At 62.9% G+C, this 54741-nt stretch carries 59 protein-coding genes (1 of these 59 cut by a window edge); 29 read left to right on the top strand and 30 right to left on the bottom strand.

Features of this window, described 5'->3' with window-relative positions:
* The 5 genes from NKJ23_RS08240 to NKJ23_RS08220 all read left to right on the top strand — a co-directional run.
* Positions 1-327, top strand: the 3' portion of a protein-coding gene (locus tag NKJ23_RS08240; RefSeq protein WP_352454352.1) for an O-acetyl-ADP-ribose deacetylase. The gene continues 204 nt to the left of window position 1, outside the view; 327 of the gene's 531 nt are visible here — the last part of the coding sequence; its start codon lies off the left edge, out of view; its stop codon occupies positions 325-327.
* A gap of 115 nt (positions 328-442) precedes the next feature.
* Positions 443-817, top strand: a complete 375-nt coding sequence (locus NKJ23_RS08235) for a hypothetical protein (RefSeq protein ID WP_352578451.1) — start codon at positions 443-445, stop codon at positions 815-817.
* A gap of 29 nt (positions 818-846) precedes the next feature.
* Positions 847-1227, top strand: coding sequence for a hypothetical protein (locus tag NKJ23_RS08230; protein WP_245274740.1), 381 nt, complete (start codon positions 847-849; stop codon positions 1225-1227).
* 43 nt (positions 1228-1270) lie between these two features.
* On the top strand, positions 1271-1645 hold the full coding sequence (locus tag NKJ23_RS08225; protein ID WP_023677798.1) for a hypothetical protein: 375 nt from the start codon (positions 1271-1273) through the stop codon (positions 1643-1645).
* Positions 1646-1756: 111 nt separating this feature from the next.
* Complete coding sequence (locus NKJ23_RS08220) at positions 1757-3745, top strand: acetyl/propionyl/methylcrotonyl-CoA carboxylase subunit alpha (RefSeq protein WP_352645828.1); 1989 nt, start codon at positions 1757-1759, stop codon at positions 3743-3745.
* A 98-nt stretch (positions 3746-3843) separates the two neighbouring features.
* Here NKJ23_RS08220 and NKJ23_RS08215 read toward each other — a convergent pair whose 3' ends face one another.
* Both NKJ23_RS08215 and NKJ23_RS08210 read right to left on the bottom strand, forming a co-directional pair.
* Complete coding sequence (locus tag NKJ23_RS08215) at positions 3844-4965, bottom strand: branched-chain amino acid ABC transporter substrate-binding protein (protein WP_352569848.1); 1122 nt, start codon at positions 4963-4965, stop codon at positions 3844-3846.
* A 388-nt stretch (positions 4966-5353) separates the two neighbouring features.
* Positions 5354-5620, bottom strand: coding sequence for an SEL1-like repeat protein (locus NKJ23_RS08210; protein WP_010915070.1), 267 nt, complete (start codon positions 5618-5620; stop codon positions 5354-5356).
* A 459-nt stretch (positions 5621-6079) separates the two neighbouring features.
* Here NKJ23_RS08210 and NKJ23_RS08205 point away from each other — a divergent pair, with 459 nt between their 5' ends.
* The 5 genes from NKJ23_RS08205 (at position 6080) to NKJ23_RS08185 (ending at position 9724) form a co-directional block, all read left to right on the top strand.
* A complete protein-coding gene (locus NKJ23_RS08205; protein WP_352645826.1) occupies positions 6080-6424 on the top strand; it encodes a DUF2147 domain-containing protein in 345 nt (114 codons plus the stop codon).
* A 210-nt stretch (positions 6425-6634) separates the two neighbouring features.
* Positions 6635-6787 carry a hypothetical protein gene (locus NKJ23_RS08200; protein ID WP_023718367.1) on the top strand — a complete coding sequence of 51 codons (153 nt, stop codon included), beginning with the start codon at positions 6635-6637 and terminating at the stop codon, positions 6785-6787.
* Positions 6788-6828: 41 nt separating this feature from the next.
* Positions 6829-7023, top strand: a complete 195-nt coding sequence (locus NKJ23_RS08195; protein WP_352454349.1) for a hypothetical protein — start codon at positions 6829-6831, stop codon at positions 7021-7023.
* Positions 7024-7103: 80 nt separating this feature from the next.
* Positions 7104-8606: an AMP nucleosidase gene (locus tag NKJ23_RS08190; protein ID WP_352540756.1), complete on the top strand. Its 1503-nt coding sequence runs from the start codon at positions 7104-7106 to the stop codon at positions 8604-8606.
* A gap of 80 nt (positions 8607-8686) precedes the next feature.
* Positions 8687-9724, top strand: coding sequence for an endonuclease/exonuclease/phosphatase family protein (locus tag NKJ23_RS08185; protein WP_352645825.1), 1038 nt, complete (start codon positions 8687-8689; stop codon positions 9722-9724).
* Between the two features lie 30 nt (positions 9725-9754).
* On the opposite strand, the gene NKJ23_RS08180 is transcribed toward NKJ23_RS08185, so the two are convergent.
* From NKJ23_RS08180 to NKJ23_RS08170, 3 genes are all read right to left on the bottom strand, one after another.
* Positions 9755-10351 (bottom strand): DUF922 domain-containing protein, encoded by a 597-nt coding sequence (locus NKJ23_RS08180; protein WP_352645823.1) that lies wholly within the window; start codon positions 10349-10351, stop codon positions 9755-9757.
* Between the two features lie 111 nt (positions 10352-10462).
* Positions 10463-12142 carry an electron transfer flavoprotein-ubiquinone oxidoreductase gene (locus tag NKJ23_RS08175; protein ID WP_352679813.1) on the bottom strand — a complete coding sequence of 560 codons (1680 nt, stop codon included), beginning with the start codon at positions 12140-12142 and terminating at the stop codon, positions 10463-10465.
* Positions 12143-12248: 106 nt separating this feature from the next.
* A complete protein-coding gene (locus tag NKJ23_RS08170; RefSeq protein WP_198023574.1) occupies positions 12249-12431 on the bottom strand; it encodes a hypothetical protein in 183 nt (60 codons plus the stop codon).
* On the opposite strand from NKJ23_RS08170, the gene NKJ23_RS08165 reads away from it, so the two are divergent.
* From NKJ23_RS08165 to NKJ23_RS08155, 3 genes are all read left to right on the top strand, one after another.
* Positions 12382-13026, top strand: coding sequence for a hypothetical protein (locus NKJ23_RS08165; RefSeq protein WP_023677808.1), 645 nt, complete (start codon positions 12382-12384; stop codon positions 13024-13026). The genes NKJ23_RS08170 and NKJ23_RS08165 overlap by 50 nt on opposite strands.
* A gap of 37 nt (positions 13027-13063) precedes the next feature.
* The gene (locus NKJ23_RS08160; RefSeq protein ID WP_352679810.1) at positions 13064-13945 is read left to right on the top strand and encodes a uracil-DNA glycosylase; all 882 of its coding nucleotides are present in this window, start codon (positions 13064-13066) and stop codon (positions 13943-13945) included.
* 105 nt (positions 13946-14050) lie between these two features.
* On the top strand, positions 14051-14866 hold the full coding sequence (locus tag NKJ23_RS08155) for a helix-turn-helix domain-containing protein (RefSeq protein ID WP_352471021.1): 816 nt from the start codon (positions 14051-14053) through the stop codon (positions 14864-14866).
* Here NKJ23_RS08155 and NKJ23_RS08150 read toward each other — a convergent pair whose 3' ends face one another.
* Both NKJ23_RS08150 and NKJ23_RS08145 read right to left on the bottom strand, forming a co-directional pair.
* Positions 14867-15820 (bottom strand): DMT family transporter, encoded by a 954-nt coding sequence (locus NKJ23_RS08150; protein WP_352616906.1) that lies wholly within the window; start codon positions 15818-15820, stop codon positions 14867-14869.
* 20 nt (positions 15821-15840) lie between these two features.
* Positions 15841-16050, bottom strand: coding sequence for a hypothetical protein (locus tag NKJ23_RS08145; protein WP_352679885.1), 210 nt, complete (start codon positions 16048-16050; stop codon positions 15841-15843).
* A 153-nt stretch (positions 16051-16203) separates the two neighbouring features.
* Between NKJ23_RS08145 and pepN the strand changes: the two genes are divergently transcribed.
* From pepN to NKJ23_RS08125, 4 genes are all read left to right on the top strand, one after another.
* Positions 16204-18849, top strand: coding sequence for an aminopeptidase N (pepN, locus tag NKJ23_RS08140; protein WP_352679809.1), 2646 nt, complete (start codon positions 16204-16206; stop codon positions 18847-18849).
* A gap of 189 nt (positions 18850-19038) precedes the next feature.
* Entirely contained in the window at positions 19039-21363 is a 2325-nt protein-coding gene (locus NKJ23_RS08135) for a PAS domain-containing sensor histidine kinase (protein WP_352679807.1), read from the top strand.
* A gap of 120 nt (positions 21364-21483) precedes the next feature.
* The gene (locus NKJ23_RS08130; RefSeq protein ID WP_352679805.1) at positions 21484-21744 is read left to right on the top strand and encodes a type II toxin-antitoxin system prevent-host-death family antitoxin; all 261 of its coding nucleotides are present in this window, start codon (positions 21484-21486) and stop codon (positions 21742-21744) included.
* Complete coding sequence (locus tag NKJ23_RS08125; RefSeq protein ID WP_352679802.1) at positions 21716-22042, top strand: type II toxin-antitoxin system PemK/MazF family toxin; 327 nt, start codon at positions 21716-21718, stop codon at positions 22040-22042. The genes NKJ23_RS08130 and NKJ23_RS08125 overlap by 29 nt, the downstream gene beginning before the upstream one ends.
* A gap of 244 nt (positions 22043-22286) precedes the next feature.
* Here NKJ23_RS08125 and NKJ23_RS08120 read toward each other — a convergent pair whose 3' ends face one another.
* The 14 genes from NKJ23_RS08120 to NKJ23_RS08055 all read right to left on the bottom strand — a co-directional run bounded on the left by NKJ23_RS08120 (position 22287) and on the right by NKJ23_RS08055 (position 38080).
* The gene (locus NKJ23_RS08120) at positions 22287-22766 is read right to left on the bottom strand and encodes an EF-hand domain-containing protein (protein ID WP_352679799.1); all 480 of its coding nucleotides are present in this window, start codon (positions 22764-22766) and stop codon (positions 22287-22289) included.
* 145 nt (positions 22767-22911) lie between these two features.
* Positions 22912-25878: a bifunctional [glutamine synthetase] adenylyltransferase/[glutamine synthetase]-adenylyl-L-tyrosine phosphorylase gene (locus NKJ23_RS08115; RefSeq protein ID WP_352679797.1), complete on the bottom strand. Its 2967-nt coding sequence runs from the start codon at positions 25876-25878 to the stop codon at positions 22912-22914.
* Complete coding sequence (locus tag NKJ23_RS08110; RefSeq protein ID WP_352679794.1) at positions 25878-27347, bottom strand: sensor histidine kinase; 1470 nt, start codon at positions 27345-27347, stop codon at positions 25878-25880. Before NKJ23_RS08110 ends, NKJ23_RS08115 begins: the two co-directional genes overlap by 1 nt.
* Positions 27348-27353: 6 nt before the next feature.
* Entirely contained in the window at positions 27354-28028 is a 675-nt protein-coding gene (locus NKJ23_RS08105) for a response regulator transcription factor (RefSeq protein ID WP_352454335.1), read from the bottom strand.
* 300 nt (positions 28029-28328) lie between these two features.
* The gene (locus tag NKJ23_RS08100; RefSeq protein ID WP_352679792.1) at positions 28329-29885 is read right to left on the bottom strand and encodes a Do family serine endopeptidase; all 1557 of its coding nucleotides are present in this window, start codon (positions 29883-29885) and stop codon (positions 28329-28331) included.
* A 116-nt stretch (positions 29886-30001) separates the two neighbouring features.
* Positions 30002-30466, bottom strand: a complete 465-nt coding sequence (locus NKJ23_RS08095; RefSeq protein ID WP_084641257.1) for a cytochrome c-type biogenesis protein — start codon at positions 30464-30466, stop codon at positions 30002-30004.
* Entirely contained in the window at positions 30463-32451 is a 1989-nt protein-coding gene (locus tag NKJ23_RS08090; RefSeq protein WP_352449040.1) for a heme lyase CcmF/NrfE family subunit, read from the bottom strand. The genes NKJ23_RS08095 and NKJ23_RS08090 overlap by 4 nt, the downstream gene beginning before the upstream one ends.
* Positions 32452-32465: 14 nt before the next feature.
* Positions 32466-32909, bottom strand: coding sequence for a cytochrome c maturation protein CcmE (gene ccmE / locus NKJ23_RS08085; RefSeq protein ID WP_023677821.1), 444 nt, complete (start codon positions 32907-32909; stop codon positions 32466-32468).
* A gap of 3 nt (positions 32910-32912) precedes the next feature.
* Entirely contained in the window at positions 32913-34049 is a 1137-nt protein-coding gene (gene ccmI, locus NKJ23_RS08080; RefSeq protein WP_352679789.1) for a c-type cytochrome biogenesis protein CcmI, read from the bottom strand.
* Between the two features lie 223 nt (positions 34050-34272).
* Positions 34273-34707, bottom strand: coding sequence for an RT0821/Lpp0805 family surface protein (locus NKJ23_RS08075; RefSeq protein ID WP_352679786.1), 435 nt, complete (start codon positions 34705-34707; stop codon positions 34273-34275).
* A gap of 121 nt (positions 34708-34828) precedes the next feature.
* Positions 34829-36256: an ATP-binding protein gene (locus NKJ23_RS08070; protein WP_352454424.1), complete on the bottom strand. Its 1428-nt coding sequence runs from the start codon at positions 36254-36256 to the stop codon at positions 34829-34831.
* A 10-nt stretch (positions 36257-36266) separates the two neighbouring features.
* A complete protein-coding gene (locus NKJ23_RS08065; RefSeq protein ID WP_352454330.1) occupies positions 36267-36932 on the bottom strand; it encodes a response regulator transcription factor in 666 nt (221 codons plus the stop codon).
* Between the two features lie 64 nt (positions 36933-36996).
* The gene (locus tag NKJ23_RS08060; protein WP_352679784.1) at positions 36997-37296 is read right to left on the bottom strand and encodes a hypothetical protein; all 300 of its coding nucleotides are present in this window, start codon (positions 37294-37296) and stop codon (positions 36997-36999) included.
* A gap of 373 nt (positions 37297-37669) precedes the next feature.
* Positions 37670-38080 (bottom strand): DUF3168 domain-containing protein, encoded by a 411-nt coding sequence (locus tag NKJ23_RS08055; RefSeq protein ID WP_352679781.1) that lies wholly within the window; start codon positions 38078-38080, stop codon positions 37670-37672.
* A 227-nt stretch (positions 38081-38307) separates the two neighbouring features.
* Here NKJ23_RS08055 and NKJ23_RS08050 point away from each other — a divergent pair, with 227 nt between their 5' ends.
* Positions 38308-38562 carry a hypothetical protein gene (locus tag NKJ23_RS08050; protein WP_352679779.1) on the top strand — a complete coding sequence of 85 codons (255 nt, stop codon included), beginning with the start codon at positions 38308-38310 and terminating at the stop codon, positions 38560-38562.
* A gap of 75 nt (positions 38563-38637) precedes the next feature.
* On the opposite strand, the gene NKJ23_RS08045 is transcribed toward NKJ23_RS08050, so the two are convergent.
* The 3 genes from NKJ23_RS08045 to NKJ23_RS08035 form a co-directional block, all read right to left on the bottom strand.
* Positions 38638-38787 carry a hypothetical protein gene (locus tag NKJ23_RS08045; protein WP_352679777.1) on the bottom strand — a complete coding sequence of 50 codons (150 nt, stop codon included), beginning with the start codon at positions 38785-38787 and terminating at the stop codon, positions 38638-38640.
* 61 nt (positions 38788-38848) lie between these two features.
* Complete coding sequence (locus NKJ23_RS08040; protein WP_352591915.1) at positions 38849-39115, bottom strand: DUF1488 family protein; 267 nt, start codon at positions 39113-39115, stop codon at positions 38849-38851.
* Positions 39112-39384 (bottom strand): hypothetical protein, encoded by a 273-nt coding sequence (locus tag NKJ23_RS08035; RefSeq protein ID WP_352454325.1) that lies wholly within the window; start codon positions 39382-39384, stop codon positions 39112-39114. The genes NKJ23_RS08040 and NKJ23_RS08035 overlap by 4 nt, the downstream gene beginning before the upstream one ends.
* Before the next feature lie 245 nt (positions 39385-39629).
* On the opposite strand from NKJ23_RS08035, the gene NKJ23_RS08030 reads away from it, so the two are divergent.
* The 3 genes from NKJ23_RS08030 to NKJ23_RS08020 all read left to right on the top strand — a co-directional run bounded on the left by NKJ23_RS08030 (position 39630) and on the right by NKJ23_RS08020 (position 41932).
* Positions 39630-39968: a co-chaperone GroES gene (locus tag NKJ23_RS08030; RefSeq protein ID WP_352679774.1), complete on the top strand. Its 339-nt coding sequence runs from the start codon at positions 39630-39632 to the stop codon at positions 39966-39968.
* Positions 39969-40068: 100 nt separating this feature from the next.
* Positions 40069-41688: a chaperonin GroEL gene (groL, locus tag NKJ23_RS08025; protein ID WP_352454323.1), complete on the top strand. Its 1620-nt coding sequence runs from the start codon at positions 40069-40071 to the stop codon at positions 41686-41688.
* 82 nt (positions 41689-41770) lie between these two features.
* Complete coding sequence (locus NKJ23_RS08020) at positions 41771-41932, top strand: hypothetical protein (RefSeq protein WP_352679771.1); 162 nt, start codon at positions 41771-41773, stop codon at positions 41930-41932.
* Positions 41933-41976: 44 nt separating this feature from the next.
* Here NKJ23_RS08020 and NKJ23_RS08015 read toward each other — a convergent pair whose 3' ends face one another.
* Positions 41977-42873, bottom strand: a complete 897-nt coding sequence (locus tag NKJ23_RS08015) for a LysR family transcriptional regulator (RefSeq protein WP_352679769.1) — start codon at positions 42871-42873, stop codon at positions 41977-41979.
* A gap of 129 nt (positions 42874-43002) precedes the next feature.
* On the opposite strand from NKJ23_RS08015, the gene NKJ23_RS08010 reads away from it, so the two are divergent.
* From NKJ23_RS08010 to NKJ23_RS07990, 5 genes are all read left to right on the top strand, one after another.
* A complete protein-coding gene (locus NKJ23_RS08010; RefSeq protein WP_352679766.1) occupies positions 43003-43896 on the top strand; it encodes a methyltransferase domain-containing protein in 894 nt (297 codons plus the stop codon).
* A gap of 19 nt (positions 43897-43915) precedes the next feature.
* On the top strand, positions 43916-44548 hold the full coding sequence (locus NKJ23_RS08005) for an NAD(P)-dependent oxidoreductase (protein WP_352679764.1): 633 nt from the start codon (positions 43916-43918) through the stop codon (positions 44546-44548).
* A gap of 155 nt (positions 44549-44703) precedes the next feature.
* On the top strand, positions 44704-46863 hold the full coding sequence (locus NKJ23_RS08000) for a transglycosylase domain-containing protein (protein ID WP_352679762.1): 2160 nt from the start codon (positions 44704-44706) through the stop codon (positions 46861-46863).
* 96 nt (positions 46864-46959) lie between these two features.
* Entirely contained in the window at positions 46960-47544 is a 585-nt protein-coding gene (locus NKJ23_RS07995; protein ID WP_352679759.1) for a DUF1214 domain-containing protein, read from the top strand.
* Entirely contained in the window at positions 47537-48085 is a 549-nt protein-coding gene (locus tag NKJ23_RS07990) for a DUF1254 domain-containing protein (protein ID WP_352679756.1), read from the top strand. Before NKJ23_RS07995 ends, NKJ23_RS07990 begins: the two co-directional genes overlap by 8 nt.
* Before the next feature lie 14 nt (positions 48086-48099).
* Here NKJ23_RS07990 and NKJ23_RS07985 read toward each other — a convergent pair whose 3' ends face one another.
* Positions 48100-48285, bottom strand: a complete 186-nt coding sequence (locus tag NKJ23_RS07985; protein ID WP_023677835.1) for a hypothetical protein — start codon at positions 48283-48285, stop codon at positions 48100-48102.
* 187 nt (positions 48286-48472) lie between these two features.
* On the opposite strand from NKJ23_RS07985, the gene NKJ23_RS07980 reads away from it, so the two are divergent.
* Positions 48473-49483 carry a DUF2336 domain-containing protein gene (locus NKJ23_RS07980; protein WP_352679753.1) on the top strand — a complete coding sequence of 337 codons (1011 nt, stop codon included), beginning with the start codon at positions 48473-48475 and terminating at the stop codon, positions 49481-49483.
* A gap of 10 nt (positions 49484-49493) precedes the next feature.
* On the opposite strand, the gene NKJ23_RS07975 is transcribed toward NKJ23_RS07980, so the two are convergent.
* The 3 genes from NKJ23_RS07975 to NKJ23_RS07965 form a co-directional block, all read right to left on the bottom strand.
* Positions 49494-49841: a DUF1491 family protein gene (locus NKJ23_RS07975; protein WP_352454316.1), complete on the bottom strand. Its 348-nt coding sequence runs from the start codon at positions 49839-49841 to the stop codon at positions 49494-49496.
* 94 nt (positions 49842-49935) lie between these two features.
* Entirely contained in the window at positions 49936-50709 is a 774-nt protein-coding gene (locus tag NKJ23_RS07970; protein ID WP_352679750.1) for a peptidoglycan-binding domain-containing protein, read from the bottom strand.
* Positions 50684-52429: an ATP-binding protein gene (locus tag NKJ23_RS07965; protein WP_352679881.1), complete on the bottom strand. Its 1746-nt coding sequence runs from the start codon at positions 52427-52429 to the stop codon at positions 50684-50686. The genes NKJ23_RS07970 and NKJ23_RS07965 overlap by 26 nt, the downstream gene beginning before the upstream one ends.
* Before the next feature lie 519 nt (positions 52430-52948).
* Here NKJ23_RS07965 and NKJ23_RS07960 point away from each other — a divergent pair.
* Together NKJ23_RS07960 and NKJ23_RS07955 are read left to right on the top strand one after the other, a co-directional pair.
* A complete protein-coding gene (locus NKJ23_RS07960; RefSeq protein ID WP_352679748.1) occupies positions 52949-53317 on the top strand; it encodes a DUF5330 domain-containing protein in 369 nt (122 codons plus the stop codon).
* A 112-nt stretch (positions 53318-53429) separates the two neighbouring features.
* The gene (locus tag NKJ23_RS07955) at positions 53430-53858 is read left to right on the top strand and encodes a SufE family protein (RefSeq protein ID WP_352679878.1); all 429 of its coding nucleotides are present in this window, start codon (positions 53430-53432) and stop codon (positions 53856-53858) included.
* Positions 53859-53973: 115 nt separating this feature from the next.
* Here the strand turns inward: NKJ23_RS07955 and NKJ23_RS07950 are convergent, their stop codons facing one another.
* Positions 53974-54399, bottom strand: coding sequence for a Ros/MucR family transcriptional regulator (locus tag NKJ23_RS07950; RefSeq protein WP_023677844.1), 426 nt, complete (start codon positions 54397-54399; stop codon positions 53974-53976).
* Positions 54400-54741: the final 342 nt, after the last annotated feature.

Raw genomic sequence — 54741 nt, 5'->3', positions numbered from 1 at the left:
GGCTACAAGCTGCCCGCGCGCTACATCATCCATACGGTCGGGCCGGTCTGGCAAGGTGGCAGCAACGGAGAAGCCGAACTGCTCGCCTCCTGCTATCGCCGGTCGCTCGAAATCGCCGCCGCAAAGGACTGCCGGACGGTGGCGTTTCCAGCGATCTCGACCGGGGCCTACCGCTATCCGAAGGATCAGGCGACGCAAATTGCTGTCGGGACCGTGAGCGCCTTCATCGGCCAGAACATCGTTCCGGAAACCGTCATTTTCTGCTGCTTCGACGAGCCGACGGCCGAATTGTATCAGCGGGTCGTTACTTCACTCGGCAGGGTGTGACCCTGCGCGGGAGACAACCCACCACATCTCCAGACTATTTTTTGCTTCTCGATCTGGCCAGACGAAAGAATCACGGCTATTGATCATCGCAAATACCAATGGGGATTGGGCGAAGATGAGGCGGCGGGTTTTTCAGAGAACAACTGTGCATTTACTTGCAGGATTGCTTATATTAGTGACCCCTGGCATCGGCGCAGCGGAGTCGCTGGCGGGAAGCAAGGGCGAGACCCGTTTCTATCCCTATTTGCCGCAGAGCCCGAAGGATCCGTGTACCAGGGCCTACAAGGCCTATGTAGCGGCCGGCGGCCATTCAGCCTATGCAACCACTCCGTATTCCCGGGTGCGTTTTCTGTACATCATCTGCGGCTCGCGCTTGAATGCACCGTCACAGCAAGCTGCCGAAGAATTGGCGTTGAAATCCTGTCAGGCCGCCCGCAACAGTTACAGAGTTACAACAGGCGGCGGCTGCGAAATCGCTGCCTCCAAGTAGGCGAATATATTTCAGTGTTTGGGGTTCAAATGGGTTTGGCAATGAAATCTTTATCAATCAAGCGAGCAACCATGTCGGTACTTGCACTGCTTGTGGCCTCTGCACCGAATGTCGGCGCCGCCGAATCGCTGGCGGGAAGCAAGGGCGACAGCCGCTTTCCGGTCTATTTTGCACCGGGTACAATCGGAGGCTGCGGCAAGAATTACAAGGACTATGTGGCGGCTGGCGGTCACTCGGCCTATGCGATGACGCCATTCAACTGGGCAACCGAATTCACTATTTGCGGTGCTTATCTGAATGCAACATCCCAGAAGGCTGCGGAGGCGCTGGCGTTGAAATCCTGCCAGTCCGCGCGCAGCAAGTACAAGGTCACGACTGCAGGGGCCTGCGCCATAGCTGCCTCCAAATAGACCGACACTCGTCGGCCTTCGACGTATTCAATGGGTGGGAAAAATGAAATCTATAAGCGTCAAACAAGCAGTCTTCTCGCTGATAACCGGGTTGCTTCTAATCTCGAGCCCCAATGTCGGCGCGGCGGAATCGCTGGCTGGAAGCAAGGGCGACGTCCGCTTCTACCCGTATTTTCCGGCGACCGCGGATCGGCCATGCACCAAGGCATATAAGGCCTATGTGGCGGCCAGCGGCCATTCAGCTTATGCGACCACTCCGTATTCCCGGGTGCGTTCGTTGTACATCCTGTGCGGCTCGCGCTTGAATGCGCCCTCGCAAAAGGCTGCCGAGGATATGGCGATGAAATCCTGCCAGGTTACCCGCGACCGTTACAGGGTCACGACCGGGGGAGCTTGCGAAATCGCGGCCTCAAAGTAGGCAGGCCTCGCTTGCCTACCCTTTGACCGCCAGACTACAAAGCAGGGCATTGCCGCAGTTCGCGTGACGAGAATTCGCGCCGTTGGCGGCAGCTCTGCCTGTGGAGGCCCGATGTTCGCCAAGATCCTGATCGCCAACCGTGGCGAGATCGCCTGCCGGGTGATCCGCACGGCACGCAGGATGGGGGTGCGCAGCGTCGCCGTCTATTCCGACGCCGACGCTCACGCCCTGCATGTCGAAATGGCCGACGAAGCGGTGCATATCGGCGCCTCTCCCGCCAACGAAAGCTATCTGCGCGGCGACAAGATCATCGCGGCGGCCTTGGCCACAGGTGCCGAGGCCATCCATCCGGGCTACGGCTTTCTTTCGGAGAACCCTGATTTCGTCGACCAGGTGGTCGCGGCGGGGCTGATCTTCATTGGGCCGTCGGCGGCCTCGATCCGTGCCATGGGACTGAAGGACGCGGCCAAGCGGCTGATGGAAAAGGCCGGCGTGCCTGTCGTTCCGGGCTATCATGGCGAAGCGCAGGAGATCGTGTTGCTCGCCTCCAAGGCGCGCGAGATAGGCTACCCCGTACTGATCAAGGCGCGCGCCGGCGGCGGCGGCAAAGGCATGCGGCGCGTCGAGCATCCCGATGATTTTTCGGAAGCACTGTCGGGCGCGCGGCGCGAGGCGAAAGCCGCGTTCGGTGACGACCGCGTCTTGGTGGAAAAATATGTCGACAAGCCGCGCCACATCGAAGTGCAGGTGTTTGGTGACAATTTCGGCAACGCCGTGCATCTTCACGAACGCGACTGCTCGGCGCAGCGCCGCCATCAGAAAGTAATCGAGGAAGCCCCTGCCCCCGGCATGACGCCGGCACTGCGCAAGGCGATGACGGAGGCGGCGGTGAAAGCCGCCAAGGCAATCCACTATTCCGGCGCCGGTACCATCGAGTTCATCGTCGATGCCTCGCAAGGTTTGAAGGCCGACCGTTTCTGGTTCATGGAAATGAACACCCGCCTGCAGGTCGAGCACCCCGTCACCGAAATGGTTACCGGCATCGACCTGGTCGAGTGGCAGTTGCGGGTAGCCGCCGGCGAAAAACTGCCGAAGACGCAGAGCGAGATCGCGCTCTCCGGCCACGCCTTCGAGGCGCGCATCTATGCCGAGGACGCGGCAAGAGGGTTTTTGCCGGCGACCGGCACCTTGCACCATTTGAAATTTCCGCAGCCGGCACCGGAGGGTGCGACCATGCGCGTCGAAACCGGTGTGCGCGCTGGCGATGCGATTTCGCCGTTCTACGATCCGATGATCGCCAAGCTGATCGTTCATGGCAAGGACAGACGGACGGCGCTCATCGCGCTTGGCACGGCACTGTCGCAGACCGAAATCGCCGGCTCGACGGTCAACACTGGCTTTCTTGCCGCGCTGGCCGCTGATGCGGATTTTGCGGCGGGCGATGTCGATACCGGCCTGATCGCCAGGCACCAGCAGGCGTTGACGGCGGTTCCGCCGCCGAGCGGTGAGACGATTGCCGCCGCGGCACTTGCCGCGTCCGGTGCGCGCGACTTGCCGTCCTCGGACGATCCCTGGTCGTCACTGGCCGGCTATGCGCATTTCCACGCTGTAGCGCGGCGCACCCTGCTGAAGTTTGGCGAGCAGGAGATCGGCGCGCGCGTGTCGGTGCGGCCGGACGGGCGGTTCGAGGTGGCGCTGGATGCGCCCTATGACAGCGTCAATTCGCGGGATCTCCGCGCGGCGCCTCGCCTCGCCCGCTGGCCGGGTCACGTCACGGTCTTCGATGGCGCCATCGGCTACGGTTTTGCCGTGCCGGATCCGCTGGCCCGAGCCGACGAAGCCGCCGCCGCTTCCGGCAGCCTGCGCGCTCCAATGCCCGGCCTGGTCAAATTGGTGCGTGCAGCCAAAGGCGAGTCCGTGATCAAGGGCCAGCCGCTGCTGATCCTGGAGGCGATGAAGATGGAGCACACCATTGCCGCGCCCCATGACGGGGTTATCGCCGAGATTGCTGCCGAAGGCGCGCAGGTAACCGACGGCACAGTGCTGGTTCGCTTTGCCGAGGAACCTCAGTTGACTGCTGTTTCCCTATCCACGAAGTGATCTCGAACGCGTGACAAAGGCGTCGCCAAAAACAATATGGCCGGGTTTGACCCCGGCCATATTCGATTACAGCAGCGCGTCTTGCGGCGCCGCGGCCATCAAGGCTGGATCGGCGCGTATTTGCCGTCATGCCACTGGTTGATGTCGTAGCTGGCGTTTTTGAGGTCGCCTTTCTCGTCGAAGGTGACTGACCCGACAACCGTGCTGATCGGCTGGCCGTTCTTCAACGCTTCGGCGACCTTTGCCGGATCGTCGCTGCCGGCGCGTTTGATGCCTTCGGCGAAGGCCTGGATCACCGCATAGGAAAACAGCGTGAAGCCCTCCGGCACGAAGCCGCCGGCCTTGATCTTGGCGATGGCTTCCTTGGCTTCGGGCTTCGCCTGCGGATCCGACGGGAAGACGAACATGGTGCCTTCGCCGGCCGGACCGGCAACCTGCCAGAATTCCGGCGAAGCGATCGAGTCCGGCATGATCAACTGGAATTTGAGGTTCTGCTCCGCCGACTGACGCAGGATCAGGCCGGCTTCGGGGTGATAGCCGCCGAAATAGACGACGTCGGCTTTCAGCTCCTTGAGCTTGGTAACAAGAGCGGAATAGTCCTTCTCGCCAGCGTTGATGCCCTCGTAGAGGATTTCATTGAGACCGTTCTGGTTCATCGTTGCCTTCACGGCATCGGCCACGCCCTGCCCATAGGCGCTCTTGTCGTGCAGGATGACGACGTTCTTGCCGGCATATTTCTTGGCGATCCAGGGACCGATGAAAGCGCCCTGCGCATCGTCGCGCGTATAGAGGCGCATGATCGTCGGCCAGCCGGCTTTCGCCGCTGCGTCGGTCAACACCGGGTTCGAGGAAGCCGGACTCATCATCAGCGCACCGGCTTCGGCGTAGACAGCGGAGGCCGGGATGCTGGAGCCTGAGCAGGCGTGGCCATCGATGAACTTGACACCGTTGGCGATGATGCGGTTGGCGACCGAAACCGCCTGCTTCGGATCGCACTGGTCATCCTCGATGTCGAGCTTGACCTGGCGGCCGTCGACGCCGCCCGCCGCGTTGATCGCGTCGGCGGCGGCTTGCGCGCCCTGCTTGAACTGATCGCCGATGGTGGCAAGCTGACCGGTCATCGGTCCGACCACCGAAAAGGTGATGTCGTCGGCGAAGGCGACCGGCGCGGTCATCATCAGACCAAATATGGCGGCGCTCAAAATACTGAATTTCTTCATGGTGACACAACTCCTCCATTCTCGCGCGACCATCCCGGCCGCGCCTCTTCCAGAGTGGCGGGAGAATTTCATCCTTCACCGGAGCTGTCTAGGCGCATCGTCGGCGCTCGATTGGGCCTGCACACGCAGTCCCAAAGACAAAGCCGCGCCAGCCTTGTTCCGGCCGGTCGCAGCTTTTCTCATCGATCTCCCGAGGTATCCCCACCAGGATCCGCTCGCCTTCCCTGTTTGTACGGTTTATGGCGCGGCTCGTCCGCCGTGTTCTTGATCTTGTTGGCCCGGCCGTCTTGCGCGGCCTTGATTTTTCGGGCCCGGCCCTCTGCGCGGCCTTGACCCGAAGCGTCCCTGTTGTGAGGTCAGTACCCTTGTGAAGTCGATGCCGGCGAATTCAGTGCATCGTCATCCATTCGCGAGCTTCGCGCAGCGCCTTGGCGATCTCGACCTTCGACATGGCGGCAGACAATTCGGAGCGCAGTTCCGCGGCGCGGGCCGAACCCTTGATCGCGGCGATGTTGAACCATTTGTGGGCGGCGACGACATCGGTCTCGCAATCGCGGCCAGTCGCATACATCATGCCCAACTCGAAAAGAATATCGGCCTGGGCAGTTGCCCCCATGGCGCCGAAGCCGGCTTCAAGCATTTCAAAACGTGCCATTTCAAATCCCCTGTTCTGGCTCCCGAGAGCTGTCTCCGTCTGTCCCTCGGTGTCCTTGATTACCGTCGGGGGCGGCCGCTCTTTCGATGCTTTCGAGAATGCTCCGGAGGCTTGAATCCGTCGTTAAATGGCGTGCTTAATTTGAGGAAAACAAAGCTAAAACAAGAGGTAAACGCGAAAATTCGTTAAGGATACAAAGCCAGCAATCGCGCCGGTTTGCACAAGATTTGAAGAAAACTTGCGAGGCGCGGATCAAGACTCCGCTAACCACAGAAGACAAAGACGTGTGCGGCCCGTTTCATTTTTCGCCGGCGCGGCCGATCGGGAGCGGGCAAAGACCCGCAACCCTTCCGTCGCGGCACCGCTTTTGTTTTTCCGGGAGCTGGACTAGCTTACGTTTGCGTAAGGGGCAGACACCCGGGACGGAGCCCGATTGGACTTACCTGAGGGAGGAAAGACATGTTTCGACAAGTGAGCCTGGCCCTCGCGGCCGCAATAATGATGACCGGCGCGGCATGGGCCGATCCGATCGAAGGCAATTGGAAAACGCAAGCCGGATCGACTGCCGCCATTTCGGGTGGCGGCGGGGCATTTTCGATTACGCTCAAATCCGGCAAATTTGCCGGCAAGAACATCGGTTCACTGAAGATTGCCGGCGACAACAAATATGCCGGCACCATAACCGACCCGGAAACCGACAAGACTTATTCGGGCAAGGCTTCGCTTTCCGGCAGTTCGCTCAAGATGAGCGGCTGCGTGCTCGGCGGGCTGATCTGCAAGAGCCAGACCTGGCACAAGCTCTGATCGTGCCCTTCCTGCCGGGGTGAGCGGGGCCAGTCGGCCCCGTTTTCATGTTATCGGTCTCGCAGCCATGGCGTCGCCATGGGTCGCTGCACTCAACGCGGACCCTCTCAGAGATCATCAACCATTTTTGAACCCCAGATGAACGCCGGGATCAGAGCCGGTTCACGCTGGGCAAGGCATTGTCATGCGTGTTGAAGGAGACACCGCGCAATGCTTGCCCGCCGCTTCACCATCGTCTGCCTGCTGATGAGCCTGTTCGGCATGTTGTTCGCCGTCCTTGTCGCCGAAGCCGGCCGCCCGGCCCGCGCCTGGGACGTCGCCATTTCCTGCCGGCTCGGTTGCCCGAACCAGCTTCGCCACTGAAACGACAAAGAGCTGAACCTTTAGAGAAAAGCAAAACGCCAATGAACCGCCTCGCCGCCAACACCCTCAAGACGCTTCGGCTGCTGCCGCGCGCGGCGCTCATCCTGACTGTTCTTTCGGTACCGGTACTGGCGGTGCCGACGATGCGCACCAATGCCGGCTCGACGATCGAGGCGCCTGCGTTGAGGAAGTCAGGCCTCGGCTTTGTGCTGCTGGTTAGCCTTCAGCGCGGTTAGCAGACCGAAAAACGCCGACAGCGCGTATTGAGGCCGCCTTACCCCCTCCCAACCGCGCGTCCAACTCTCTATATTGGGTCATGGAAAAGCGAATCTATCCCCAAGCCATTGAATCGGTGGTCACGCCGGAGCCGTTTGGCCGGCAGAGCTTCAACGACGCCAAGAAGGCGGTCGCCGCCTTGCAGGTGCTTTACGACCGCAATACCAAGTTCCTGCGCGATTCATTTACCGCGCTCGCCGCTGGCGGTGACAACAACAAGCGCTACCGGGCCTTCTATCCGGAGATCGGCGTCACCACGAGTTCCTTCACGCAAATCGACTCGCGGCAGGCCTATGGCCACATGCCGACGCCGGGGCATTTCTCAACCACCGTCACCCAGCCTGCTCTTTTCGAAAGCTACCTCACCGAACAGCTTCGGCTGATCATGCGCAATCACGGCGTTCCCGTCACGGTTTCGGAATCGACCACTCCCATCCCGCTGCATTTCGCCTTCCTCGAAGGCACGCATGTCGACGGCACTGCTGCCGAGCGCATCAAACGGCCGATCCGTGACCTGTTCGACGTGCCGGATCTCGACGGCACCGACGACCAGATCGCCAACGGCACGTTCGAAGTGGCATTGGGCGAGGCACGGCCGCTGGCGCCGTTCACCGCGCAACGGATCGACTATTCGCTGCACCGGATGTCGCATTATACGGCGACCAGTCCCCAGCATTTCCAGAACTTCGTGCTGTTCACCAACTACCAGTTCTACATCGACGAATTCGTCGCCCGTGCACGCGAATTGATGGCCAATGGCGGTGATGGATATGTCGAGTTCGTCGAGCCGGGCAACATCGTGACCAAAGCAGGGGACGGCGCGCCCGGTGAGGGTGCTGCGCCCCCTCGCCTGCCGCAGATGCCGGCCTATCATCTGAAGAAGCCGAATCATGGCGGCATCACCATGGTCAATATCGGCGTTGGGCCTTCCAACGCCAAGACGATCACCGACCATATTGCGGTGCTCCGGCCGCATGCCTGGGTGATGCTCGGCCATTGCGCCGGCCTTCGCAACACGCAGGCGCTCGGGGATTATGTGCTGGCCCATGCCTATGTACGAGAAGACCATGTCCTCGACGACGATCTTCCGGTCTGGGTGCCGATCCCGCCGCTAGCCGAAATCCAGGTGGCTCTGCAGGAAGCGGTCGCCGAGGTCACCGGGCTTTCCGGATATGATCTCAAGCGCATCATGCGCACTGGCACCGTCGCCACTATCGACAACCGCAATTGGGAGCTGCGCGACCAGCGCGGGCCGGTCCAGCGGCTGTCGCAGTCACGGGCGATCGCGCTCGACATGGAATCGGCGACGATCGCCGCCAACGGCTTCCGCTTCCGGGTGCCCTATGGCACGCTGCTTTGCGTATCCGACAAGCCGCTGCATGGCGAATTGAAGTTGCCGGGCATGGCGACCGAGTTCTACAAGCGGCAAGTAGCGCAGCACCTGACCATCGGCATCAGGGCGATGGAGAAGCTGGCTGAAATGCCGATGGACCGACTGCATTCGCGCAAACTCAGGAGCTTTTCGGAAACTGCCTTCCAGTAAATGCCGAATCGCATGTGTCTGTCCAGGTCAGGACATTTCGTCATCTTGATTGAGCCGCACTTCTGCCGATAGACAAGGCGATGGCACGTGTTCGGGACATGACGGTTGCGCTGGCATTCGTCGCAATGCTTGCACTCTCGGCCGCGCTGGTGGCCGGGTTCTTCGGATCGCTGCATCCGGCCCTCGATTCCTTTGCTCATTTCCGCGTCCATTTTTCGGTGCTGATGGCGCTTTGCGCGCTGCCGCTGCTCGCCACCTCGTTTCGCCTGCAGGCCGCGGCCGCATTGCTGTTTGCGATAGCCTCCTTTGCCACCACGCCGAATGCCTTGCCGCTTTCGCGGCTATGGCAGGTGCAGGCCGCCTACGAAGCCAAACCCGGTGACGAGCCAGTCTACCGCCTGCTGCAGATGAACCTCAGGTTCAACAATCCAACGCCTGAGAAGGTGCTGTCGCTGATCGGCCGGACCCAGCCTGATGTGATCACCCTCGACGAGGTGTCCGAGATGTGGAAGGCAAAGCTTGGGCTGCTATCAGGCGCCTATCCCCACCGGATCCTCTGCCCATATCCCAATGGCGTGTTCGGCGTTGCGCTGCTGTCCAGACGACCGTTTGCCATAGGCACGGAGCCGCACTGCGACAGCCGCGGCGCGATGGCGATCGCCACGGTCGATTTCGGCGGAACCGACGTCGATGTCGCCGCCATCCACCTCACCTGGCCATGGCCGCACAACCAATCACGGCAGATTGGAGGGTTGTCTGACGAAATCGCCTCACTTGGCGAGACGTCGATCCTGGCAGGCGACTGCAACGCAGCGCCATGGAGCGCCGCTGTCCGGCGCGTCGCATCGCTTGGCAAGCTGACTGTAATGCCGTCGGTCGGGCCGACCTGGCTCTACAGAAGGCTGCCGGATTTCCTGCGCTTCGCCGGACTGCCGATCGACCAGGTTTTCAGCAAGGGCGCCATTGTTATCCATTCGGCGTCGACCCTTGAGGACACCGGCTCAGACCATCTGCCGGTGCTGGTGGAGTTTTCGCTTCGGTCGGATGAACAAAAGCCGCTCGACGAGCACCAGACGGCGACCGCGCTTGCGGCGCTGCCTGGCGGGACGCGAAGCTGAAAATCCGCAGTCCAATCTCGACCTGGCTTATTACTGGCCCACAAAAGCGCGGATGAGGTGCTCGACAGGGCCGCCGTCGCGATGCTCGTGCGCATCGAAGCCGATCTGCTTTGCCTCGTATTCGGCATAGATGGCATTGATCCGGCGCTTTGCCTCGCGACGTGCCTCGAAACAGTGCGGGTCATCACCGACTGTCAGCCCTCGAACCGACTTTTCGGTGGCCCGCATCATCTGTCTGGCGATGCGGCCATGGGTCTCTTCATGGGCGCGGACGCCAGCGAAGAACCGCTTCCAGCGCTTCTGCAGCGCAGGCGACGTGGCTGAGACCAGTTTGGGATAGGTATAGAAGAGATTGAGCGTCCCGTTGGCCTGGCGCAGGCGGCAGACGCCGTTTTCCCGATGGGCGTCGAAGGTCCAATCATCGACGCTGTAGCCGGTCTGCGCGATGGCGTGGGTCATGAAGCCGTGCTTCGGCCCACTGCGATCCATGGCCTCGATCAGGGCCGCGCCGGTGGTTCCGGCAATGTTGTAAGTTCGTGTCTTGACCAGCACCTTAGTGCCGGCCAAGGCTGCAGGGGCGCACAATGCCCCGATCGCCACAACGCTCGTCAGAACTGCCAGGCGCATTTTTCCTTCCTCCCTGTCGCCGCAGAAAGGAAACACAGGCAGGCGGTTTATTCAACAATCCTACGGTTGCGCTGCTCCTCATCTTGTTTAGTCCGGAGCAAATCTTGTGACTTACATGTTCTGGTAGACCGGGCCCTCGCCGCCCTGTGGCGGCACCCAATTTATGTTCTGGTTCGGGTCCTTGATATCGCAAGTCTTGCAGTGCACGCAGTTCTGCGCGTTGATGACGAAGCGCACATCCTTGGCCGCAGCATCGGCGGCGGCATTGCCATCCTTGTCGACCCATTCGTAGACGCTGGCCGGGCAGTAACGCGTCGAGGGTCCCGCATAGACGTCATGCTCAGAGCGCTTCTGCAGGTCCATGTCGGCGACGAGCAGATGCACCGGCTCGTTCTCCTCGTGGTTGGTGTTGGACAGGAACACCGACGACAGCCGGTCGAAGGTCAGTACCCCGTCCGGCTTCGGATAGGCGATCTTCTGGTGCGCGGCGGCCGGTTCCAACGTGGCATAGTCGGCCCTGCTGTGCTTCATCGTGCCGAAGGGCGAGAAGCCGAACAGCGTGTTCAGCCACATGTCGAGGCCGCCAAGGCCGACGCCGACAATGGTGCCGAAGCGCGACCATAGCGGCTTGACGTTGCGCACTTTCTTCAGGTCCTTGCCGATATCGGTGGCGCGCCAGGCGGCCTCGTAGGAGGCCAGCTCGTCATTGGTGCGGCCGGCGGCTATCGCATCACAGACATGCTCGGCCGCCAGCATTCCGGAGAGCACGGCATTGTGCGAGCCCTTGATGCGCGGCACGTTGACGAAGCCGGCCGCGCAGCCGATCAGCGCACCGCCGGGGAAGGACAGTTTCGGCACCGACTGCCAGCCGCCTTCGGTGATGGCGCGGGCACCATAGCCCAGCCGCTTGGCACCCTCGAAGGTGCCGCGGATCGCCGGATGGGTCTTGAAGCGCTGAAACTCGTCAAAGGGCGACAGATAGGGGTTCTTGTAGTTCAGGTGAACGACGAAGCCGACTGCCACCTGGTTGTCCTCGAGATGGTAGAGGAAGGAGCCGCCGCCGGTCTTCATATCGAGCGGCCAGCCGAAGGAATGCTGGACAAGGCCCGGCCGGTGGTTTTCCGGTTTGACCTGCCAGAGTTCCTTGAGGCCGATGCCGTATTTTCCGGGCTCGCGGCCGTCGGAAAGGTGGTATTTGGCGATCAGTTGCTTGGCCAGCGAGCCGCGCGCGCCCTCGCCGATCAAGACATATTTGCCCATCAGCGCCATGCCCGGCGCAAAGCCCGGACCGTGCGTGCCGTCCTTCTCGACGCCCATGTCGCCGGTGACGACGCCGGTGACCGCACCGGCCTCATTGTAGAGCAGGCCGACCGCGGCAAAGCCCGGATAGATCTCGACGCCCAGCGCCTCGGCCTTGGTCGCCAGCCAGCGGCAGACATTGCCGAGCGAGACGATATAGTTGCCGTGATTATTCATCAGCGGCGGCATCAGGATATTGGGCAGACGGAACGAACCGGCGGGGCCGAGAACCAGGAAATGGTCGTCGGTGACCGGTGTCCTGAAGGGATGACCCTCCTCTTCGCGCCAGCCGGGCAGCAGCCGGTCGATGCCGATCGGATCGACGACGGCGCCGGACAGGATGTGCGCGCCGACTTCGCCGCCCTTTTCCAGCACGACGACGGAAAGCTCGGGATTGACCTGCTTGAGACGGATCGCGGCGGCGAGGCCGGCCGGGCCGGCGCCGACGATGACCACGTCGAATTCCATGCTTTCGCGTTCGATATCGCTCATCGATCCCTCACTGGCTCGCTATTCCCGGCATCTTGCTGGCTCACGCGCTGCATAGCGCATCAAATAGCGACGGGAAACCGGCGCGGACGTGACAATACCGATTTCGTCAAAAAGTCGCGTCCTGCCGCACAGATTCGCGGTGACGAGCATCAATCTTCAATCCTATTCCGTTTGCACAGATATGTCGCACTGATGTTTTTAATTGTTCGACGGCTTGCTTATCGGCCATACTTCCCGCCATGCGCATATTCGGGCCGGCTGGCTTTTCATCGACGCGCTTTTTTTTCACGCCCGGCCGGTTTTGCCGTGCGGCGCTCTTGGCGCTTCTGCCACTGACGGCCCTCGATGCCCGTGCCGAGCAGCAACTGGTCTGGGCGACCGGCGCCTATTCCTTTTCCGACGAGCGCGGCGGTTTCCGCATCACCGGGGCTTCCGGCATCGGCACGAAAGAGGATCCGCTGGTCATCACCGAAGAGCTGAATTCAGCGACGCCGGTAACGCTGGCCATTCGCACGACAAGGCCGATCCAGCCGTTCGGCAAGGCGGGAGACTTCGCCAATGGTCTGATGTATATGCGCATCGACGTGCTCAACAATAGCGGCCAAGCCTGGGTCGAGTTCCAGTTCGAACTCCAGGAGATCCTCGACCAGCCGAGCGTGTTCGGCGACGGCCTGTCGTTCGACCAGCGCAACAAAACGCCCGAAAATATCTGGTCGAGCAGCTACGCCGATTTCGACCGCAATTTCGAACCGTATGACCGCCTGCTGTTCAAGAACGGCAAGATCGACCCGCTGAAGACCGCCAGCTTCTATTTCCTGATCACCGACTACACGCCGCGCTGGACGTTCTATCTGGTGCAGGATCCGCGCATACCGTCGAGCTGAACTTGCAAATTCAAGCTCCGCGTCCGAATGTGAAACCATGACTGCCGCCCCCCACACTAGCCGAGCCGATCTCGCCGAGCTGCTGGCCTTCTACGCCAGCGCCGGCGTCGACGAGGCACTTGAAGAACAGCCGGTAAACAGGTTTGCAGAAGCCAGGCCGCCCGAGCGGGTGCCTGCGGCGGCCGCTCTGCCGGCCGGTGAAAATGCATCGCCTCATCGCTCGACGAGCGTGTCGCGCGCCGAAATGGGCGAGAGACCGAATACGGCACCGGCAGTGCGAACGTCCCCGGCCATGTCAACGGTGCCCGACGAGGCGCAGGCGGCATTGGCGCGGCAACTGGCGAGATCGGCGGCAAACCTCGACGAGCTTCGCCAGCACATGGCGGCATTCAACGGCTGCAATCTTAAATTCACCGCCAAGAACCTGGTGTTCGCCGACGGCAATCCGACTGCCGCGGTGATGCTGGTCGGCGAAGCACCGGGCCGCGACGAGGATATAGAGGGCTTGCCGTTCGTCGGCCGCTCGGGCCGGCTGCTCGACCGCATGCTGGCCGCGATCGGTCTTGACCGGACATCTGCCTACATCGCCAACGTGATTCCCTGGCGGCCGCCGGGCAACCGCACGCCGACGCCGCACGAGACCGAGATCTGCCGGCCGTTCATCGAGCGGCAGATCGAACTGGTCAATCCGAAGGTGCTGGTCAATCTCGGCGGCCCGTCGGCAAAGACCCTGCTCAACACCTCCGAAGGCATATTGCGGCTGCGCGGCAACTGGCGCGTCCACACGACCCCGTCTGGCGTCGCCATTCCCGCCATGCCGACCCTGCATCCGGCCTATTTGTTGAGAACGCCGGCGCATAAGAAGCTGGCGTGGCGGGATTTCCTCGAAGTGAAGGCGAAGTTGCGGGCACTTGGGTAACGGTGCAGAACGCGTCTTCCGTCCTCCCCTTGCGAGGAAGGAAGGGCGGCATCATGACCTCGCAGGTAATTGAAATGCGCCCACTGCCGGCCTAGTCATCTCGTTATGACAGCAGCCCAGATTTCCGCCGGCAGTCTCATTCGCGAATGGCGTACACGCCGGCGCATGAGCCAGCTCGACCTCGCCATGGAGGCCGAGATCTCGCAGCGGCATCTGAGTTTCGTTGAAAGCGGCCGCGCCGCACCCTCGCGTGACATGGTGCTGCATCTGGCGGAGCAGCTTTCGATCCCGCTCAGGCAGCGCAACCAGCTGCTGCTGGCCGCCGGCTTTGCCCCGAGCTTCAGCGAACGACCACTTGACGATGCCTCGATGGCACCGGCGATGGCGGCGGTCGAGACCGTGCTCAAGGCGCACGAGCCGTTCCCGGCGCTTGCCGTCGACCGGCATTGGAACCTGGTGTCGGCGAACGCCGCCATCGGCCCGTTCCTCGCCAATGTCGCCGACGCCTCACTGCTGAAGCCGCCGGTCAACGTTTTGCGCCTCAGCCTGCATCCCGGCGGCATCGCGCCGCGCATCGTCAACCTTGCGGAATGGCGGACGCATCTTCTGGAGCGGCTGAAGCGGCAGAACGACGCTGCCGCCGATCCGGTTCTGGTCGAGCTCGAGCGCGAGCTTCGGGCCTATCCGTCCGGCCTTAAAAGCAGCCGGCCGGCGCCGGTCGAGCCGAACGCGATTGTCCATCCGCTCAAGCTTGCCCATGGCGACGCGGTGCTGTCGTTCATCAGCACCATCACCGTGTTCGGCACGCCGCTCGACGTGACGCTGGCGGAGCTGGCGATCGAATCTTTTTTCCCCGCCGACGAGCAGACGCGGGCGGTGCTGATGCGGCTGGCGAAAGAGCGGACCGACGCAGCGGGCTGATCACCCTTCCGGCGCGACGGCCTTGCGGGTGCGGGTGCGTTCGAGACCCAGCTGGCGCTCGCGCCAGATGATGAAAATCCCCGCCGCAACCACGATCATGCCGCCGACCAGCATGTTGATCGTGGCGATATCGCCAAAGACCAGATAGCCGACGACGACGCCGAGGATCATCGAAGTGTATTCGAACGGTGCTACGACGGAAGCCTCGGCATGGCGATAGGCCGAGGTCATCAGGATCTGGCCGAGCCCGCCGCAAAAACCCGCGGCAATCAGAAGCCCCGCCTGTGCTGGCGTCAGCGCCTGCCAGCCGAATGGCAGCGAAAGCAGCGCCATGACGCTCGCGGTTACCGAAAACCACAGCACGATGGTCGCCGTCCGCTCGCTCTGGACGAGGTTGCGAACCAGGAGCATGGCGATGGCCGAGATCGCCGCGGCTATCAGGGCGGCGATGACGCCAAGCACCTCCTGATCGCCAAGGGCAGCGCCCGAACTGAGCAGCGTCAGTTCCGGCCACGAGATGATCAGCACCCCGACCAGGCCGACGGCAACCGCACTCCAGCGATAGATGCGGATGGCTTCGCCGAGGAAGATCGAACTGAACACCACGACCAGCAGCGGCTGCGCGTAGTTCAGTGTGATCGCCTCCGGCAGCGGCAGCCGCGTCAGCGCGAAGAAGCCGAGCCCCATGGCACAGACACCGACGACGCCGCGCGCAATGTGGTTGAGCGGGCGCTTTGTCGAAAAGGCGGTTCCGAGTTTTCCCTGGAAGGCGAGGAAGGCGATGATCGGAAAAATGGCAAAGAAGGAGCGGAAGAAGACGATCTGGCCCGCCGGGACGGTGCCTGCCGCCTTGATGCAGGACGACATGCCGACGAAGACCGCCACCGATACGATCTTGAGCAAGATCCCGGTCAGCGTGCTGTGCTCGCCGGCAAGGTCGCCAACTGCAAGCACTGGCAAATCCGGTCTGGCTGTCACGCCCCTTTTGCTTCCTCGATCGCCGGCGTTGCCGGCATGTCGATATGCCTGATGCCGTAGGTGCGGTAGTGCGCGTCGGTCACCGCATTGAGCGCGGCAGGCGTCGACCCGATCGTACCCGCCTCCCGCGCGCCCTTGATGAAGGCCACATCCTCGCGACGCAACACAGAGGCGCTCGTTCCGAATTTCGGCGTGACGACGGTCATGGAAGCCTCGCGATGATGCTTGGGAAATGATCGCCTGAAATAGACGTCGCTGCAGTTTTGTCGAGGGAACGTTTCGTGTAAAGAGCGCAGACTTCAAATTATTTGGACCAGCGGACCGCCCGCCGCTCCCGGATCGACAGGAAAAATCAAGGAATGCGCACAGATACCGGCCAGGTCTTCAAGCTCGAAGACTATCGCCCCAGTGATTATCTCATTCCGGAAACCAGCCTGACTTTCCGCCTTTCGCCTGAAGCAACGCATGTGACCGCCGTGCTGACGGTCGAACGCCGCGACGGGATTGCGGCGTCGGTGCCACTGGTGCTGGATGGCGACGGGCTGACGCTCCGCAGCATCGCCATCGACGGCCAGGAACCGAGCCCTGCGGATTTTCTCGCCACGCCCGATCAACTGACAATCATCAGCCCCCCTGCGACAAGGTGCTTCCAGCTGAGAATTGAAACCGTGTTGGCGCCGGCGCAGAACGAAGCGCTAATGGGCCTCTATCGCTCGAGCGACGTCTATTGCACACAATGCGAGGCCGAAGGCTTTCGCCGCATCACTTATTTCCTCGACCGTCCCGACATCCTGTCGGTCTACACGGTCCGCATCGAAGCTCAGCGCCGTGAGGCGCCGCTGCTTTTGTCCAACGGCAACCCGGCCGATGGCGGCGAGCTTGCCGGCGGCTGGCACTATGCGGTCTGGAACGACCCCTTCCCCAAGCCGTCCTATTTGTTTGCGCTGGTGGCGGGCGACCTCGGCAAGATCTCGGACAGTTTTGTCACCCTGTCTGGCCGCAAGGTCGAGCTCGGAATCTATGTCGAACCGGGCAAGGAGAGGCTCGCCGGCTACGCCATGGACGCTTTGAAACGGTCAATGAAATGGGACGAGGAGGCATTCGGCCGCGAATACGACCTCGATGTCTTCAACATCGTCGCCGTGTCCGACTTCAATATGGGCGCAATGGAGAACAAGGGCCTCAACATCTTCAACGACAAGTACGTTCTTGCCGACCAGGAAACTGCGACCGACGCCGATTTCGCCAATATCGAAGCCATCATCGCGCATGAGTATTTCCACAATTGGACAGGTAACAGAATCACTTGCCGCGACTGGTTCCAGCTTTGCCTGAAGGAAGGGCTGACGGTTTTCCGCGACCACGAATTCTCGGCCGATCAGCGCTCGCGCGCCGTCAAGCGCATCGCCGAGGTGCGTACGCTGCGCGCCCATCAGTTTCCCGAGGACCAAGGGCCGCTGGCGCATCCGGTCCGGCCTCGCCGCTACCGCGAGATCAACAATTTCTACACGGCGACGGTCTACGAAAAAGGCTCGGAAGTCGTGCGCATGATCCATACCATCCTCGGCGCCGAGACGTTTCGCGCCGGCATGGACCTCTACTTCGAACGTCACGACGGCCAGGCGGCGACGATCGAAGACTTCATCAAAGTGTTCGAAGACGTCTCAGGTCGCGACCTGTCGCAGTTTTCGCTGTGGTATCATCAGGCCGGTACGCCGAACCTGACCGTCAGTTCGGCGTATAATCCGGCGGCGCGGGAATTCACGCTCGAAATCGAGCAGTCGGTGCCGCCAACACCGTCAGAAAGCCGCAAGCGGCTGATGCACATTCCGCTTGCCTTCGGCCTGGTTGGCGCCGGTGGCGAGGCAATAGCCCACAGCGGCGCCGAAGGGGCGAATGTCGAGGACGGTGTCATCCATATCCGCAAACGCCGCCATGTCGTCAGGTTTTCCGGGATTGCCGAGCGTCCAGCCATGTCGCTCAACCGCGGCTTTTCGGCGCCGGTGACGCTTTCGGTCGAGCAGCGGCCCGACGACCAGTTTTTTCTGGCTGGCCACGACAGCGACGCCTTCTCGCGCTGGCAGTCGTTCAACACTCTTTTGACCGATGCGCTGATTGCAGCCTTCCGCCAGATCCTGGACCACAGGCAACCCGAGTTCAGCGCCCGGCTGACCGGGCTTGCCGGCAAGACAGCCGGCGACGAAGCGCTCGAACCCGCCTATCGGGCGCTGGCGCTGGCGCTGCCCGGCGAGGCCGATATCGCCCGCGACATCGGCAAGAACATCGACCCCGACGCCATTTTCGCGGGGCGCGAGGCGCTGGCGGTTGCGATCGCCGAGGCCAACCGCGAGATATTCTCCAACCTTTACGATCGGCTCGCCGACAATGGTCCGTTCAGCCCGGACGCGGCCAGTGCCGGGCGGCGTGCACTGCGCAATGTCCTGCTGGATTATCTCTGCTTGCTCCCGGGAGGTGCGGAACTCGCTGCCCGGCACTTCCAGTCGGCGACCAACATGACCGACCGGGCCGCGGCGTTGACCGTGCTTGCGCACCGTCACCACGGCTCACCGGAGGCGACCAAGGCGCTGGCGGATTTCGAGGCGAAATATGCAACCGATCCGCTGGTCATGGACAAATGGTTCCAGACCCAGGCCAGCGTGCCCGGCCCGCAAACCATGGACGCGGTGCGCGCCTTGACCAGCCACCCGGCTTTCTCGATGGCCAACCCGAACCGGGTACGGGCACTCATCGGTACGTTTTCCAGCGCCAACCAGACCGGCTTCCATCGCGCCGACGGCCAAGGCTACCGGCTTTTCGTCGAAACGGTGCTGCAGGTCGAAAAACGCAACCCGCAGGTGGCCGCCAGGCTGGCGACGGCGCTCAGGTCGTGGCGCTCGCTCGAACCGGTGCGGCAGGCCAAGGCAAGGGAGGCGTTGCTTTCGATCGCCAATACCGAGAAGCTGTCGGCCGATTTGCGAGACATCGTCGAGCGCACCCTGGCGTAAGCGACCTCCCGTTCTCCCCTTGTGGGAAAAAGGGAAGACCACCCGAAAACCCCATTATTTTAGTCGATTTTTAATCTTTTTTCGCCGCGCCTCTGGACAAGGCGAATCACCTTTGATTCTTTAGTGACGATTCGGAAGTGCGGCGTTGCCGGATCGTCAAGCGGGACAGAAAATCGGGGAGTGCCATTTATGGCGAAGGCGGACGCGTGGGGCGCGCCCGGTGGGACGGCGTTTGAGCGTCGCGAGGCGCGAAGCGACGGTCTCGCGGGCAATACGCGGCTCATCGCCGAACCTGCCTACCGACGGCTGCTGGCAGCCGAGCCGCTGTTGCGGCGATCGATCCCGGCCCTCATCATCATGTTTCTGTTGATCATCGCAGTACTGCGCTTTCTGTCGCTGATGAACGAGCGCGACGAGATCGAGCGCGACGCCAAGGCGATCCTTGCGCTGGCCGCCGGCCAACTGGCCAGTTCGATCGCCGACGCGACCATGATTTCCGCGCCCGGCGCGATCCAGGACCTGCTGGAGAGCACCGGTCGTCAGGGCGCGATGGGCCGAAGCCACGTACTGGCGATCACCGATAGCGCCTTCAAGATCATTGCCGTATCGCCGCAGTCGATGCACTGGGAGGGGCGATCGCTCGATGGCGTCGTGCAGGGCGGGCAGCCGCTGTTCATGTTCGGCGACCGCGCCGGGGTAATAGAGGTCAACATCGGCGGACAGGACTGGTACGCGGCAGTGAGCCTGGCGAATGGCCGAAGGGGTGCCGCGGCAGCGTTCGTGCCGCAGGAGGCAGTTTTTGTCGCCTGGCGCAAGACGGTCTCACTCAACGTCACGCTGTTCGTGCTGACGGCCGGCGTGCTGATCATCATCCTCTACGCCTATTTCGGCCAGGCGGCGCGCGCCCAGGCCGCCGATCGCATCTATCTCGAAGCCCACCAGCGCATCGACATGGCGCTGGTGCGCGGCCGCTGCGGCCTGTGGGATTGGGACATGGTGCGCGGCAAGATGTACTGGTCGCGCTCGATGTACGACATGCTGGGCTACGAGCCTTGTGACACGATGCTGTCGTTCGGCGAAGTCGATGAAATCATTCATCCCGAGGACGGCGATTTGTTCGAACTCGCCAACAGGATCGTCGCACGCGAGATCGACCATATCGACCAGGTGTTCCGGATGCGCCATGCCGACGGGCAATGGGTTTGGATGCGCGCAAGAGCACACGTTATCGACCCGGAAGCGCCGGAGATCCAGCTGATCGGCATCGCCGTCGACGTCACCGAGCAGCGGCATCTGGCGCTGCGCTCCGAAGCGGCGGACCTGCGCCTGAGGACGGCCATCGAAAACATCAACGAATCTTTCGTGCTGTGGGATTCGTCCGAGCGCCTGATCATGTGCAATTCCAAATACCAGCAGGACAACGGCCTGTTGGATCGCGACGTGATGCCGGGCGCTCCGCGCGCCGTTCTGGAGGAACGCATGCTGGCCTTTGCCTCGGAGCGGCGGCTTGCCAACACCAACGGACCGCAGGGAGGCGTGACCTTCGAGCGCCAGCTTGCCGACGGCCGCTGGCTGCAGGTGAACGAGTTGCGGACAAGGGACGGCGGTACCGTCTCTGTCGGCTCCGACATCACCCAGATCAAGCTGCACCAGGAGAAGCTGGTCGACAGCGAGCGCCGGCTGATGGCGACAATCCATGACCTCAGCCTTGCCCGCCGCGCGGAAGAAGAACGGGCTCGTGAGCTCGTCGAACTCAATCGCAAATACATGAAGGAAACCGAGCGCGCCGAAGCGGCGAACCGGGCCAAATCCGAATTCCTGGCCAACATGTCGCACGAGTTGCGCACCCCGCTCAACGCGATCATCGGCTTCTCGGAACTGATGGAACGGCGGCTGTTCGGGCCGCTGGGTTCGCCGCGCTACGAAGAGTATGCCACCGACATCAACGGCAGCGGCAAATATCTTCTCGGTGTGATCAATGACATCCTCGACATGTCGAAGATCGAGGCCGGCCAGTTCGCCCTGGATCAGGAAGAAATCGATCTCTGCCCGCTCATCAGGGAGACGGTTCGCGTCGTCTCTCTGCAGGCGGCGGAAAAGTCGATCACCGTCGAAACCCGCATCGCCGATTCGCTGACGCTGTTCGCCGACCGCAGGGCGATCAAGCAGATCCTCATCAACCTTCTGTCCAATGCGGTGAAGTTCACCGGGCAAGGCGGCCACATCTCGGTCAGAGCCCGCAGCATTTCCAGCGCGCTGATCCTGACGATCGAGGACAATGGCTGCGGCATCCCGAAGGCGGCGCTGAGCAAGCTCGGGAGGCCATTCGAACAGGTGCAAAACCAGTTCTCCAAGAGCCATGCCGGCTCCGGCCTCGGCCTCGCCATCTCCCGCTCGCTGGCCGAGCTTCAGGGTGGCGCGTTGAAGATCCGCTCGACCGAAAGCGTCGGAACGATCGTCTCGGTACGCATCCCGATCAAGAAAGCGGCGCAAGCGGTCAGGGCCGCTGCCTGAATGACTTCGTGACCAGGCCCAGCATGATCAGTCGAACATGCGCTTGCGCGTCGCTTGGGAACTTTCCCTTGATAAGTCTATCTATTTTATCTATTTTAGATAAAGAAAGGAGGGCGTGTGATGCGAGTGACTTCAACGGAATTCCAGCAGAATGTCGGACGCTTTCAGGATGCCGCCCAGCGCACGCCGGTTGCAATCACAAAGAATGGGCGGACCCATACAGTACTCCTGTCAGCGGCTATGTTCGAGGTTTTGGTCAGAGGACGGGTCGCCCGCCCGGTCGAGGAATTGGACGACGAGACGCTGAACGCCATCGGCGAAAGCGCCGTCCCGACCCAATACGGCGGACTTGATGCGGTGCTCAAAGACTGGAAGCCGTGAGCCTCCCAAAGCCTATCCCCGGTCTGGTGATTTCCTATTCCTACCTCTGGGCGAGGAAAACAAAAAAGGCGCGGAGGAAGGCCGCAAGAGCCGGCCCTGCGCAATTGTCGCCGCCCGTCGCATCGTGGAGGGGCGTGAAGTTGTAACGGTGGTTCCGATTACCCACTCAGCTCCGGCTGATCATGCGGATGCAATAGAAATACCTGCGCCACTCAAAACCCACCTCGGTCTCGACGATATGCCGTCGTGGATCATCGTGACCGAGATCAATGAATTCCTTGGCCGGGTCCCGATTTGAGGCCCATTCCAGGGACGAAGCCGTCCCGCTTTGATTACGGCATGCTGCCGCCGCGCTTCTATGCCCATCTGCGCGACCGGATTTTGCAGGTCCACACAAGCCGCGCCCTGCACCGGACTCGCCGAACAGAGTAGCTGAATGCGATGGAAACACCGTCCGTTCGCAGTTGGGCCGATCTGGTGATTCAGGCGTCGACGCGCACATAAGTCTCCGGCGGCTCGCACCGCCGGAGCGTTATCAATTCTCACTGCATGCCGTCACTGCCATCATTGCCCTCGCCGTCCCATTGGCGGTGACCGCCGGGACCCTTCGGCAGTTCGTTCTTCTCGATTTTCCCGTCATTGTCACGGTCGAGCATGGCGAAGACCTTCTTCTGGCGGGTTGTGATGTCATCGGCGGTCAGCGTGCCGTCGCCCTTGGTGTCGTAACGGGCGATGATGCGCCTGGCCATCTGCTCGAAGCGTGCTTTCTCCAGCGCGTCGGCGAGCTGTGCCACGGTCAGCTTGCCGCCATTGTCGGCGACCATCTTCTTCAGCCGCGCGTTCATGGCGTCGGAGAACTGGTCGAAGGTGATGGTGCCGTCATTGTCCTTTATGACCTTGCCGAGGCGCATCATCATTCCGTCGCGCGGCCCGGCCCCGGAGTGCTCGTCTGCATAGGCAGCGGTGCCGACGGCGCCGGCCAGGGCTGCGAAAACGAGTGCAAGTCTGGTTGTCTTTCTCATGGTCTTCTCCTGTTGCATCGTCACCCCCGATGCTAGAGCGGCGGACCTTCAATCCCCCGCTCTATCTCTTTGATTGAACATCGGAACCTCCCAAAGCAGGTCGCAATTTTGGGCCCGATGCTCTCGCCCGTACGGCTGGTTGCCGTCACGGTTGTTTCGCACGAAGCAGAAGGTCGAAATCCTTTCTGACCTTCTGCGACGTCTCCCCGACATGCGCTTCAAGCACCCCGAAATCCGGCAGGTCGGTGACGGCCAGAAGCAGATCCGAAAGCCCTGGCGGAACGTCGTCGCGTTCGAACGCGCCGGTGAGGCAAAGCCGTATCATCTGGGTCAGCGCCAGATAGAGCGAATAGGCATCCACCAGTTCCTGCCTGACCTGGGCGCTGGCGAAATCCGGCGCCAGGCGCGACAGGACCTCAGCCGTGCCGGTGGCCCTGCGGCCGGCTTCGATCTTTCCGGTGATCAGCGCAATCTGGGCAATGAATTCGAGATCGATGAGGCCGCCCGGGATCAGCTTGATGTCCCAGGGATCGCGCGGCGGCTTCTCCTTGTCGACCATGGCGCGCATCTCGGATGCCTCGGCCATCACCTTGGCTGGATCGCGCGGCAGAGCGAGCACTGCGGCAACCTCTCCCTCGACCTCGCGGCAGAGCTTGGCATCGCCGCCGATCGTGCGGGCGCGCGCCAGCGCCATGTGCTCCCATGTCCAGGCGTCCTGGCGCTGATATTTCTTGAAGGCGTCGACATGGGTGGCCACCGGCCCCTTGTTGCCGGACGGCCGCAGGCGAAGGTCGAGCTCGTAGAGCACGCCCTCGGCGGTCGGCGCGGAAACGGCGGCGATCAGCCGCTGTGTCAGCCGGCTGTAGTAATGCGAGGGGGCAAGCGGCTTGTCGCCGTCGGACTCCTCCGCATCGGCGTCGTGATCGTAGAGCAGGATGAGGTCGACGTCGGAGCCCGCCGTCAGTTCGCGGCTGCCGAGCTTGCCCATGCCGAGCAGCGCGACCCGGCCGCCGGCAATATAGCCATGACGCAAAGCGAATTCCGCCATCACCGCCTGCAATGCCGCCTCGATGGTCAGGTCGGCGAGATCGGAAAAAGCGCGGCCGGCGCGCGGCGGGTCGATCGACCCGGCAAGCAGCCTGACGCCGATCAGGAATTTTTGCTCCGAAGCAAAGATGCGCAGCCGGTCGAGCACGTCTTCATAGGCTCTGTCGCCTTCGAGGAAGGCGGCAAGGCGCGCCGACAGATAGGCGCGGTTTGGCAGTTCGCTCAGCAGCGCCGGATCGAGCAGCCCATCGAAGACATGCGGCCGGCGCGTGATGATGGCGGCCAGCCGCGGTGCCGCGCCCATGATAGTCGCCATCAGCTTCAGCAAAGCCGGATTCGACTGCAGCAGCGAAAACAGCTGGATGCCGGCAGGCAGGCCGGCAAGGAATTCGTCGAAGCGGATCACTGCCTCGTCCGCCCGCCGCGTCTGGCCGAAGGCTTGCAGCAGCGCCGGCGTCAGTTCGGTCAGCCGCTCGCGCGCTTCCGCCGACCTGGTGACGCGGTAGCGGCCGAAGTGCCAGCCGCGGATAACCCGGCAGATGTCGCTCGGCCGCTGGAAGCCGAGCCGCTGCAAGGTCTGCAAGGTATCGGGATCGTCGACGTCGCCGGTAAAGACCAGATTGCCGATGCCGGCCGAAAGCTCCGGCGCGGTTTCGAACAGCGCTGCATAGTGGCGCTCGACCTGGTGCAGCGCCGCGCGGAACGTTTCGGCAAAGCCTGCCGCATCGGCAAAGCCCAGCATGCGGGCGACGCGCTCCAGCCCCTCTTCGTCCTCCGGCAGGATATGCGTCTGCTGGTCGGCAACCATCTGGATGGCATGTTCGACGCGGCGCAGGAACCAGTATTGCCTGGTGAGCGCATCGCGCGCGTCGACGGTGATCCAGCCGCGCGCGGCGAGCTCGCCGAGCATCGGCACGGTCTCGCGGCCGCGCAGTTCGGGAAAGCGGCCGCCGGCGATGAGTTGCTGGGTCTGGACGAAGAACTCGATCTCCCGGATGCCGCCGCGGCCGAGCTTGACGTTGTGGCCTTTGACCGCGACCTCGCCATGGCCCTTGTGGGCGTGGATCTGGCGCTTGATCGAATGGACGTCGGCAATCGCCGCGTAGTCCATGTATTTGCGCCAGATATAGGGCTGCAGTTCCTTCAGGAACACGGCGCCGGCAGCAACATCGCCGGCCACCGGGCGCGCCTTGATCATGGCGGCGCGCTCCCAGTTCTGGCCGCGCGCCTCATAGTAGCGCAGCGCCGCCTCGACCGGGATCGCCAGCGGCGTCGAGCCGGGGTCGGGACGAAGCCTGAGATCGGTGCGGAAGACATAACCATGCTCGCTGCGGTCCTGGAGAATGCGGACCAGCCGGCGGGTCAGGCGCGAAAACAGCTCGGTTGCATCGAGCGGATCGACGACAGCTGGCGCATCGGGGTCGAAGAAGACGACGAGGTCGATGTCGGAGGAAAAGTTCAACTCATGCGCGCCGAGCTTGCCCATGCCGAGCAGGATCCAGCCCGAGCGTCGCGCCGGATTTTTGGCATCCGGCAATCGGAGCTTGCCTTGCTCATGCGCGTCGCGGAGCAGGAAATCGACGGCCGCACGCGTGCAGGCGTCGGCAAGGTCGCTCAGTCGCCGCACCGTCAGGGAGGTCTCGGCTTCGCCGGCGAGATCGGCCAAGGCGATCAGGAAATGCGCCTCCGCCTTACATTGGCGCAGCTCCATCATCAGGCTGCTTTCGGAGACGGCCTGTACGCGTGCTGCCTTGTCGACCGCGGCGCCGATCGATGACAGCCGCGCCTCGACGCTCCCGTCGAAAAGCGCATCGAGTATCCGCGGCCGGCGGCGCGCGGTATCGCGCAGGAACGGCGACAGGTCGAACACGGCGGCGAGGAAATCCTGGACGACCCCCTTGCCTGCCAAGAATTTCGCCAGTCGCGGCAGTTCTTTTTGCCGCGCGGCGTCGGCGATCTCCGACAATTCCTGCCTGGCGCGGCTTGCATCCAGCGGAACGAGCTTTATCGCCGGCTTCAACAGCCAGTCCGTTTCGAGGCGTCGCACTGCCATCCTCGCCACCATCAGCGATCCTCCCGCCCGGGAAAACTCATGACGACCGACAATCCGGGATTGCCGGGCAGAAGCTCAAGCCGTCCATTGTGGAACGTCACGATCGCCTTGGCGAGGCTCAAGCCAAGGCCGGAACCCGGTTGCGAGCGGCTCTTTTCCAGCCGCACGAAACGCTCGGTCACCCTGGCGCGGTCGACATCATCGGGAATGCCCTGGCCGTTGTCGGAGACGGCGAGTCTGATCTCGCTACCGACACGCTCCAGCGTCACGCGAACCGTAGGCCTGGAGGTCGAGTCGGTCGAATATTTGATCGCGTTGTCGACGATGTTGGACAGCGCCTGGCCAATCAGCTCGCGATTGCCGTTGACGGCGAAGGAACCTTGCACCGAAGTTTCGAGCGTCACGCCCGCCTCCTCCGCTACCGGCTCGTAGAGTTCGACGACGTCGTGCACGGCAGCGGCCAGATCAACCCTGGTGGTGCTTTCCGAGGAATAGCCGGCTTCCAGTCGCGAGATCATCAGGATGGCGTTGAAGGTCTTTATCAGCTGATCGGATTCGGCGATCGTTCCTTCCAGCGCCTGCCGGTAGTCGCTGGTGTTGTGCTTGCCGGAAAGCGTCGCCTCGGCGCGATTGCGCAGCCTGGTCAGCGGCGTCTTCAGGTCGTGGGCGATATTGTCGGAGACCTGCTTCAGGCCCTCGTTCAGCGTGGCGATCCTGGCCAGCATGGAATTGAGGTTTTCCGACAGCCGGTCGAACTCGTCGCCGGCGCCGGTGACCGGCAGCCGGCCGGAAAGATCGCCGCCCATGATACGGCGGCTCGCCTCCGACACGCTGTCGATGCGCTTCAGCGCCGCGCGCCCGACGAAGAACCAGATCAGCAGCCCGCCGACGCCCATCATGCCGAGCGCCAGCATCAAGGCGCGGCGAATGACGGCGCGGAAGCGCTCCGGCTCGCCGAGGTCGCGGCCGACCAGCATGATCATCTGGTTGGGCAGGCGCAGCACCAGGGCAATGGCGTTGTGGCCTTTCTCGCCTTCGGCCTGGACTTCGCTCTGGGCGGGCTCGTTCGGGTCGGAGACCGGGTTGCGCTGCCGCTCGAGCTCGCCCTCGCCGAAGCGGCGGTATGAGAACGGTTCGGTGGTCCAGCCCTCGGCCTCGATCACCCCCGGCTCCAGGCTCTGCACGTTGCCGGTCAGGATCTGGCCGTTGGCATCGGCGATCAGATAGAGATTGGCGCCGGGCTGGCGGGAGCGCTGCTCGACGACACGGACCAGCAGCGGCAAGCCGCCGCGCTGATAGGCGCGGGCGAGGCCGAGCACCTCCTCGTTGATCGTGTCCTGGGTCTGGCCGGTCAGCATGCGCGCCGACAGCGAGGTCATGTAGAACACGAGCAGCACCGCGCAGATGGCGAACAGCAGGAGGTAGAGCGCCGAAAGCCGCGCTGCCGTCGTCTTCATGATGGCCGGCACGGAAAGAGTCATGGGGTTCTAGCCGCTTTTCAGCATGTAGCCGGCGCCGCGAACCGTGTGCAGGATCGGCTTGTCGAAGCCCTTCTCGATCTTGCCCCGCAGCCGCGAGATATGAACGTCGATGACGTTGGTCTGCGGATCGAAATGGTAGTCCCAGACATTCTCGAGCAGCATGGTGCGCGTCACCACCTGGCCGGCATGGCGCATCAGATATTCGAGCAGGCGGAACTCGCGCGGCTGCAGCGTTATCTCGCGCCCGGCGCGGCGCACCGAGTGCGACAGCCGGTCGAGTTCGAGATCACCCACCCGGTAGACGGTTTCGGCTTCCCTGGCGCTAGCGCGGCGGTTCAGCACCTCGACGCGGGCGAGCAGTTCGGAAAAGGCGTAGGGTTTGGTCAGATAGTCGTCGCCGCCGGCGCGCAGACCGGTGACCCGGTCGTCGACTTCGCCGAGCGCCGACAGGATCAACACGGGCGTCGTATTGCCTCTGGACCTGAGCCCGGCAATGACCGACAGGCCGTCGCGGCGCGGCATCATGCGGTCAATGACCATGACGTCATAGTCGCCGGAATCGGCGAGCGCGAAGCCGGTTTCGCCGTCGCCGGCGACATGGGCGGTATGGCCGGCCTCGGCGAACGCCTTCTGCAGGTAGTCGGCTGCCTCGCGATCGTCTTCTATGACGAGAATCTTCATAGAACCGTTATACGCGATTTCGCTGGAAGATTGAGTGGCCGGCATATGCATCGTGGCCTTCTCCATGGCGTATCGCGAACAAAGTGATTCAGGGATACGCGGTAAGTCTTTGTTTTAGCATGTCGTAGCCTAAAACTGCTTCACGCCTTGAGCGGCATGTTCGAGCGGCAGCGGGCGATGGGAAGCCCGCTGCCGCTGGGGCGGAACACGATGACTGACTAGCGTATTCAGGCCCTTGCTTTCCCGTGCGGCGGCTCGGGGGTGTTGAAAACCGCCGCACCGGAAAAGTCGAACCGGTCGTCAGCCCTTGGCGACAGGCAGTGCGACGAAGCGGTTGCTGTCGTCGCGGGTGATCTGCATCAGCACCGCCCTGCGGCCGGACTTCACCGCGTCGGCCATCGCCTTGTCGACGTCGCCGGTGCCGTTCACTTCCGCCGAATTGACGGAGGTGATGACGTCGCCGGGCTGGATGCCGCGATCGGCGGCATCGCTGTCGGGGTCGACATCGGTCACCACAAGGCCCTTGCCATCGTCAGACTTGGTGACGGTCAGGCCGAGATCGGCGAGCGTGTCGGTCTTCGGCGCGGGGGCAGGCTGCTGGTCGGCCGAGGCCTGCTTGTCGCTCGACGGCAGCTTGCCGAGATCGACCTTAACCGCCTCGCTCTTGCCGTTGCGCCACACCGTGACATCGACAGATTTGCCGGGCGGGTAAGCACCGATCAGACGGGCGAGTTCCTTCGGCGAAGCAACGTCCTTGCCGTCCACCTGGGTGATCACCTCACCGGCGGTGATGCCGGCCTTCTTGCCGGGACCGTTGTCCTGCGCGCTGGCAACGAGCGCGCCCTTGCCGGACCCAAGGCCAAGCGACTCGGCGATTTCGGGCGTGACCGGCTGGATTTCGACGCCGAGCCAGCCGCGCTGGACTGTACCGTTCTTCATCAGATCCTGCACGACCTGCTTGGCGGTCGAAGCGGGAATGTCGAAGGCAATGCCGACGCTGCCGCCCGAGGGCGAGAAGATCGCGGTGTTGATGCCGACGACCTGGCCGTTGAGGTTGAAGGTCGGGCCGCCCGAATTGCCGCGATTCACCGAGGCGTCGATCTGGATGAAGTCGTCATAGGGGCCGGCGCCGATATCGCGGCCGCGGGCCGAAACGATGCCTGCGGTAACCGTGCCGCCGAGGCCGAACGGATTGCCGACAGCCACCACCCAGTCGCCGACGCGAACCTTGGAATCATCGGCGAAGTCGACATAGGTGAACTTGCTGCCGTCATCGACCTTGAGCACGGCAAGATCGGTGCGCGGATCGGTGCCGATCAGCTTGGCGTCGAGTTCCTTGCCGTCATTGGTCACCACGGTGAAGGCGGTGCCCTCCTCGACGACATGGTTGTTGGTGACGAGATAGCCGTCATCGGAGATGAAGAAACCGGACCCTTGCGCCACCGGCCGCGGCTGGTCGTTGTTGCGGTCACGGTGTCCAAAACGGCGCATTCCGTTCGGGCCCTGATCGCCGCCTTGATCGCCAAAGCCGCGGAATTCGCGGAAGAACCGGCGCAGCTGCGGGTTGTCGGGAAGATTGCCTAAGCCGTCCTCGTCGTCCATCTGGCCGGAACCGTCATCGGCCGTCGACTGGATCTTGGCCTTGACGCGCACGCTGACGACCGCCGGCGAAACGCGCTCGACCACATCGGCGAAGCTCGGGACCTGCGGTGCCTCGACACGCACGGCGTCGGCCAGCACCGGGGCTGTCCCGGTGGCAACAGCACCAAAGCCGATCGCGCCGGCAATGGCCAGGGATGCGGCTGCGGCCAGAAGGCGTTTGCGGGTGCGTAGATATGAATTGGGGGCAACATTCATGGTTCTCGTATCCTCTTTTCAAGGGACGCCCCTTGATTGGCATCCTCGACAAAGGAAATAGAGGGCCGCACATTACGGCGCCATTTCCGGTACATGAAACTTTCGTAATGTATCGATCAATCGCGGCGGAGCATCTTGTCCAGCGCCGCCTGTTCCTCGGCAGTTAATGCAGCGGTCACCGTCGAACGGCGCGAACGGGCGGCCAGCAGGATGAATGTCCCGCCAACGAGCAGCAGAAGAACTGGCGTCCCCCAGAGCAAAACATTGCGCAGATTGAAGCGTGGCTTCAGCAGCACGAATTCGCCGTAGCGCGAAACGACATAGTCCATCACCTGCCGGTCGGTATCGCCGGCGACCAGGCGCTGGCGCACAAGGATGCGCAGGTCGCGGGCGAGGTCGGCATCGGACTCGTCGATCGACTGGTTCTGGCAGACCATGCAGCGCAGGCCTTCCGACAAAGCGCGCGCCCTCGCCTCGAGTGCCGGGTCGGCGAGCACCTCGTCGGGCTTGACCGCCTGCGCGGCGCCGGCGAACAACAGCGCCAGCAGCAGGACCAGCGAGGCCAGCGTGACCCTTTTCATTGCGGGCTCGCCGATGGCACGCCGGCCGCAGCCTTGCGGCGCGACGGTGCGCCGACGCGCAGGCGGCGGTCGAGCAGCGACATCGCCGCGCCCGCCATCATCACCAGTCCGCCGCCCCAGATCAGCGTCACCAGCGGCTTCCACCACAGACGAACGACCACAGAGCCATCGCTGCCCTCGTCGCCAAGCGAAAGATAGAGCTGGCTGAAGCCGATCGTCCTGATGCCGGATTCGGTTGTGGTCATCTGGCGCACCGGATATGAGCGCTTGGCCGAGGTGATCTCGCCTGCGACGCTGCCGTCGGCGCCTAGCAGGGCGAAGCGGCCGCGATCCTCACTGTAGTTAGGCCCCTGGGCCGGATAGAGCCCCTCGAAGCGCAGCTTGTGGCCGGACAGTTCGACGGTCTCGCCGGCATGCATCGCCAAGATTTTTTCGGTGCCGAAGCAAAGCGTGCCGACAATGCCGAGCGTTGTCAGCCCGAGGCCGAGATGCGCAAGCGCTGTGCCGAAGACCGAGCGCGGCAGGCCGGCGAAGCGCCTGAGCATGGTGGCGGGCACGACGGTGCCGAAGCCGGATTTGACGGCGAGATCGGTGAGCGCGCCGCAGATCAGCCAGAAGGCAAGGCCGACACCGAGTGCCGCCAACACCGAAGCGCCATCGATGAACAGGGCCGTCACCAGCACGGCGAGCAGCGCCGCCGCGAAAGCCGCCATCAGGCGCTGGGCGACGGCGAAAATGTCGCCGCGCTTCCAGGCGAGGAGCGGCCCGAACGGCACGACGACCAGCAACGGCACCATCAGCGGGCCGAATGTCAGGTTGAAGAACGGCGCGCCGACCGAAATCTTGTCGGCAGACAGGGCTTCGACGACGAGCGGGTAGAGCGTGCCGACCAGCACGGTGGCGGTGGCGGTGGTCAGGAACAGATTGTTCAGGACCAGCGCGCCTTCGCGCGAGATCGGGTGAAACAGGCCGCCGGCCGTCAGCCGGGAGGCGCGCAAGGCAAACAGCGCCAGCGAGCCGCCGATGAACAGCGTCAGGATGCAGAGGATGAACACGCCACGCGTCGGATCGGTGGCGAATGCGTGCACCGAGGTCAGCACGCCGGAACGCACCAGGAAGGTGCCGAGCAGCGACAGTGAGAAGGTCAGGATCGCCAGAAGCAGCGTCCAGATCTTCAGCGCCGAGCGCTTTTCCATGACGATCGCCGAATGCAGCAGCGCCGTGCCCGCCAGCCACGGCATGAAGGATGCGTTCTCGACCGGATCCCAGAACCAGAAGCCGCCCCAGCCGAGCTCGTAATAGGCCCAGTAGGAGCCCATGGCGATGCCGCCGGTGAGGAACATCCAGGCAACCAATGTCCACGGCCTTACCCAGCGCGCCCACGAAGCGTCAATGCGGCCCTCGATGAGGGCAGCGACAGAGAAGGAAAAGCAGATCGAGAAACCGACATAGCCGAGATAAAGCAGCGGCGGATGGATGGCGAGGCCGAGGTCCTGCAGGATCGGGTTGAGATCGCGGCCCTCGATAGGCGCCGGATTGAGCCTGACGAACGGGTTCGACGTCGTCAGGATGAACAGGAAGAAAGTGGCGCCGATCGCTCCCTGCACGGCAAGCACATTGGCCCGGAGCGTCGCCGGAAGATTGCCGCCGAAGACGGCGACGAGCGCGCCGAAGAACGTCAGGATCAGCACCCAGAGCAGCATCGAACCTTCGTGATTGCCCCAGGTTCCGGTGATCTTGTAGATCAGCGGCTGCAGCGAATGCGAGTTCTCCCAGACGCTCTCAACCGAGAAGTCGGAGCCGGCGTAGGCGGTTGTCAGCGCCACGAAAGACAGCGCCGTCAAGGCAAAGCCGGTCAGCGCGGCCGGTGCGCCGACGGCCATCATCTTGTGGTTGCCGGTGCGCGCACCGAACAACGGCACCATCGTCTGCACCAGGGCCAGCGCAAACGCCAGGATCAGGGCGAAATGTCCGGTTTCAACCATTGTCACCGCACCCGCTAGTCACTCTTGCTCTCCTGCCATACGCCCTTGGCCTTGAGGCCGTCGGCCACTTCCTTGGGCATATAGGTCTCGTCATGCTTGGCCAGCACGCTGTCGGCGACAAAGATTCCGTCAGGGCCAAACGAGCCTTCGGTGATCACGCCCTGTCCTTCCCGGAAGAGGTCGGGAAGAATGCCGGTATAGGTGACCTTGACGTCCTTCTGGTTGTCGGTCACCGAAAAGGCGACGGTGGCGCCTTGGCTACGCTCGACCGTGCCTTTTTCGACGAGACCGCCGAGCCTGATGCGCTGGCCCGGCTGAAGGCTGGCGGTGGCCAGATCGGCCGGCATGTAGAAATAGGAGGCCTTCTGGCCAAGCGCATAGAAGGTCAGCCCCGTGGCAACACCGAGAAACCCCAGCCCCGCTGCGATCACCGACAGTCGTTTCTGCTTGCGCGTCATCGTCTACTCCGTCGCCGTCACGCCAAGCGAGGCGGCAAAGGCGGTGAATTTCCTGGCCTGGTCGCTGTCCGCGCCAAAGACGGCGATACCGCGATTGAGCGCATCACGCGCCTGATCTGTCTTGCCCAGCACGGCATAGGAACGAACGAGCTGCATCCACCCTTCCTCGTCGCGCGGATTTTGCCGAAGCCTTTCGTCGAGGCCGGCAACCATGGTGCTGATCATGGCTTGCCGGTCCTGCGGCGACATCGAGGAGGCAGCATCGATATCCTCGGCGGTCGGCCCTTTCGCGGGCGCCTCCGAAGCGACGCTGCGGGCGGCGGATTCGGCCAGCGCCTGCTCGACGGCGCCGCGCCACGGCGAGCCCTGCGGCAAGGCGGCAAGCATCTTTTGCCAGGCCGCCGTGGCTTCAGCTATGCGGCCTTCCTGTGCCATGCCCATGGCGAGATAGAACGAGGCCTTCGGATTGGCCGGATCGAGCTTCAACGCCGCCTCGAAAGCCGCCTGCGCTTCGGCGGAGACAATGCCGCCGGCCGCATTGGCGATCGCCTCGCCAAGACCCGCCTGGCGGGCGGCGCTGTCGCCGTCGAGGCGGATGGCGTTGCGATAGGCGGTCACCGCATCGGCGTATCGCTGCATGCGCAGATAGACCGGCGCCAGCACGTCCCAGCCGCGGCCATCGGATGGGTTGGCCGCCAGGTGCGCCTCGGCGCGGGCTATCAGCTCGTCGACCGAACTGTCGGCGGGGTTCTTGGCCAGGCGTTCGCTGAGCGGCTGCGACGGCAGGTCGGGTGAGCCGAGCTGGCCATAGAGGCCCCAACTGACCAGCGGAACCAGCAGCACGGCCGCCGTCGCCACCAGCCTTGTCGACCGCGACGGCTGGGTCGCCGTGTCGTCGGCGTGGCCGGCATTGCTCAGGCGAAGGATGCGGCGGGCGATTTCGGCGCGTGCCTCTTCGGCCTCCATTGGCTGGATCAGGCCACGCGCCATATCGCGGTCAAGCTCGGCCAGCTGGTCGCGATAGACTTCAAGGTCGTGATCGCCGGCAGCGGACGCGTTCTTCGATCCGCCGGCCAACGGCAGCAGCACCGCCAGGCTTGCGCCCAGCGTCAGGATTGCGGCTATGACCCAGAACAGCATGGCTCTTCCAATAGAACGAGACCCTTGCCCTGCCAACACAAGCGTGCTGCGACGCTTTGGCGGGGGCCGCTCCGATCGATAATGCATGTCGCGCAAAAGTGTGCAGCGGTTTTGCGATAACGACCATGCATCAAAACAAGAACCTAAAGCGCGTCGCATGAGGCCGGTCGAACGCGACGCGCTTTAGTGCCGGACCGGAATCGGCGGATCGACGGCCGGCCAGCTACGTCAGCGGCGTCCAGCTGCCGTCGGCATTGCGGCACGCGGTTCCGCGCGCGGTGGCGCCGGCGGTGCCGGTAAACACCGTATGGGTGTATTGCCGGCAGTCCTGCGAGCCGACGCGATAGGGCTGGGCGGCGACCACTTCGCCGCGATGGGCCGAACCGTCGCTCTTCCAAGCCACTTTCTGGCCGCTCGCCGTGTATTCAAGCGCCTTGTATTCCGCCTCGAGCGCGCTGCGCTTCTCGGTCTCACTCAGGCCGGCGCCGATAGAGCCGCCGACGAGGCCGCCGCCCATGGCGGAGATGATCGTCGTCGCCACCTTGGCGCCGCTGGGGGGCGTCGCGGCCGGCGTCACCGAAACGGCCGGGCCCTTGCCGAGCGTTGTGCAGCCGGAGACGGCGAGCAGGGCGGAAACGAGCGCGACGCGAATCTTCATGCCAATACCGGCTTTCTTGAGCTGGACCGCCGCGCTGTCAGCAGCTGGCGCGGCCATAATGTCGATGTTTGTCGGAAATTTGGCCGCAGCCGGCCACCTGGAAAAGCAATCTGGAAAAGCATTACTGAAGGCTCCGCAATCGAACCATCGCCTTCAATCCACCCATGACGGATCGTTCCAGCGCCAGGGAGCCTCCATACTCGTTGACAAGGTCGGCGACAATGGCAAGTCCGAGCCCGCTGCCCGGTTTTGTCTCGTCGAGACGCCGGCCGCGCTGCAACACCTCGCGCGCCTTGTCGTCGGGAATGCCGGGGCCGTCATCCTCGATGCTGATCTCGAACAGGTTGGCTGCGCCTTCCGTGCCAGCGCCACCCTTGCTGGAGATTGGCTTGACCGAAACGGCGACCGCGCTCCTTGCCCATTTCATCGCATTGTCGAGCAGATTGCCGAGCAGCTCCTCCAGGTCCTCGCGTTCGCCGGCAAAGACGATGTCGGTGGCCGGCAGTGAGAGCGACAGCGCCGTCTGCGGGTTGAGCTTCTGCAGCACCCGAACCATGCGCTGGACCAGCGGCGCCACCGGCGTACGGTAGACGACGCTGTCGCGCTGCGCGGCGACGCGGGCACGTTGCAGATAATGGTCCACTTGCTTTTGCATGGAAGCGGCCTGCTCGGCGATCAGCTGGCCCTTGGCGCCACCCAGCGCCCGTCCCTCGTTGAGCAGCACGGCAAGCGGCGTCTTCAGCGAGTGAGCCAGGTTGCCGACCTGCGTGCGCGACCGCTCGACGATACGCCTGTTGTTCTCGATCAGCGCATTGGTCTCGTTGGCGAGCGGCTCGATCTCGGCCGGGAAACGGCCGTCTAGGCGCTGCGCGGTTCCTTCGCGCACCATGGCAAGCGCATTCCTGACCCGGCGCAGCGGCTGCAGGCCGAGCAGGATGGCAATCGCATTGATGGCGATCATGCCGACGCCGAACAGCGACAGATAGGTCAAAAGGCGCCGCTGGAAGGTGGCGATTTCCTGCTCGAGCTCGGTCTGGTTGCCCATGACGCGGAAGCGCGCGGCGCGGTTTTTCGCATCGAGCACGAACTCGCTCTCGAACACCTCCAACTGCTCGCCTTCGATGCCGTCCGCTGAATAGCTGCGCTGGAAGCTGGCATTGAAGGGCACCTCGGCAACGCTTGGCGACGGGATCGCCTTGGTCATCGACGACGAATGGAGATCGCCGTGCACGCCTTCCGAGGCAGGCTCGACCGACCAGTACCAGCCGGAATTCGGTTCCGAGAACCTCAAATCACCAAGGTCGGGGGCGCCGGTCAATTGGCCGCTTTCAGAAACGCCGACCGAGCCGATCAGGTTGAACAGATGCGCCGAAAGCAGGCTGTCGAAACCGCGCTCGCTGGCCTGGCGATAGAGCGTGGTGATCAAGGTGAAGATGACGACCAGAGTGAGGATCGCCCAGACCGTGGAAAAGGCGATGACGCGAAACGCCACCGAACGCGGCCATGACCGCAGCGACGGCGTGTTCGAGACGGCGGGTTTTGTAGGCAGCGGTTCCGCGTTACGCCTCCGGCTTACGCATGCGGTAGCCCATGCCGCGAACAGTTTCGATCATGTCGATGCCCATCTTCTTGCGAAGCCGTCCGACAAAGACCTCGATCGTGTTGGAATCGCGGTCGAAATCCTGGTCGTAGAGATGCTCGACCAGCTCGGTCCGGGACACCACCTCGCCCATGTGGTGCATCAAATAGGCAAGCAAGCGGAATTCGTGCGAGGTCAGCTTCAGCGGCACGCCGTCGACGTCGGCCTTGGAGGCCTTGGTGTCGAGGCGGAGCGGCCCGCAGGTCAGTTCGGACGAAGCGTGCCCGGCAGCACGCCGGATCAAGGCCCGCACCCTGGCCAGGATTTCCTCGATGTGGAAGGGTTTGGTGACGTAGTCGTCGGCGCCGGCGTCGATGCCGGCAACCTTGTCGCTCCAGCGGTCGCGTGCCGTCAGGATCAGCACCGGCATCTTGCGGCCGCCGCGCCGCCAGCGTTCGACCACGCTGATGCCGTCCATCTGCGGCAGGCCGATATCGAGCACCACGGCATCGTAGGGCTCGGTGTCGCCGAGAAAAAGCCCTTCCTCGCCGTCGAAAGCGCGGTCGACGACATAGCCGGCATCGACCAGTGCATCGCCGATCTGCCGGTTGAGATCCTTGTCATCTTCGACGACGAGTACGCGCATGCGGGAGGCCTGTTGAAGCTGGTCAGATATAGGCCGATTCCGGCAGACTGGGAAACGGCACGGTTCAGTTCAGCGGAACGACGATCTCCGAGCGACGCGGACGCTGCCCTTCCTTGCCCGGAACGAGCACGACGATGATGCAGACCGGCTGGCCGCCGCGTGTCGACTGCGAGGCTTTGGCCAGGGTGCCGCCATTCTGCTCGGCCACCTGCTGGCCGATCGCGTAGCAGTCGGAGGCGGCGAGGACGACCGGCTGCGGCTGCTCGGGCACGACAGCGGGGATCGCCATCGCTTGCGACGCAAGCAGACCGGCGGCTGCGAGCGCCAGTGCCGCGGTCCGGAAGTGGGGGCGAAGGATGTTCATGGTCAGCGTTCTAACGCGCCGGTGCTGAACGTGATATGAACGGTGAACGCTCGAATGCATGCCCGCCACACCCCTGAAGCGCGAGATTACCGGATTGCCATTTCGCCGCCCGGCTCCGCGAAATCGCCAATGTTTAACCTAGCCCTCCAATCCTTCGCCGACAACCGGCATCATCTGGCGGGCAGGACCATTTGGGAGGACGAAGCATCCGGCCCAAGGCAACCGATGGCAGTTCAGGCGAACCGAACCTGAAACAAAAAACCCGCCTCTGCGGCGGGTCGCTGGCGCCATCAGCACCATAGGGGAATTAGTAGCATAGCTGCCGGCACAAAGCAAGAACAAAATTGCCCGATTTGCAAAAAGTGCCCGGTGGTCAGCCCTCGTCCTTGATCACGGCGCGGAAGCGCAGCAGCCCGTGATGGGCCGAAAGGTCCTCGTCGTAGCGGGCTTCGGCGAATTCGAGCTTGAGGTAGGCGCGGCGATGTTCGCCGAGCGAGAGAGCCGTATCGCGCAGGCGGGTGCTAACAAGGTCCATGATGTCATTGGTTTCCTTGCTGGCCTCTGATTTCGACCAGACATGCAACGTCAGCAACTGTTCTGCGTCGTTCTCCATCCCCGTTGCCCCATCGTAGACGCTGGTGCGGCCGAAGGTCATGTGGGGGAACGCAACATTTTCCGGCGCATGGTCGAACAATCTTGCATCGCCCAGTGCCGCCGACAGGTGGGGATCGCCGTTCACTGCCTCGAATATGGCCCTCTGCAATTCGACGGCCGGCGCGGTCATCGTCTTTCCCTTCGCCCGTCGCGTCGACCTCCCGGCTGCGTAGCTGCGTTGCATGAAGGCATCCCGGCAAAGCGCGAATCAGCGCGTCTCATGCGGATTATGAACCTTCGTGACCTCGGGAATAAGCCTGCTCCTGGAACCGGCGACGTTTCGCATCACGGACGCCCTTTAGGGTGATGCCAACCCGCGAATTCATTTGCATGCATGGAGTTTGAAAGAACGGTGCTATGAAGATGTCTGGTTTCCAAACATTCGAGGTCGGTTTCGTGCGCGAGCCATCGCTGCTGCCTGTTTTCGGAAAGCTTGGGGTCAAGGCGCCGCCGGTCGCGATTGCGGCGACGACTATGTCGATGACCATCAAGAGCTTGGTGAGCCGCACTCGGGAGATGCTCTCGGAGCACGGTAGCCTGGCCTTGAAACTGTCCGTCGTTTTGTGGACGGAGCTTGTCCTAGCGGCAGTATTCTTAATCGCCCAGGCCTGACCGAGATCGCCCAGGCCTGATCGAGCGACATTCATCGATCGGGCGGAAACCAAAGGACGCCAGGATGGCAAACCGCTACGCACTGCGCATGGAGCATCCCCACAGCTGGACCGTCTCGACGTCTTCACCGGCCAGCCGGTCGAGCTCAAGCATCAGCTCATGGTTGGCATGAATACGCGCGATGCAGACGCGATGGTCGACCGGCTGGAACAGTCGCGACGTCAAGCGGCGAGCCAAGGCGGACCGCAAGTCCTGAGCAACCGTCCTGTGAGCGATCTGGAAGGATCTAGCGAAAATCGGCTGCAGTCAGCACGTACATGCTCCTGCGGGTACGGGCATAGGCATTCCTGGCGACGTCATGAATTGAGCTGGAAGCCGTGTCGAAGGCCGCCAGATAGGTAGCTTCTGAAGCCGCCGTTCCCGGCTGCATCTTGGAAATGGCATCGGTTGCGACAGAGAAGGAAATCTGGAACATGCCGTCATGGCCAACGAAGCGAATGCGTTTGCTTGCCTCGTCGTAGCTGCGGCTGGGGTTGGGAAATGTCAGGCTCATGATTTGGCCTCCGTCGATGCAGATACGGCCTTCTTGACTGTCCGCGACGCCCGCTTCTTCTTTGGTGCGACCGGATTCAGAGCTTCCGCCGCGCGGTCCGCCTCTTCCTTGGCCAGTCGCAATTCCCTCAGCCTTGCCGTTTTGATGCTCCTCGCCTTGGCCTCCGAGAGATATTCGGCAGTTGCTTTGTTCCGCTCCGCCGTCTTCTTCTGATTTTCCATGAAGCGAGCCTGAGCTTTTTCCATGATGTTCTGATTGCCTTCGGCCATCGGTAAAATCTCCCTTGAAGCGAAAGTCATGAATGTGAACTTCATCGTAAAATAGGTGTTCAAAGACAGAAATTCAATTTCATTAATATTCCGCAAGACCCGAACACCAGGGCATGACCAGGCAAGATAATACGTTCAATATTTTATATGCCCTATGAATATTTTTTTGGCACTCCTATCAATCGAGTGCCAAGGCGCCTATAGAGAGGGGGCGGCCGCCTAAGCCGGCCCCAGAAAGAGTCCCCATGAAATTCCGGCCACTCCACGATCGCGTCGTCATTCGGCGCGCCGAAAGCGACACCAAATCCAAGGGCGGCATCATCATCCCCGACAATGCCAAGGAAAAACCGCAGGAAGGCGAAGTGATCGCTGTCGGGCCGGGCGCGCGGGACGAAAGCGGCGCGCTGATCCCGCTCGACGTCAAGGCCGGCGACCTCATTCTTTTCGGCAAATGGTCCGGCACCGAGGTCAAGATAGACGGCGAGGACCTTCTGATCATGAAGGAGGCCGACATCATGGGCATCATCGAAAAAAGCGAGATGGGCATCATCGGCAAGACCGTGGCTGCCAAGAAGGCCGCCTGATTGGAAGGCCCGCGCGCCCTCCCGCGCGCGCAAAGGACGCTCCGAGCTTTGATTCAGGCGCTGCAAGCGCCTTGCCACGACAACCGAACCGGAAAAGATCATGTCTGCCAAGGAAATCAAATTCTCCACCGACGCGCGTGACCGCATGCTGCGCGGCGTCGAAATCCTCAACAACGCCGTCAAGGTGACGCTCGGCCCCAAAGGCCGCAACGTCATCATCGACAAGGCCTACGGCGCGCCGCGCATCACCAAGGACGGGGTGGCCGTGGCAAAGGAAATCGAGCTTTCCGACAAGTTCGAAAACATGGGCGCACAGATGGTGCGCGAAGTGGCCTCGAAAACCAACGACCTCGCCGGCGACGGCACCACCACCGCCACAGTGCTTGCCGCTTCCATCCTGCGCGAGGGCGCCAAATTCGTTGCCGCCGGCATGAACCCGATGGACCTCAAGCGCGGCATCGACCTTGCCGTCAGCGCCGTCGTCCAGGAAATCCAGGCGCGCGCCAAGAAGGTCAAGTCCTCAGGCGAGATCGCGCAGGTCGGCACCATTGCCGCCAATGGCGACACCAGCGTCGGCGCCATGATCGCCAAGGCGATGGACAAGGTCGGCAATGACGGCGTCATCACCGTCGAGGAGGCCAAGACCGCCGAAACCGAACTAGACGTCGTCGAAGGCATGCAGTTCGACCGCGGCTATCTCTCGCCCTATTTCGTCACCAATGCCGAGAAGATGCGCGCCGAGCTGGAAGACCCTTACGTCCTCATCCACGAAAAGAAGCTCGGAAATCTACAGGCGCTGCTGCCCATCCTCGAAGCCGTGGTGCAAAGCGGCAGGCCGCTGTTGATCATCTCCGAGGACGTCGAGGGCGAAGCGTTGGCAACGCTGGTCGTCAACAAGCTGCGCGGCGGCCTCAAGGTAGCGGCCGTCAAGGCGCCTGGCTTCGGTGACCGCCGCAAGGCGATGCTAGAAGACATCGCCGTGCTCACCGCCGGACAGATGATTTCCGAGGATCTCGGCATCAAGCTGGAGAACATCACCATAGACATGCTCGGCCGCGCCAAGCGCGTGCTGATCGAGAAGGACACCACCACGATCATCGACGGCGCCGGCGAGAAGACCACCATCCAGGCGCGCGTCCAGCAGATCAAGGCGCAGATCGAGGAAACCACTTCCGACTATGACAAGGAGAAGCTGCAGGAACGTCTCGCCAAGCTGGCGGGCGGCGTTGCCGTCATCCGCGTCGGCGGCGCGACCGAATCCGAGGTCAAGGAAAAGAAGGACCGCATCGACGATGCGCTGAACGCCACGCGCGCGGCCGTCGAAGAAGGCATCGTTCCCGGCGGCGGCGTCGCGTTGCTGCGCGCCAAGGCTGTGCTGAACGGGCTGACCGGAGCCAATGCCGATGTGACGGCGGGCATTTCGATCGTGTCGAGAGCGCTCGAAGCGCCAATCCGGCAGATCGCCGAGAATTCCGGCGTCGAAGGTTCGATCGTCATCGGCAAGCTCGCCGACGGCAAGGACCACAATCAGGGCTTCGATGCCCAGAACGAGGTCTATGTCGACATGATCAAGGCCGGCATCGTCGACCCCGCGAAGGTGGTGCGGACGGCACTGCAGGACGCGGGCTCCATTGCGGCGCTCCTGATCACTGCGGAAGCCATGATCACCGACGTTTCGGCCAAGGACGCCGCTGCTTCGACCGGCGGCATGGGCTATTGACCAGCAGCTGCCCGAAACAAGCCTGAAAAGACAGCCGCCGGGGTTCTTCCCCGGCGCGCCCCATCGGCAAGGAGATCGATCCATGATCGCATTCGTCCCGAAGCCAAAGGCAGCGGCGAAGACCAAAGTGGCCGAGGAAAGCCGCTTCGATCGCATTCGCAGGCTTGCCGACAGGCACAGGAAAGCCGACGCCGGCATGGTAGGCCGCGACCCGAAAAAGATCGCAGACAAGCGTCCCATGTGACGACTGCCAATCTTCGGCACCCACGCAAGCGCGGCACCAGACGCTTATCGCGCTTCGCCGCTGATCAGCGCGGCACGGTCCTTGATGATGGTAGAAACGAAGCGGATGACGGCGCGCACCGGCGCCTCCGCCCCGATTTCGCGGCGATAGACGAGCGACACCGGATGACTGCCGAGAATGTCTGGGGCAAGGCGCACCATCCGCGGTTCAGCTTCGGCCAACATGCAGGGCATTACCGCCAGACCGGCGCCACTCAGAGCCGCCGCCAGCATTTCCGTCATTTCGGCAACGCGAAGGACAATTGTCGCGCCGGCGCCGTGCGCCTCAACCCATTTGGCGCCGGGGACGCCGGCAAGGCTTGCGTGAAATCCAATGATCTCGTGTCCGGCCAGCTGGCGAGGATCGATGGGCATCGGGTGACGGTCGAGATAGCGCTGGGACGCATAGATCGACCAGCCCGCAACACAAAGCTTCTGCGCGATCAAATCGTCGTCGGCGATGGTGCCGATCCTGACCGCTAGGTCGGCCTCGCCGTGCTGCAGGTCCACGGGCCTGCTGCCGCTCGTCAGTTCAAGATTGATATCGGGGTGGGCCTTATGGAACCCGGCCATACGCTCGGCAAAAAGGGGGCTGAAGCCCGACGGCAGTGCCAGCCGAACGCTATTCTTGCCCGAACGCACAAGCGCCGTCAGTGCTTGCATGGTACGTTCAAGGTCATCACCGAGCGGCAGCAATGTCTGGCCAAGCGGCGTGATCTCGATGCCTTGCCGCGTTCGCACGACAAGCGAAACCCCGAGTGCCGCCTCAAGAGCAGCAAGGCGCCGGCTGATCGTCGTGTGACGCACGCCGAGCACGCGCGCTGCTCCCGACAACGTTCCCGCGCGGGCGGCAGCGAGAAAGTAGCGCAAATCGTTCCAGTCCGGTTCGCCGGTCTTGGTCACGAACCTAGTCTAGATCAATTCCTCGCCGCGCACCTGTGCAGTTTTGCACAAGCATGCCCGGAAATTGCAAATCGCCTGAATTTGACGTCCGCGCGAGAATAGGCCTGATCCAATTCAGGGAAGCGATCGATGGATATCGAAGGTTTGCGAACGATGGTGGCGCGGCACGCGACGTCGGCCAATGCGTTGGTGGCGCTCGGTTTGGCGATGGAGGCGCGTATTTCCGGCACGCCACTCGAGGGCAGTGTGGCCCGGCGCACAGGGGCCGTGCTTGCCGAACTCGGCGCCTCCGACGTCGTGGCAAGTGCTGGCGTCATCGAACTTACGCCGGTGCTGGCCAGCATCCGGGTCGACCTGCTTTCAGGTGGCAAGCTGCTGTCGCGCTCCTCCGAAAGCGTCGAGGCCCTGGAAGCCTGTTTACGCCAGGCCTTCGGCGACGTTTCATCTGGCTTCCCGGCGTTGCTGAAGCGGCTGATCGCGCCACAACTGGCCGGTTTGCCGGAGAGGCTCGCCGCACCGGGCGCAGCCTTCCTGGATATCGGCGTCGGCGTCGGCGCCCTGTCGGTGTCGATGCTGCGACAATGGCCCGGCCTGAAGGCGGTCGGTGTCGATCCCCTGCCTGAAGCCATCGCGCAGGCCGCTGCCAACGTCAGGGCAGCCGGGCTCGAACATCGCATCGAACTACGCACCGGGCTGGGCCAGGATATCGCGGACACGGACGCGTTCGACCTTGTTTTCGTACCAAGCGCCTTCATCCCCGAGCCGGATGTCAGGGCCATCGTCAAGCGCAGCCACGCCGCGTTGCGGCCCGGCGGCTGGCTGCTGCTGGCAATGGTCAATCCTGGACCGGATGCACTGGGAGACGCCCTCGCCCGCTTCCGCACCACAATGTGGGGCGGCACGGTTTTTGAAAAGGGCGCAGCCCAGGACCTGGTCGATCAGAGCGGCTATGCCGACAGCCGGTTGCTGCCCGGCCCGACCGGGGCGCCTGTCGCCTTCGTCGCCGGGCGTAAGCGGGGCTAACGGTTTCCAGGAGCGGACGATGAAACTGCTGATCTTCGGCGCTTCCGGTGCGACGGGTCGACTGCTTGTCTCGGCGGCGTTGGCGAAGGGCCATGCGGTGACCGCCTTCGTCCGCACGCCGGGCAAGCTTGCCATCAGCCACGAAAATCTGAAGGTGATCGTCGGAAACGTCGCCGATCGGCAGGCAGTCGAACGCGCCGTTGTTAGGTATGATGCGGTTTTCAGCTGTCTTGGGGTGGGCGTGCCGCTGAAACGCGATCCGGCCGTCGTTGCCGGCATCGGCTTCATCGTCGCGGCGATGCAGCAGGCCGGCCCCGAACGGCTCATCTATCTTTCATTCCTTGGCGTTCGCGACAGCCGGCGACAACTGGGCCCCCTGTTGGGCAACATCATCGCGCCATTGGTGCTGCGCCATGAGGTGGCGGACCACGAATTGAAGGAAAGCCTGATCGTTCAATCCAATCTCGACTGGACCATCGTGCGGCCCCCCAAGCTGAGCAATGGGGCGGCAACGGGTGAATTTCGCCACGGCAATGGCATCCGGGCGGCGTCGCTGCTGCCGACACTGGCGCGGGCCGACGTAGCGGCGTTCATGCTCGCCCAGCTCGACGACACCACCTACTCGCGCAGGGCAGTCAGCGTCCTGCGCTGACGCCGCACGGGAGCCGTCTGCCCCTCGACAAACCTCCCGCTTCATCGCCCTTGTAGGCAGCGCCAAAATGGACGAATAGTCATAGCGGCGCGCCGCCATGAGATTGCCGGTGTGCGGTTTCTCAGTTGGCGGCATCGCCGCAGCCGGATCCTGGAATGGCCAGTCCTTTGGAACCACGCAAGAGAAGAGGTCCGATCGCCGCAAGGCTGCTGGCGGTTGATGCATGGATCGATTCCTCGGTCTACGAAATCGGCTTCAGGGCGCGCCAGTTCTGGGAGGCGGCGACCATCTTCTCGCGGCGTTTCCGCGTCGGCGGCTGGCGCCGCGGCCTGATCGAACTGTTGAGTGAAGGCTTTACGCTCGGTGCCGGCGGCATCGTCGTGCTTTTGGCGCTGGCCTTGCCGGCCTTCCAGATAACCGCCGGTGACTGGCGCACGCAAGGCGACTTCGCCGTCACCTTCCTCGACCGCTACGGCAACGAGATCGGCCAGCGCGGCATCATCCAGCGCGATTCGGTGCCGGTCGACGAGATGCCCGACCATGTCATCAAGGCGGTGCTGGCGACCGAAGACCGCCGTTTCTTCGACCATTACGGCATCGATGTGCTCGGCCTGTCGCGCGCCATATTCGAGAATGTGCGGGCAAATTCCGTCGTCCAGGGTGGCTCGAGCATCACCCAGCAGCTGGCCAAGAACCTGTTCCTGACCAATGAGCGGACGTTCGAGCGCAAGATCAAGGAAGCGTTCCTGTCGCTGTGGCTCGAAGCCAATCTGTCGAAGAAGGAAATCCTGCAGCTTTACCTCGACCGCGCCTATATGGGCGGCGGCACCTTCGGCATCGAGGCGGCAGCCGATTTCTATTTCGGCAAGAGCGTCAAGGACCTGAACCTTGCCGAGGCGGCGATGCTGGCCGGCCTGTTCAAGGCGCCGACCAAATATGCGCCGCACATAAACCTGCCCGCCGCCCGGGCGCGGGCCAACGTGGTGCTGTCCAATCTGGTCGATTCCGGCTTCATGACCGAAGGCCAGGTGCTGCAGGCAAGGCTGCACCCGGCCGAAATCGTCGACCGCGGCGAGCAGAAGAGCCCCGACTATTACCTCGACTGGGCCTTCGACGAGGTCAAGAAGATCGCCGCCAAAGGCGGCCCGCACTCGCTTGTCGCCCACACCACCTTCGATGCCAACATCCAGAGGGCGGCCGAAGAATCGATGGAGTTCCACCTCCGCCAGTTCGGCAAGGAATACAACGTCACCGAGGGCGCCATCGTGGTCATCGAGACCAATGGCGCGGTCAGGGCGATCGTCGGCGGCCGCGACTACGGCGCCAGCCAGTTCAACCGCGCCACCAAAGCGCTTCGCCAGACCGGCTCCTCGTTCAAGCCCTATGTCTATGCGACGGCGATGGAGCATGGCTTCACGCCGGATTCGGTGGTTTCCGGCGGACCGATTTCCTGGGGCAGCTGGTCGCCCCACAATTACAATGGCGGGTCGGCCGGCAACGTCACGCTGATCACGGCGATGGCCAAATCGATCAACACGGTGCCGGTGCGGCTGGCCAAGGATTATCTCGGCATCAAGCCGATCAAGGCGATGGCCGAGGCGATGGGCGTCGAGTCGCCGCTTGAATCGCACAAGACCATGGTGCTCGGCACGTCGGGCATGACCGTGATGGACCAGGCGACGGGTTACAGCGTATTTGCCCAGAACGGCCTTGCCGGAACCCGGCACGGCGTCAGCCAACTCTTCACCCGTACCGGCGAGGTGGTCTACGACTTCGCCAAGGATGCGCCGCCGCCGCACCGGGTGCTGTCGGAGCAGGCGCTCAAATACATGAACACCATGCTGGCGGCGGTGCCGGTGATCGGTACAGCCCGGCGCGCAGCCCTTCCAAACATCGTCGTCGCCGGCAAGACCGGCACGACCCAGTCCTACCGCGATGCCTGGTTTGTCGGCTTTACCGGCAACTACACGGCCGCCGTCTGGCTCGGTAATGACGACTTCACCGCGACCAACAAGATGACCGGCGGCACGCTGCCGGCCATGGTGTGGCAGCGCCTGATGCTCTATGCGCACCAGAATATCGACCTCAGACCGATCCCCGGCCTCGATCACCCCTTCGTCGATGCCGAAATTGCCGCCAAGGCCGAGGAAGCGGAAAAGAAGAACGCCGAACAGGCAGCAGCCGATGCCGCAGCCGAGCGTCCGCCGGTGCTGTCCAGCCGGACCACCCAGACCCTGAAGGAACTGACCAGGCTGTTCCAGGCGGCACCCGTGCTCGACGCGCCTGCTGCGCCGGAGACCCTGTCGGCGCTGTGACGGCCAATTGCGCGGGGCCGCTTGCCACAAGGCCCTGCGCCGCGATATCCCCGAGCGGCAATCTTTCAGTCCCGGCCTTCGGTTCCCTGCCTCCTCATGCTCAAGAACGCCTTCCTGACACTGCTTTCGCTTGCCATCGCCGTCGGTGGCGGTGGCGGCAGCGTCTGGTATGCACTGAAGCTGCAGGATGGCGTCGGCGCCATCAGGATCGGCCAATGGACCGCCTTCCCCGATATCGGCACGCCGACGGCAGATCCCTATTCGAAGGCCCGCGTGGCTCGCGAAGGCGTGCTGGCGCTCGGACAGGCGGAAGGACTGTCCTTCATCGCCGAGCGCGATTCCGGCGGCGAACAGCTCAAGCGGCAATGTGCCTACAAGATTGCGGGCGGCTTTCCCACCGCCCGGTTCTGGACGCTTTATGCCGCCGACCAGTCGCTTGGCGTGGTCGAGACCGGCAAGCCGAGGCCGGCTGCGCTGCAGTCCTATCAAGTGCTGCGCCAGGCCGACAATTCGGTGGTCATTTCCGTCGGCAGCCGCCCTGCGCCCGGCAACTGGCTGCTGACCAGCGGCGCCGGCAAGATGTACTTGGTGCTTACGTTCTATGACACGCCGATCGCCAGCAGCACCGGTCTCTCGGACGTCACGCTGCCACAAATCCAGAAGGTCGGCTGCAATGCGTAGCCTGCTGCATGCCGTGCTGCTCGGCCTGCTCGGCGCCGGCATCGTGCACGTCATCGTGCTGCTGCTCGTCCCCGAGTTCTCCGAACGCGACGCCTGGTCGCGATTGGCCATGGCCTCGGATCTCTACAAGATGACCAGGCTCGACGCGGAAGCCGGCGGCGCGCCGGTGGTGAAATCGGTCGATCCGCTGTTTTATGCGGCGGCATGCCGCTTCGACCTTGCCGAGGGGATGGTGCGGGTCAAGGCGCCGGGCAAGGTGCCATTCTGGTCGATATCGGTCTATGACCGCGGCGGCCACAACATCTACTCGTTCAACGACCACAGCGCGACCGCAGGCATGCTCGACACCGTTGTGCTGACGCCGGCTCAGATGATCGAGGTCCGCAAGGATCTTCCCGAGGAACTGCAAGGGGCCATCTTCGTCGAGGCGCCGATAGAGGAAGGCGTATTCGTCATCCGTTCGTTCGTGCCCGACGACAGCTGGAAACCGATCGTCTCGCGGTTTCTCGAACAGAGTTCCTGCGAACTGCAGGATTTTTAAGCCGGTTCCGATGCTCAGTGATGCGGTACCGGCAATGTTCCCGAAGGTCCCGGCTTGTCGGGGCCGGCCGGCCGCGTTTCGCCCGTCAGCGGCCGCTGCTCGTAGCGCACCCCGGGAAAGATGATCACTGCCGCCGGCGCGGCTTGTTGTGCTCGATTGGTTGCCGCCGTTCGCGGCACGAAAGACAGTACCATGCCCATGGTTCGCGTATTCCTCTCGGTTGCCCCGGAGCACAACGCAACGCCTCCATAGTCGATTAAGAAGGCAGTAGGTTAACGGAGCGCTAACGGATCTCCGCTAAATTGATCTTTGTTCTTGGGAGACGCGAAACCGGTACAGCCCGGCAGAGCGCTGTCCAGATCGTGTCGAGTGTCGGGCGTATCCTTCGTGTCAGCTTCGGATTTCAGGCAAATCGCAGCAGGAGCTGAATCGGGAAAGGCCGAAAGGCTGTTTCGCGCCGCGGTATCGGCGTTCTGCTCGCTCACCCGCCCTTCGCGCCGGGAAATCGCGCAGCTCGAAGACCTGACGCTGCCGCTTTTCGAGAATGTCTCGGTCGAATCGCGCCGCTACGTCGCGGCAGCCCTTTCCGAATGCGAATATGCACCCGCCGCGCTGGTGCGGCGGCTTTGCCAGGAGCGGGTCGACATCGCCGCTCCGCTGCTCATCCGCTCGCGCGCCCTCAGCGACGTCGACCTGATCGCGCTGATCGGACGTCACGGCCTGCCGCATGCCCGTGCCATTGCCCGCCGCAAGGATCTCAATCAAACGATCGCGGATCTCATCAAAGTGCTCGAAAGGCCGACGCTGGTGCGGTCGCAGCAGCAGCCGGAAACAACCGCCAAAGCCGCCTCCGAAAACGCCGAAGTGGTTGCGGGCGAGGTCAACAGGCAAGAGGCTTCCGATGCCGCTGAAACTGTACGCCGCCGGTTGCGATTCATGATGCGCACCGAGAGCGGCGGCGCTATCGGTCCGTTCGTCGAGCCACAAACCTATGTCAAGCTGCGCGAGACCGCGCTGACCGGCAATGCAGCATTCTTCCAGACAGCGCTCGCCGATGCGCTCGAAGTCGATTTTTCAACGGCGCGGACGCTCACCGCGAGCCACAATTACACACCGCTGCTGGCCGCCTTGCGCGCGCTCGACCTCAGCGAAGACAAGGCGTTCCTGATCACGGCCGCCATCTATCCGACCGAGTTTCCGCACCCGCAGGCGATCCGCATCTTCCTCGACCGCTACCGCCTGCTGCACCGCGACGCGGCGTTGGACCGGCTCCGCGGCTGGAAGGCCGACACCGTATCGAAAATTGTTCGCAAGCCTGGGCGCGTCGCCGCAAATGCCGACCTGCGCAAGCCGAACAGCGCCGATATAGCCGCCAGCCCAAAGGCGCGTCGCATCTGAAGGCTTGCCGTTAAGACGCCTTGACCGAGATAAGCTCCTCGACGGGAATGGCGCCCGCCTCGATCTCGACCACCCAGATATCCGGATCGAATCTCTTCTCGCGCTCCAGCCGCGCGTCGAAGATGGCGGCATCGTCGCCTTCGCCAAGCAGGCTGAAAAAACGGTCGTCCGGCCTGGCTGAATCGTAACTCGTCTGCGGCGCCGGCCCGAACAGCGCTATCTCCCCCAGCCTGCCCCGCGCCAGCACGAAAACCGCGCCGGCTTCCGTCGCGCCGCGCTTGACCACGGCGGCAAAGCCGCCGGCGCTGAAAACCCGGCGCAACAGCGCCGACACCCACAGATCGGTGGTTACCCGCATGGAGAAGTCCTGGACATGCGGCGGTCCTTACAGCATTGGCCGGAAGACCGTAACCGGTCTTTGCCAGGCGATCGGCGAGCGGCCGTTTCGACCCTTAGTTGGTCAGGCCGATCTCGCGCATCTTGACGTAGACGATCTCGTCGGGCTCGCCGGTCTCGGGCAGGCCGAACAGCGCCTGGAATTCCTTGATCGCGGCCTTGGTGCGCGCGCCGACGACGCCATCCAATTGCATGTCGTCATTGCCGAACGCCTTCAGTCCGGCCTGGATCTTGACGATGCGGGGATCAGGCGTTTGCGCCACCGCATTTGCCGGTGCGGACGCTGGAATGGCGGCCGGAGCAGCGGCCGTTTCGACCGGCCGCGGCACCGGATGCGGCACCACGGCCGCGGTCTTTGGCGTGGCGCCCAGTTGATCCAGCAGGACGCTGTCGATCTCGCCGGAGGCATTCAATCCGACCTTCTGCTGATAGGCCTGGATGGCCTTGCGCGTATTCGGTCCGGGAATCCCGTCGACGGTGCCGGAATAGAAATCGAGATCCTTCAATATGCCCTGGACCTGCTCGACGACCGGGTCGCTCTTGATCGGCGCAGCGGCCGGACGCACGATATTGATGGTGGTTTCGGGCTCGTCGCTGTCCGCCCGGGGAAAGCGCTCGATGCTCCTGGTGACGAAAAACGCGCCGGCATGCGGAAAGGGCTGGTACCAAAGCGCGTTCGCCGAGACGTAGAACAGCGTCACCAGGAATGCGGTGGAGCCGCCGACCACAACAGGATTGCGCGAGATCAGGCTGCCCAGAGCCATAGCTCCGTGCTCGAAGGCATTGCCGCGGCGTTTGACCGCCTTAGGCTGTTTTGCGGAGCGACCCATTGCTCTCCCCCTTGCCATCGTCCGCTCTGGCTTTGGCCGCGGACATCGGCACCACGCCGGCCTTCTCCGCCGAGCGGCCCGTCGGGCCGCTCACGGGAAGGCTGATCGTCACCGTAGTGCCCTCGCCCGGCATGCTTTCGATCGACATGGTGCCCTCGTGCAGCGCCACCAGCCCCTTCACCAGCGAGAGCCCGAGGCCTGTGCCTTCGAAACGGCGGGTATAGTCGTTCTGGATCTGCATGAACGGCTTGCCGAGATTGGCGAAATCTTCCTCGGCGATGCCGATGCCAGTATCCCGGACCCAGAAATGCAGCCGCGAGCCGATGCGCTTGGCGCCGATGACGACATTGCCGCCTTCGGGCGTGAACTTGATCGCGTTAGAGACCAGATTGATCAGGATCTGCTGCACGGCGCGACGGTCGGCATTTATTTCGCCTGCGTCCGGCGCGATCTGGGCCTGCAGATCGATGGCCTTTGCCTCGGCTTGCAGGCGCATCATCGATTGGCACATCTCGACCGCTTCGCGGAAGCGGAACGGTTCCGGTTCGGTCGCGTAAGCGCCCGATTCGATCCGCGATACGTCGAGTATCGAGGTGACGACGGCAAGCAGGTGCTGGCCCGAATCCCTGACCAGCCCGACATATTCCTTCTGGCGCGGATCCTTGAAGCTGCCGAACATCTCGTGCAGCAACATGTCGGAAAAGCCGATGATGGCATTGAGCGGGGTGCGCAACTCATGGCTGACGACGGCAAGGAAGCGTCCTTTCGCCACCTCGGCGGAGGCAGCCGCCTCATTGGCAGCGGCAAGCTCCTGGCGCAGGCCGGTCAGTTCGTCGTTCTCGCGCAGAAGAAGCGTGAAGACAGTCTCCTGCCCCGGCGCGCGCATCATCTCGAGCGAGAACGGCCGGTAATTGTCGGCCGTCACGCCGCTGCTCTGCGGCAGCCGTACGCGAAGGTCGAGCCGGCGCGACAGGGCGCCATCGCGCATATCGGCCAGCGCACTGAGATACGGGACGCGGTCGGACAGATGGATGCGATCGAAAAGTCCGGTGCCGAAAAGCAGCTCCGGTGGCAGCCTCAGCATAGTGCGTGCCTTAGCCGAGACGTCCAGAACCTCGCCATGCGCAGCGATTCGCAGCACGACGGCGTCGATCAGGTCTTCGAGCCGGTGGCTGCCGGCCGGATCGAGCTGTGCGTTGGCGGCGCCGCGAAGCGGAGCGATACGCGGAATGACCGTGAGTGCCCAGGCCAGTGGTACCAGCCAGTGCCATGCGGCGATTTCGGTCTGGTCGAGCGGCAAGACGGAACCGGCTAAAGGCTGCAGCAAGACTGCGACAAAGGCCGATATGGCGCCCCAGATCACGGCACGGCGCGACTGGCCGATCCACCAGGCTTCAAACGGCAGCGCTACCGCAAGCAAGGCAACCGGCGAGGCCACACCGCCGGCGGCAGCGATAAGGGCACCGAGGGCAACGCTGCCGACGACCAAGGCGAGTTGGCCGGCCAGGGTCATCTTGCCCGATGCAGCCACCAGCAGGGCGGCGAACCAGCAAAGGCCGAACGCCGCAAAGATGGCAGCCACGGTCACGGCCGCGCCCATGCCCGACGTGACCAGCGTCACCGCTGCACCCGCGCTGAAGAAAGGAGCCGCCAGCATGGCGCCAATGAACCGACTGTAGCGGCGACGATCGCTCTGGCCGAGCACGGACGGATGAACCATCCGTTCGCAACCGGCGGCTATCGCGCCCGGCAACTCGGCGTATCTGGCCTTGATCGCACTCAACTCAACGCACCCGGTCGTGAACGGCCCTGCTTTGCAGGCGGCTTTTGTCGATTCCGAAACTCGCATCCAGCGTTTAAGGAATGGATAAGGCTGGGCCGATCGTCCCCCGGCAGGCTGCAAATATCGGGATACCGGCGGGGAAAAAACCGGGGCAATTGCCGCCATAGTAAACGGAGCGTTATCCACACCGCCCGCGCCTGACGTTGCGGCCGATGGCATCAAACTGTCACCATGCAAAAAAATAACGGGGAAAAACAATCCGTTGGATGGTTATCATTTGCTGAATAAAATCTGAGCCGTTCGAGGCAAATGAACTTCAAAACGCTTCGTTTCGAATCTACCTAAAATTTAAGGAAAACTGTTGCTTTCGGGACAAGCCGTCCTTTGCCCATCTGTGTCAGTATCGCGTACAAGGGTCGTGCGGTTCGGATGCATGACGTCATAAAGGACAGACAGATGGGCTTTCTGATAAGAGCTGCTTTCTGGTTTTCGCTGGTGCTTCTGGCGCTGCCGCTGGGTGTCGGCGCCGATGATGCGGGCCGCGAAAGCGTCGGGCCGCTCCAGGCGCTGTTTGCGGCGCGCGAAGCCGTCGGCGATATCGCCGGCATCTGCGAGCGCAAGCCGGACGTGTGCGAGACCGGCAAATCGGCAATGCACACCATCACCGCCCGGGCAAGGGAGACCGCCAAGATCGCGGCCGCCATGCTGGACGAGAAGGCCGCTGAACCTGATACGGTGACGACCACCGGCAGCGTGTCCGAGGAAATCGTGTTGCCGGCGAAAGTCGATCTGCCGGCGAAACTGCACTTGCCGGCGAAGAACTGAGACTGTTTCGGCCGAATTCATCGCTAAACCGCAAGGCTCTCGCTCTCGGCGCCTGCGGCGTTTCTCCTCTTTTTCCGTGACGTGGCAGCGCCGGATGACTATATCCGGGGGAATGACGACGACGATCCAGACCATCCGCGACGACTTTTCCCTGCTCGAGGAGTGGGAAGACCGCTATCGCTATGTGATTGAACTGGGTGAAGCACTGCCGCCGTTTCCCGACGAGCAACGCATACAAGCCAACAAGGTGCCGGGCTGCGTCAGCCAGGTCTGGCTGACTACCGAGCAAGGCGGGGGTGCCGACCCCGTTATCACCTTCAAGGGCGATTCCGACGCGCATATCGTGCGCGGCCTGGTCGCCATCATGCTGGCGCTGTTTTCGGGACGGCCGGCCAGCGAAATCCAGAGGACCGACGCAGAGGCCACATTGAAGGCGCTCGGACTTGACGAGCACCTGTCGCCGCAGCGCGCCAATGGTCTTCGCTCGATGGTCAAGCGCATCAAGCGTGACGCCGAGGCAGCGCTGAAGCAGACCGCCTGACCGCACGGCAGTTGCTGGCGGCATGAAGAACTGGCGGGCTGAGCTTTGGTCTCCCCACAATGCGAAAACGGCGCCTGTAGGCGCCGTTTGAGTATCAAACCGGAAGAGCCGCTTGTCAGCGTCCCTTGCGCTTGCGGCCGAGACCCATCTTCTTGGCGAGCTGCGAACGGGCGGCCGCGTAATTGGGCGCAACCATCGGATAGCTTGGGTCCAGGTTCCACTTTTCACGATACTGGTCGGGCGTGAGATCATAGTGGGTCATCAAGTGACGCTTGAGCGACTTGAACTTCTTGCCGTCTTCGAGACAGATGATGTAGTCGTCATGCACTGACCGCTTCGGATTTACCGCCGGCTTCTGCTTGTCGGCAGGAGGTTGCTCGGCGGCCCCGCCGACACGCCCGAGAGCGGCATGGACATCGGCGATAAGGTTCGGCAGTTCGCCGACCGGTACGGGATTGTTGCTGACATAGGCAGCCACCACGTCGGCGGTGAGCTCGATCAGCGCGTCACTGTTTCTGGAAGGTGTTTCGGTAATATCCATGGCGTTCAGGTCCCAACGAGAATTGTTTCTGTCTACGCCCTATTTTTGGCAGGCAGGGCATCGCGCGAACTTGTGCAGGAAAAAGCCTCCGCGATTCGCGTCGCGGCATCTTAATGAGCCTGAGCGCCAAGTAAGTCAATTCGCTTCTTGCGGTCTATTCAGCGATACAAGTCAAATATTCCTCATTCAGCTTCACTCTTTCGTGCAAAGTGTAACTTTGCCGTTTTTTCTGGTCAGACCAGCATCGACTGACGCGGCGGCAAGCAGCCATTACACAAACGGCAGCAGGTAAATAGAGTTCGATGCTTGACCCTGCGGGCGGCATTACAGCCTGGATGATCG

It is taken from the genome of Mesorhizobium sp. M0184 (assembly GCF_040322215.1).
Taxonomy (GTDB): domain Bacteria; phylum Pseudomonadota; class Alphaproteobacteria; order Rhizobiales; family Rhizobiaceae; genus Mesorhizobium.
The sequence above is the reverse complement of the archived record's forward strand: the minus strand, read 5'-3'. Positions and strand labels throughout refer to the sequence as shown.

Bases quoted from the DNA above. Each gene is read 5' to 3' on its own strand.
- NKJ23_RS08235 (WP_352578451.1), top strand. From the start codon at position 443: ATGAGGCGGCGGGTTTTTCAGAGAACAACTGTGCATTTACTTGCAGGA.
- NKJ23_RS08230 (WP_245274740.1), top strand. From the start codon at position 847: ATGGGTTTGGCAATGAAATCTTTATCAATCAAGCGAGCAACCATGTCG.
- NKJ23_RS08225 (WP_023677798.1), top strand. From the start codon at position 1,271: ATGAAATCTATAAGCGTCAAACAAGCAGTCTTCTCGCTGATAACCGGG.
- NKJ23_RS08220 (WP_352645828.1), top strand. From the start codon at position 1,757: ATGTTCGCCAAGATCCTGATCGCCAACCGTGGCGAGATCGCCTGCCGG.
- NKJ23_RS08215 (WP_352569848.1), bottom strand. From the start codon at position 4,965: ATGAAGAAATTCAGTATTTTGAGCGCCGCCATATTTGGTCTGATGATG.
- NKJ23_RS08210 (WP_010915070.1), bottom strand. From the start codon at position 5,620: ATGGCACGTTTTGAAATGCTTGAAGCCGGCTTCGGCGCCATGGGGGCA.
- NKJ23_RS08205 (WP_352645826.1), top strand. From the start codon at position 6,080: ATGTTTCGACAAGTGAGCCTGGCCCTCGCGGCCGCAATAATGATGACC.
- NKJ23_RS08200 (WP_023718367.1), top strand. From the start codon at position 6,635: ATGCTTGCCCGCCGCTTCACCATCGTCTGCCTGCTGATGAGCCTGTTC.
- NKJ23_RS08195 (WP_352454349.1), top strand. From the start codon at position 6,829: ATGAACCGCCTCGCCGCCAACACCCTCAAGACGCTTCGGCTGCTGCCG.
- NKJ23_RS08190 (WP_352540756.1), top strand. From the start codon at position 7,104: ATGGAAAAGCGAATCTATCCCCAAGCCATTGAATCGGTGGTCACGCCG.
- NKJ23_RS08185 (WP_352645825.1), top strand. From the start codon at position 8,687: ATGGCACGTGTTCGGGACATGACGGTTGCGCTGGCATTCGTCGCAATG.
- NKJ23_RS08180 (WP_352645823.1), bottom strand. From the start codon at position 10,351: ATGCGCCTGGCAGTTCTGACGAGCGTTGTGGCGATCGGGGCATTGTGC.
- NKJ23_RS08175 (WP_352679813.1), bottom strand. From the start codon at position 12,142: ATGAGCGATATCGAACGCGAAAGCATGGAATTCGACGTGGTCATCGTC.
- NKJ23_RS08165 (WP_023677808.1), top strand. From the start codon at position 12,382: ATGCGCATATTCGGGCCGGCTGGCTTTTCATCGACGCGCTTTTTTTTC.
- NKJ23_RS08160 (WP_352679810.1), top strand. From the start codon at position 13,064: ATGACTGCCGCCCCCCACACTAGCCGAGCCGATCTCGCCGAGCTGCTG.
- NKJ23_RS08155 (WP_352471021.1), top strand. From the start codon at position 14,051: ATGACAGCAGCCCAGATTTCCGCCGGCAGTCTCATTCGCGAATGGCGT.
- NKJ23_RS08145 (WP_352679885.1), bottom strand. From the start codon at position 16,050: ATGACCGTCGTCACGCCGAAATTCGGAACGAGCGCCTCTGTGTTGCGT.
- pepN (WP_352679809.1), top strand. From the start codon at position 16,204: ATGCGCACAGATACCGGCCAGGTCTTCAAGCTCGAAGACTATCGCCCC.
- NKJ23_RS08135 (WP_352679807.1), top strand. From the start codon at position 19,039: ATGGCGAAGGCGGACGCGTGGGGCGCGCCCGGTGGGACGGCGTTTGAG.
- NKJ23_RS08130 (WP_352679805.1), top strand. From the start codon at position 21,484: ATGCGAGTGACTTCAACGGAATTCCAGCAGAATGTCGGACGCTTTCAG.
- NKJ23_RS08125 (WP_352679802.1), top strand. From the start codon at position 21,716: ATGCGGTGCTCAAAGACTGGAAGCCGTGAGCCTCCCAAAGCCTATCCC.
- NKJ23_RS08120 (WP_352679799.1), bottom strand. From the start codon at position 22,766: ATGAGAAAGACAACCAGACTTGCACTCGTTTTCGCAGCCCTGGCCGGC.
- NKJ23_RS08115 (WP_352679797.1), bottom strand. From the start codon at position 25,878: ATGGTGGCGAGGATGGCAGTGCGACGCCTCGAAACGGACTGGCTGTTG.
- NKJ23_RS08110 (WP_352679794.1), bottom strand. From the start codon at position 27,347: ATGACTCTTTCCGTGCCGGCCATCATGAAGACGACGGCAGCGCGGCTT.
- NKJ23_RS08105 (WP_352454335.1), bottom strand. From the start codon at position 28,028: ATGAAGATTCTCGTCATAGAAGACGATCGCGAGGCAGCCGACTACCTG.
- NKJ23_RS08100 (WP_352679792.1), bottom strand. From the start codon at position 29,885: ATGAATGTTGCCCCCAATTCATATCTACGCACCCGCAAACGCCTTCTG.
- NKJ23_RS08095 (WP_084641257.1), bottom strand. From the start codon at position 30,466: ATGAAAAGGGTCACGCTGGCCTCGCTGGTCCTGCTGCTGGCGCTGTTG.
- NKJ23_RS08090 (WP_352449040.1), bottom strand. From the start codon at position 32,451: ATGGTTGAAACCGGACATTTCGCCCTGATCCTGGCGTTTGCGCTGGCC.
- ccmE (WP_023677821.1), bottom strand. From the start codon at position 32,909: ATGACGCGCAAGCAGAAACGACTGTCGGTGATCGCAGCGGGGCTGGGG.
- ccmI (WP_352679789.1), bottom strand. From the start codon at position 34,049: ATGCTGTTCTGGGTCATAGCCGCAATCCTGACGCTGGGCGCAAGCCTG.
- NKJ23_RS08075 (WP_352679786.1), bottom strand. From the start codon at position 34,707: ATGAAGATTCGCGTCGCGCTCGTTTCCGCCCTGCTCGCCGTCTCCGGC.
- NKJ23_RS08065 (WP_352454330.1), bottom strand. From the start codon at position 36,932: ATGCGCGTACTCGTCGTCGAAGATGACAAGGATCTCAACCGGCAGATC.
- NKJ23_RS08060 (WP_352679784.1), bottom strand. From the start codon at position 37,296: ATGAACATCCTTCGCCCCCACTTCCGGACCGCGGCACTGGCGCTCGCA.
- NKJ23_RS08055 (WP_352679781.1), bottom strand. From the start codon at position 38,080: ATGACCGCGCCGGCCGTCGAATTGCAGAGGGCCATATTCGAGGCAGTG.
- NKJ23_RS08050 (WP_352679779.1), top strand. From the start codon at position 38,308: ATGAAGATGTCTGGTTTCCAAACATTCGAGGTCGGTTTCGTGCGCGAG.
- NKJ23_RS08040 (WP_352591915.1), bottom strand. From the start codon at position 39,115: ATGAGCCTGACATTTCCCAACCCCAGCCGCAGCTACGACGAGGCAAGC.
- NKJ23_RS08035 (WP_352454325.1), bottom strand. From the start codon at position 39,384: ATGGCCGAAGGCAATCAGAACATCATGGAAAAAGCTCAGGCTCGCTTC.
- NKJ23_RS08030 (WP_352679774.1), top strand. From the start codon at position 39,630: ATGAAATTCCGGCCACTCCACGATCGCGTCGTCATTCGGCGCGCCGAA.
- groL (WP_352454323.1), top strand. From the start codon at position 40,069: ATGTCTGCCAAGGAAATCAAATTCTCCACCGACGCGCGTGACCGCATG.
- NKJ23_RS08020 (WP_352679771.1), top strand. From the start codon at position 41,771: ATGATCGCATTCGTCCCGAAGCCAAAGGCAGCGGCGAAGACCAAAGTG.
- NKJ23_RS08010 (WP_352679766.1), top strand. From the start codon at position 43,003: ATGGATATCGAAGGTTTGCGAACGATGGTGGCGCGGCACGCGACGTCG.
- NKJ23_RS08005 (WP_352679764.1), top strand. From the start codon at position 43,916: ATGAAACTGCTGATCTTCGGCGCTTCCGGTGCGACGGGTCGACTGCTT.
- NKJ23_RS08000 (WP_352679762.1), top strand. From the start codon at position 44,704: ATGGCCAGTCCTTTGGAACCACGCAAGAGAAGAGGTCCGATCGCCGCA.
- NKJ23_RS07995 (WP_352679759.1), top strand. From the start codon at position 46,960: ATGCTCAAGAACGCCTTCCTGACACTGCTTTCGCTTGCCATCGCCGTC.
- NKJ23_RS07990 (WP_352679756.1), top strand. From the start codon at position 47,537: ATGCGTAGCCTGCTGCATGCCGTGCTGCTCGGCCTGCTCGGCGCCGGC.
- NKJ23_RS07985 (WP_023677835.1), bottom strand. From the start codon at position 48,285: ATGGGCATGGTACTGTCTTTCGTGCCGCGAACGGCGGCAACCAATCGA.
- NKJ23_RS07975 (WP_352454316.1), bottom strand. From the start codon at position 49,841: ATGCGGGTAACCACCGATCTGTGGGTGTCGGCGCTGTTGCGCCGGGTT.
- NKJ23_RS07970 (WP_352679750.1), bottom strand. From the start codon at position 50,709: ATGGGTCGCTCCGCAAAACAGCCTAAGGCGGTCAAACGCCGCGGCAAT.
- NKJ23_RS07965 (WP_352679881.1), bottom strand. From the start codon at position 52,429: ATGGTTCATCCGTCCGTGCTCGGCCAGAGCGATCGTCGCCGCTACAGT.
- NKJ23_RS07960 (WP_352679748.1), top strand. From the start codon at position 52,949: ATGGGCTTTCTGATAAGAGCTGCTTTCTGGTTTTCGCTGGTGCTTCTG.
- NKJ23_RS07955 (WP_352679878.1), top strand. From the start codon at position 53,430: ATGACGACGACGATCCAGACCATCCGCGACGACTTTTCCCTGCTCGAG.
- NKJ23_RS07950 (WP_023677844.1), bottom strand. From the start codon at position 54,399: ATGGATATTACCGAAACACCTTCCAGAAACAGTGACGCGCTGATCGAG.